The sequence below is a fragment of the Gluconobacter sp. DsW_056 genome (genome assembly GCF_002153595.1).
In the GTDB taxonomy this organism is placed as follows: domain Bacteria; phylum Pseudomonadota; class Alphaproteobacteria; order Acetobacterales; family Acetobacteraceae; genus Gluconobacter; species Gluconobacter albidus.
In genome coordinates, this window is record NZ_JOPF01000014.1 from 1 (window position 1) to 55826 (window position 55826).

54 protein-coding genes, 2 tRNA genes and 1 other RNA gene (1 of these 57 running past the window's edge) are annotated in these 55826 nt (G+C 61.5%); 31 read left to right on the plus strand and 26 right to left on the minus strand.

Going from position 1 to position 55826, the window contains the following annotated elements; genetic code table 11:
* Positions 1-100 precede the first annotated feature (100 nt).
* The 6 genes from HK22_RS12670 to HK22_RS12685 all read left to right on the plus strand — a co-directional run bounded on the left by HK22_RS12670 (position 101) and on the right by HK22_RS12685 (position 5622).
* Positions 101-1048, plus strand: a complete 948-nt coding sequence (locus HK22_RS12670) for an alpha/beta hydrolase (RefSeq protein ID WP_086649523.1) — start codon at positions 101-103, stop codon at positions 1046-1048.
* Positions 1049-1095: 47 nt separating this feature from the next.
* Positions 1096-1254: a hypothetical protein gene (locus tag HK22_RS15230; RefSeq protein ID WP_167369380.1), complete on the plus strand. Its 159-nt coding sequence runs from the start codon at positions 1096-1098 to the stop codon at positions 1252-1254.
* On the plus strand, positions 1251-2171 hold the full coding sequence (locus tag HK22_RS12675; RefSeq protein ID WP_062106545.1) for a DnaJ C-terminal domain-containing protein: 921 nt from the start codon (positions 1251-1253) through the stop codon (positions 2169-2171). Before HK22_RS15230 ends, HK22_RS12675 begins: the two co-directional genes overlap by 4 nt.
* Positions 2172-2181: 10 nt before the next feature.
* Positions 2182-2325, plus strand: coding sequence for a hypothetical protein (locus HK22_RS15235; protein WP_167369321.1), 144 nt, complete (start codon positions 2182-2184; stop codon positions 2323-2325).
* Positions 2326-2360: 35 nt separating this feature from the next.
* Positions 2361-3848 (plus strand): peptide MFS transporter, encoded by a 1488-nt coding sequence (locus HK22_RS12680; protein ID WP_086649524.1) that lies wholly within the window; start codon positions 2361-2363, stop codon positions 3846-3848.
* A gap of 217 nt (positions 3849-4065) precedes the next feature.
* The gene (locus tag HK22_RS12685) at positions 4066-5622 is read left to right on the plus strand and encodes a carbohydrate porin (RefSeq protein ID WP_062028467.1); all 1557 of its coding nucleotides are present in this window, start codon (positions 4066-4068) and stop codon (positions 5620-5622) included.
* Positions 5623-5709: 87 nt separating this feature from the next.
* On the opposite strand, the gene HK22_RS12690 is transcribed toward HK22_RS12685, so the two are convergent.
* A complete protein-coding gene (locus tag HK22_RS12690; protein WP_086649525.1) occupies positions 5710-7944 on the minus strand; it encodes a TonB-dependent siderophore receptor in 2235 nt (744 codons plus the stop codon).
* 159 nt (positions 7945-8103) lie between these two features.
* On the opposite strand from HK22_RS12690, the gene HK22_RS12695 reads away from it, so the two are divergent.
* Positions 8104-8733 carry a POTRA domain-containing protein gene (locus tag HK22_RS12695; RefSeq protein WP_062106551.1) on the plus strand — a complete coding sequence of 210 codons (630 nt, stop codon included), beginning with the start codon at positions 8104-8106 and terminating at the stop codon, positions 8731-8733.
* 25 nt (positions 8734-8758) lie between these two features.
* Here the strand turns inward: HK22_RS12695 and HK22_RS12700 are convergent, their stop codons facing one another.
* From HK22_RS12700 to HK22_RS12710, 3 genes are read right to left on the minus strand one after another with little or no spacing between them, the layout of a single operon-like run.
* Positions 8759-9346 (minus strand): DUF1643 domain-containing protein, encoded by a 588-nt coding sequence (locus HK22_RS12700; RefSeq protein ID WP_086649526.1) that lies wholly within the window; start codon positions 9344-9346, stop codon positions 8759-8761.
* A complete protein-coding gene (locus tag HK22_RS12705; RefSeq protein ID WP_062028450.1) occupies positions 9343-9891 on the minus strand; it encodes a peroxiredoxin in 549 nt (182 codons plus the stop codon). The genes HK22_RS12700 and HK22_RS12705 overlap by 4 nt, the downstream gene beginning before the upstream one ends.
* Before the next feature lie 55 nt (positions 9892-9946).
* Positions 9947-11356, minus strand: coding sequence for a lytic transglycosylase domain-containing protein (locus HK22_RS12710; RefSeq protein ID WP_086649527.1), 1410 nt, complete (start codon positions 11354-11356; stop codon positions 9947-9949).
* Positions 11357-11579: 223 nt separating this feature from the next.
* Between HK22_RS12710 and HK22_RS12715 the strand changes: the two genes are divergently transcribed.
* The 3 genes from HK22_RS12715 (at position 11580) to HK22_RS12725 (ending at position 13564) form a co-directional block, all read left to right on the plus strand.
* Positions 11580-12449, plus strand: coding sequence for an ABC transporter permease (locus HK22_RS12715; protein ID WP_062028446.1), 870 nt, complete (start codon positions 11580-11582; stop codon positions 12447-12449).
* Positions 12450-12453: 4 nt separating this feature from the next.
* Positions 12454-13251: an ABC transporter ATP-binding protein gene (locus HK22_RS12720; protein WP_086649528.1), complete on the plus strand. Its 798-nt coding sequence runs from the start codon at positions 12454-12456 to the stop codon at positions 13249-13251.
* Positions 13252-13345: 94 nt separating this feature from the next.
* Positions 13346-13564, plus strand: a complete 219-nt coding sequence (locus tag HK22_RS12725) for a hypothetical protein (RefSeq protein WP_011252962.1) — start codon at positions 13346-13348, stop codon at positions 13562-13564.
* Between the two features lie 37 nt (positions 13565-13601).
* Here the strand turns inward: HK22_RS12725 and HK22_RS12730 are convergent, their stop codons facing one another.
* From HK22_RS12730 to ssrA, 3 genes are all read right to left on the minus strand, one after another.
* Positions 13602-13994: a VOC family protein gene (locus HK22_RS12730; protein ID WP_062028437.1), complete on the minus strand. Its 393-nt coding sequence runs from the start codon at positions 13992-13994 to the stop codon at positions 13602-13604.
* 78 nt (positions 13995-14072) lie between these two features.
* Positions 14073-14648: an SspB family protein gene (locus HK22_RS12735; RefSeq protein ID WP_062028435.1), complete on the minus strand. Its 576-nt coding sequence runs from the start codon at positions 14646-14648 to the stop codon at positions 14073-14075.
* A 99-nt stretch (positions 14649-14747) separates the two neighbouring features.
* Positions 14748-15074, minus strand: a transfer-messenger RNA (tmRNA) gene (gene ssrA, locus HK22_RS12740).
* Between the two features lie 53 nt (positions 15075-15127).
* Here ssrA and thyX point away from each other — a divergent pair.
* Positions 15128-16039, plus strand: coding sequence for an FAD-dependent thymidylate synthase (gene thyX / locus HK22_RS12745; protein WP_086649529.1), 912 nt, complete (start codon positions 15128-15130; stop codon positions 16037-16039).
* 645 nt (positions 16040-16684) lie between these two features.
* Here thyX and HK22_RS12755 read toward each other — a convergent pair.
* From HK22_RS12755 to HK22_RS12760, 3 genes are all read right to left on the minus strand, one after another.
* A tRNA-Thr gene (locus HK22_RS12755) sits at positions 16685-16759 on the minus strand.
* 91 nt (positions 16760-16850) lie between these two features.
* Complete coding sequence (locus HK22_RS15240; protein ID WP_167369379.1) at positions 16851-17021, minus strand: hypothetical protein; 171 nt, start codon at positions 17019-17021, stop codon at positions 16851-16853.
* A complete protein-coding gene (locus HK22_RS12760) occupies positions 17018-18217 on the minus strand; it encodes an Mrp/NBP35 family ATP-binding protein (RefSeq protein ID WP_086649531.1) in 1200 nt (399 codons plus the stop codon). The genes HK22_RS15240 and HK22_RS12760 overlap by 4 nt, the downstream gene beginning before the upstream one ends.
* A 125-nt stretch (positions 18218-18342) precedes the next feature.
* Here HK22_RS12760 and HK22_RS12765 point away from each other — a divergent pair, with 125 nt between their 5' ends.
* The 3 genes from HK22_RS12765 to HK22_RS12775 all read left to right on the plus strand — a co-directional run bounded on the left by HK22_RS12765 (position 18343) and on the right by HK22_RS12775 (position 22603).
* Positions 18343-19905 (plus strand): Do family serine endopeptidase, encoded by a 1563-nt coding sequence (locus HK22_RS12765; RefSeq protein WP_086649532.1) that lies wholly within the window; start codon positions 18343-18345, stop codon positions 19903-19905.
* Between the two features lie 25 nt (positions 19906-19930).
* On the plus strand, positions 19931-20998 hold the full coding sequence (locus HK22_RS12770) for an aromatic acid exporter family protein (RefSeq protein ID WP_086649533.1): 1068 nt from the start codon (positions 19931-19933) through the stop codon (positions 20996-20998).
* Between the two features lie 147 nt (positions 20999-21145).
* Entirely contained in the window at positions 21146-22603 is a 1458-nt protein-coding gene (locus tag HK22_RS12775; protein ID WP_062106823.1) for a mannitol dehydrogenase family protein, read from the plus strand.
* 67 nt (positions 22604-22670) lie between these two features.
* On the opposite strand, the gene HK22_RS12780 is transcribed toward HK22_RS12775, so the two are convergent.
* Positions 22671-22823: a DUF3309 family protein gene (locus HK22_RS12780; protein WP_077803360.1), complete on the minus strand. Its 153-nt coding sequence runs from the start codon at positions 22821-22823 to the stop codon at positions 22671-22673.
* A 74-nt stretch (positions 22824-22897) separates the two neighbouring features.
* Positions 22898-23728 (minus strand): TerB family tellurite resistance protein, encoded by an 831-nt coding sequence (locus HK22_RS12785; RefSeq protein ID WP_062106825.1) that lies wholly within the window; start codon positions 23726-23728, stop codon positions 22898-22900.
* A gap of 170 nt (positions 23729-23898) precedes the next feature.
* Between HK22_RS12785 and HK22_RS12790 the strand changes: the two genes are divergently transcribed.
* Positions 23899-24216: a hypothetical protein gene (locus tag HK22_RS12790; RefSeq protein ID WP_231865250.1), complete on the plus strand. Its 318-nt coding sequence runs from the start codon at positions 23899-23901 to the stop codon at positions 24214-24216.
* On the opposite strand, the gene HK22_RS12795 is transcribed toward HK22_RS12790, so the two are convergent.
* Together HK22_RS12795 and queG are read right to left on the minus strand one after the other, a co-directional pair.
* A complete protein-coding gene (locus HK22_RS12795) occupies positions 24213-24443 on the minus strand; it encodes a ribbon-helix-helix domain-containing protein (protein WP_062028418.1) in 231 nt (76 codons plus the stop codon). The two genes, HK22_RS12790 and HK22_RS12795, sit on opposite strands and share 4 nt — an antisense overlap.
* Entirely contained in the window at positions 24440-25498 is a 1059-nt protein-coding gene (queG, locus tag HK22_RS12800) for a tRNA epoxyqueuosine(34) reductase QueG (RefSeq protein WP_086649534.1), read from the minus strand. Before queG ends, HK22_RS12795 begins: the two co-directional genes overlap by 4 nt.
* Before the next feature lie 158 nt (positions 25499-25656).
* On the opposite strand from queG, the gene HK22_RS12805 reads away from it, so the two are divergent.
* The 3 genes from HK22_RS12805 to HK22_RS12815 are packed head-to-tail and all read left to right on the plus strand — an operon-like array spanning position 25657 to position 29165.
* A complete protein-coding gene (locus HK22_RS12805) occupies positions 25657-27198 on the plus strand; it encodes an adenosine deaminase (protein ID WP_086649535.1) in 1542 nt (513 codons plus the stop codon).
* Entirely contained in the window at positions 27195-28271 is a 1077-nt protein-coding gene (locus tag HK22_RS12810) for a purine nucleoside permease (RefSeq protein ID WP_086649536.1), read from the plus strand. Before HK22_RS12805 ends, HK22_RS12810 begins: the two co-directional genes overlap by 4 nt.
* A 3-nt stretch (positions 28272-28274) precedes the next feature.
* Positions 28275-29165, plus strand: coding sequence for a DUF817 domain-containing protein (locus tag HK22_RS12815; RefSeq protein ID WP_086649537.1), 891 nt, complete (start codon positions 28275-28277; stop codon positions 29163-29165).
* Here the strand turns inward: HK22_RS12815 and HK22_RS12820 are convergent.
* From HK22_RS12820 to mazG, 5 genes are all read right to left on the minus strand, one after another.
* Positions 29138-30187 carry a purine nucleoside permease gene (locus HK22_RS12820; protein ID WP_077803354.1) on the minus strand — a complete coding sequence of 350 codons (1050 nt, stop codon included), beginning with the start codon at positions 30185-30187 and terminating at the stop codon, positions 29138-29140. The two genes, HK22_RS12815 and HK22_RS12820, sit on opposite strands and share 28 nt — an antisense overlap.
* 131 nt (positions 30188-30318) lie before the next feature.
* Entirely contained in the window at positions 30319-31464 is a 1146-nt protein-coding gene (tgt, locus tag HK22_RS12825; RefSeq protein WP_086649551.1) for a tRNA guanosine(34) transglycosylase Tgt, read from the minus strand.
* A 29-nt stretch (positions 31465-31493) separates the two neighbouring features.
* Positions 31494-32537, minus strand: a complete 1044-nt coding sequence (gene queA, locus HK22_RS12830; protein ID WP_086649538.1) for a tRNA preQ1(34) S-adenosylmethionine ribosyltransferase-isomerase QueA — start codon at positions 32535-32537, stop codon at positions 31494-31496.
* Between the two features lie 85 nt (positions 32538-32622).
* Complete coding sequence (locus HK22_RS12835; RefSeq protein WP_174694489.1) at positions 32623-32886, minus strand: hypothetical protein; 264 nt, start codon at positions 32884-32886, stop codon at positions 32623-32625.
* Positions 32887-33043: 157 nt separating this feature from the next.
* The gene (gene mazG / locus HK22_RS12840) at positions 33044-33847 is read right to left on the minus strand and encodes a nucleoside triphosphate pyrophosphohydrolase (RefSeq protein ID WP_086649539.1); all 804 of its coding nucleotides are present in this window, start codon (positions 33845-33847) and stop codon (positions 33044-33046) included.
* A gap of 147 nt (positions 33848-33994) precedes the next feature.
* Between mazG and argC the strand changes: the two genes are divergently transcribed.
* The 7 genes from argC to HK22_RS12875 all read left to right on the plus strand — a co-directional run bounded on the left by argC (position 33995) and on the right by HK22_RS12875 (position 41290).
* The gene (gene argC / locus HK22_RS12845) at positions 33995-34894 is read left to right on the plus strand and encodes an N-acetyl-gamma-glutamyl-phosphate reductase (protein ID WP_086649540.1); all 900 of its coding nucleotides are present in this window, start codon (positions 33995-33997) and stop codon (positions 34892-34894) included.
* 77 nt (positions 34895-34971) lie between these two features.
* A tRNA-Leu gene (locus tag HK22_RS12850) sits at positions 34972-35055 on the plus strand.
* A 54-nt stretch (positions 35056-35109) separates the two neighbouring features.
* Positions 35110-36267, plus strand: coding sequence for a phosphoserine transaminase (locus HK22_RS12855; protein ID WP_086649541.1), 1158 nt, complete (start codon positions 35110-35112; stop codon positions 36265-36267).
* Positions 36264-37403: an ATP phosphoribosyltransferase regulatory subunit gene (locus HK22_RS12860; protein ID WP_086649542.1), complete on the plus strand. Its 1140-nt coding sequence runs from the start codon at positions 36264-36266 to the stop codon at positions 37401-37403. The genes HK22_RS12855 and HK22_RS12860 overlap by 4 nt, the downstream gene beginning before the upstream one ends.
* Positions 37404-37460: 57 nt before the next feature.
* The gene (locus HK22_RS12865; protein WP_077803347.1) at positions 37461-38750 is read left to right on the plus strand and encodes an adenylosuccinate synthase; all 1290 of its coding nucleotides are present in this window, start codon (positions 37461-37463) and stop codon (positions 38748-38750) included.
* 89 nt (positions 38751-38839) lie between these two features.
* Positions 38840-40810, plus strand: a complete 1971-nt coding sequence (locus HK22_RS12870; RefSeq protein WP_086649543.1) for a serine/threonine-protein kinase — start codon at positions 38840-38842, stop codon at positions 40808-40810.
* 9 nt (positions 40811-40819) lie between these two features.
* Positions 40820-41290 (plus strand): hypothetical protein, encoded by a 471-nt coding sequence (locus HK22_RS12875; protein ID WP_062027971.1) that lies wholly within the window; start codon positions 40820-40822, stop codon positions 41288-41290.
* Between the two features lie 31 nt (positions 41291-41321).
* On the opposite strand, the gene ftsY is transcribed toward HK22_RS12875, so the two are convergent.
* Genes ftsY through dapF form a run of 3 tightly spaced genes read right to left on the minus strand, consistent with a single transcriptional unit; the run spans position 41322 to position 44326 of the window.
* Positions 41322-42284, minus strand: a complete 963-nt coding sequence (gene ftsY / locus HK22_RS12880; protein WP_062106856.1) for a signal recognition particle-docking protein FtsY — start codon at positions 42282-42284, stop codon at positions 41322-41324.
* Between the two features lie 60 nt (positions 42285-42344).
* Positions 42345-43547 (minus strand): MiaB/RimO family radical SAM methylthiotransferase, encoded by a 1203-nt coding sequence (locus tag HK22_RS12885; protein WP_086649544.1) that lies wholly within the window; start codon positions 43545-43547, stop codon positions 42345-42347.
* Positions 43544-44326 carry a diaminopimelate epimerase gene (dapF, locus tag HK22_RS12890; protein ID WP_077803940.1) on the minus strand — a complete coding sequence of 261 codons (783 nt, stop codon included), beginning with the start codon at positions 44324-44326 and terminating at the stop codon, positions 43544-43546. The genes HK22_RS12885 and dapF overlap by 4 nt, the downstream gene beginning before the upstream one ends.
* An 84-nt stretch (positions 44327-44410) precedes the next feature.
* Here dapF and HK22_RS12895 point away from each other — a divergent pair, with 84 nt between their 5' ends.
* Both HK22_RS12895 and HK22_RS12900 read left to right on the plus strand, forming a co-directional pair.
* Complete coding sequence (locus HK22_RS12895; protein WP_197460356.1) at positions 44411-45061, plus strand: class I SAM-dependent methyltransferase; 651 nt, start codon at positions 44411-44413, stop codon at positions 45059-45061.
* A gap of 127 nt (positions 45062-45188) precedes the next feature.
* On the plus strand, positions 45189-47018 hold the full coding sequence (locus HK22_RS12900) for a DEAD/DEAH box helicase (RefSeq protein ID WP_062106860.1): 1830 nt from the start codon (positions 45189-45191) through the stop codon (positions 47016-47018).
* Between the two features lie 67 nt (positions 47019-47085).
* Here HK22_RS12900 and HK22_RS12905 read toward each other — a convergent pair whose 3' ends face one another.
* The 3 genes from HK22_RS12905 to HK22_RS12915 are packed head-to-tail and all read right to left on the minus strand — an operon-like array spanning position 47086 to position 49821.
* A complete protein-coding gene (locus tag HK22_RS12905) occupies positions 47086-48189 on the minus strand; it encodes a DUF563 domain-containing protein (protein WP_086649545.1) in 1104 nt (367 codons plus the stop codon).
* Positions 48190-48197: 8 nt separating this feature from the next.
* On the minus strand, positions 48198-49076 hold the full coding sequence (locus HK22_RS12910; protein WP_086649546.1) for a polyphosphate kinase 2 family protein: 879 nt from the start codon (positions 49074-49076) through the stop codon (positions 48198-48200).
* On the minus strand, positions 49066-49821 hold the full coding sequence (locus tag HK22_RS12915) for an SDR family NAD(P)-dependent oxidoreductase (protein ID WP_062106864.1): 756 nt from the start codon (positions 49819-49821) through the stop codon (positions 49066-49068). Before HK22_RS12915 ends, HK22_RS12910 begins: the two co-directional genes overlap by 11 nt.
* Positions 49822-49969: 148 nt before the next feature.
* On the opposite strand from HK22_RS12915, the gene HK22_RS12920 reads away from it, so the two are divergent.
* From HK22_RS12920 to HK22_RS12930, 3 genes are all read left to right on the plus strand, one after another.
* Positions 49970-50596, plus strand: a complete 627-nt coding sequence (locus tag HK22_RS12920; RefSeq protein ID WP_086649552.1) for a YqgE/AlgH family protein — start codon at positions 49970-49972, stop codon at positions 50594-50596.
* Between the two features lie 30 nt (positions 50597-50626).
* Complete coding sequence (gene grxB / locus HK22_RS12925) at positions 50627-51280, plus strand: glutaredoxin 2 (RefSeq protein ID WP_086649547.1); 654 nt, start codon at positions 50627-50629, stop codon at positions 51278-51280.
* Positions 51281-51344: 64 nt separating this feature from the next.
* Positions 51345-52736, plus strand: a complete 1392-nt coding sequence (locus tag HK22_RS12930) for a M20/M25/M40 family metallo-hydrolase (RefSeq protein ID WP_086649548.1) — start codon at positions 51345-51347, stop codon at positions 52734-52736.
* Positions 52737-52796: 60 nt separating this feature from the next.
* Here HK22_RS12930 and HK22_RS12935 read toward each other — a convergent pair whose 3' ends face one another.
* On the minus strand, positions 52797-55016 hold the full coding sequence (locus tag HK22_RS12935; RefSeq protein ID WP_086649549.1) for a S9 family peptidase: 2220 nt from the start codon (positions 55014-55016) through the stop codon (positions 52797-52799).
* Between the two features lie 198 nt (positions 55017-55214).
* Here HK22_RS12935 and HK22_RS12940 point away from each other — a divergent pair, with 198 nt between their 5' ends.
* Positions 55215-55826: the 5' portion of an aldo/keto reductase gene (locus HK22_RS12940; RefSeq protein ID WP_086649553.1), read on the plus strand. It continues 468 nt past the right edge of the window; 612 of the gene's 1080 nt are visible here — the first part of the coding sequence; the start codon lies at positions 55215-55217; its stop codon lies beyond the right edge, outside the window.

Genomic DNA, 55826 nt, shown 5'->3' on the forward strand with positions numbered 1-55826 from the left:
TCACCGACACAAGGCTCCCCGTCGAAGTCAATCAGCAAAACGCTTTCGTCAGAGCTTTTACAAGGTAAAGCGGCAAAGGCGCCTGAACAGGAGACGCAGAATGAAGCCGAAAATATTTCGTTTCCTCTTTCTCCTCTCAGGCGTCTGTGGTCTGGCGTCGCATGCATTTGCGGCTGAGAGCAGCCCCATCACGGCGCCCGGCCCTCTGGGAGTGCTGGCCGGGACGTTCGTGAATGCGGGTGCTGGCACCCCTGTTGTGCTGATGATCCCCGGCTCCGGCCCAACGGACCGCGACGGAAATTCGGCTCTGGGGCAGAAACCTGCGACGCTGCGGCAGATTGCGGATGGTCTTGCTGCCCATGGAATTTCGTCCGTCCGGATCGACAAACGTGGCATGTTCGGCAGCAAACAGGCGGTGGCTGACGGCAATCACGTCACGATTGCGGATTATGCTGCGGATGTGCGGAACTGGATTGCGGTTATCCGGGCCAGAACCGGCGCGCGGTGTGTCTGGCTGGCGGGTCACAGCGAGGGTGGGCTCGTCGCGCTGGCAAGCGTTCAGGGACAGGCCGACATCTGCGGGCTGATACTTTTGTCCACGCCCGGGCGGCGGCTGGGTGAAGTTCTGCGGGCGCAGCTTCACGCCATTCCTTCGGCCAAAACGGTTCTGCCGCAGATTGACGCGACGATTGATGCTCTTGAAGCCGGACAGCATGTGGATGTCCAGACGCTGCATCCGGGGTTGCGGGGCATGTTTCATCCTCTGGTGCAGGATTTCATGATTGATCTGTTCCATCATGATCCGGCGGCGCTGCTCAAGGCGTATCACGGGCCGGTCCTGATCGTTCAGGGCGGCGAGGACCGCAAGGTCAGTGCAGCCGATGACCTGTCGCTGCTGAAGGCTGCGGATCCCGGGGCGACAGTCGTTCTGTTGCCGTCGGTGATCCATCCGCTGGCGGATCTGGGTACGGTTCCAGCCGCCGATGGGTCGCTTTTACTGGATGGTGCTGTCGTGCCCGATATTGCAGAGTTCATTCAGAAACATTGACCCGAAGCCGCAGTGGTCACACATCTGGGGATAACGGAGGATCAGAGATGGCAGACGACGGACATCCGGCAGAGGATTATCTGCGACCGAAGCTGCAGGATCTGATTTCAGACGGTGTGCGGGCTGGCTTCCCGCAGGATGAAGTCATTGCGGTCCTGATTTCCCTGCTGGATGAGGGACCTGAAGAAGACGGGGAAATGAGATGAGCGACCCATATTCGGTACTGGGCGTTTCGAAAACGGCGACGGACAAGGAAATTCGCAGCGCGTATCGGAAGCTGGCCAAGCAGTACCATCCGGACCACAACCCGGACGACAAGAAGGCCGAAGAGCGCTTCAAATCGGTCGGGCAGGCGTACAACATCGTTGGCGACAAGGAAAAGCGTGCGCGCTTTGATCGTGGGGAGATTGATGCCGACGGGCAGGAGCGCGGGCCTTTCGGCGGCGGCTTTGGCGGTGGCGGGTATGGTCCGGGTGGCCCGCGTTCGGGCGGGCAGGGCCCCCAGGGTGGTTTCAGTCAGGAAGACCTCGGCTCCTTCTTTTCGGACATGTTCAGCGGAGGCTTCAGCGGCGATTTCCAGCCGGGCGGTTCCGGTGGACGCCGTGCCTCCAAGGGCTCTGACCGCCGTTTCGCAGTGACGATCTCGTTTCAGCAGGCTGTTCTGGGAACATCGCTCGATCTGACACTGGGTGAGGGAGGGCACACGGAAGTCCGCATCCCGCCGGGTGTGGAGGATGGGCAGACCCTGCGCGTGCGCGGCAAGGGTGCGCCGGGGCGTCCGGGGATGGACGGCCAGCCGGGCGTGGCCGGGGATGCGTTGCTGACGATCTCCGTCACGCCCGACAGCCGGTATGTCCGTGAGGGACGCAACCTGCGGATGACGCAGAATCTGGATCTGAAAACGGCTGTTGTGGGCGGAAAAATCGCCGTTCCGACCCCGAAGGGTGACGTTTCGGTCAAGATCCCGAAGCACTCCGACAGCGGCAAGGTGCTGCGTCTGGCAGGGCGTGGAATTGGGGGCGATAAAAAGCATCCGGCCGGTGATCTGCTGGTGACGTTGCAGGTTCATATCGGTACTGTCTCCCCCGAGCTGGAGGCCTTCTTCAGCCAGCAGGAGAGCTGAAGAGATGGGGATGGTGCGTCGCGTCCGGTCGAGACTGCCGGAATGGCCGTGGAGTGACATCATCGGCGGGATCGTGGCACTGATCTTCGTGGTGTGTCTGGGTGTCATCAGTACGCACGCACTGATCCTCGCCGGGGAGTGGCATTTGCCCTAAGGTGCCCCCGTCTTCTGGTTTCTGACGGGTTCTGCATGACCGCTTCTTCTCTTCCTTCCGCTCCCGGAATGCGCCGCAAGGCGTTTACCGTCGTTCTGGCCATCGAACTGTGGGAACGGTTCGGATATTACGGCATGCAGGCCGTTCTCACGCTCTTCATGGTCGTGCACCTCCGGATGGGGGATGCCGCCGCCAACCTCATGATGGGCGCTTTCGGCGCGCTGACCTATATCACGCCCGTTATCGGGGGTGTCATTGGCGACAGGGTGCTGGGCGCGCGGCGGACGATGGTCATGGGCGCGCTGTCCCTGACCTGCGGCTATGCTTTTCTGGCAGCGGCGCTTCAGTCCCATATGCTGCTGCTGGTGGCGATGGCGCTGATTTCAACGGGAAACGGCCTGTTCAAGCCCAATGCCGGAAATCTGGTTCGCCGGATTTACAAGGGTGATGATGCGGCGCTCGATGCCGCCTTCACGCTCTATTACATGTCCGTCAATGTCGGCTCGACCGTTTCCATGCTGCTTACCCCGTGGCTTCAGATCAATTACGGAGCGCCGGTGGCGTTCGCGACCTGTGCGGTCGGATTGGGCATTGGTCTGCTCTATTATGTGCTGCGCGCCAACTGGCTTGAGCCGACAACGCCCGCGGCTGAAAAGTCGCCCGTCCCCCTGTCCCGCTTCGGGCTCGTCCTGGGGGGGCTTGCCGTACTGACGGTTTTCAACGCCTGGGTTCTGGGAAGCGATACTCTGGCGCGCCTGTGTGTGATTGCGGCCGGAGCCGGACTGGCGGCTGTCTGGGTTGCGCTTTACGTCCGTGCGCCCCGGATCGAACGTCCGGGCCTGCGGCTGACCTATCTGCTGTGTCTGCAGGGGACGATCTATATGGTCTTCTACCAGCAGATGATGACCTCCCTGACTCTGTTCGCCCTGCGTGGCGTGTCCGGGGATTACCGCATTGGCGGCATCACGCTCTTCCACATGTCGGCGGGCCAGTTTCAGGTTCTCAATTCCGTCTGGATCATGGTTCTCAGTCCGGTTCTGGCGGTTCTGTACAACCGCATGGGACAGCAGCAGAAGCCGACATCCCATGCGCGCAAGATGCTGGTTGGCTATGCGATGGTCTCGGTCGGGTTCGGGGTCTGGTGGGCTGCGGCAGCTCATACGGACGGGCTGGTATCTCCCTGGATTATGGTGGTTGGGTATGGCTTCCTGTCACTGGCGGAACTGCTCACGAACGGGCTGGGGCTTGCGATCATCGCGCGCTATTCACCCGCCCGGCTGAGCGGATTCATGATGGGGGCGCTGTATCTGCTGTGGGGCATTGCCATGTATATGGGCAGCATCATCGCCAATCAGGCTGCCCTGCCGCCTGAAGTGGTGGCTGGCAACGGCGGAGCGTCGCTTTATGCGGGACTGTTCCGGACGCTTTGCGAAGTTGCGGCCGGAGTTGTGGTCATTCTGGCGCTTCTGGAGCCTGTGACGCGACGTTGGGATCGCGAACACGCAACTGTGATCGCGGAGTAACTCCGGGAAACTGGAGCGTTAAACTTTTTGTAATATCGGAGAAATCTCCAGATAAAAAAATGGCGTCAGGTGTCGGGCTCGTGTCCTGAAAGACATATTATGAAAACTGACGTCTTCCACGCTCTATTCTGGACCGTTTTCGGACTGTATGACATCTCCCAGCCGCGTGATCGGGTTCTGGCGGCTGTCATGGTGTCACAGGGAGACGGTTTGGAAGATGGGGAAGCTCGGACAGGATTGGACGAAAACGCTGTGGACGGCCTGCGCCATGACAGCGCTGCTTCCTGGCTTTACGGCCGCCGCATATGCGCAGACGACACCGGCTGGTGTCGTGGACGGTCATCAGAAAGCAGCGGCCAGAACCAGCACGGCGACCATGGGCACGCCGCAGATCCGCACGAAATCCATTTCTCCCGTGCCGCAGCTCGTGAAGCCGACCCCCAAAGGTGTTGAACCCGCAGCCAGCACGTCTGACACGACCGAGAACCGTTTCTTCCCGGCGTCTTTCCACGACTGGCTGACCCAGAGCACCATGACGGGTGACTGGGGCGGCTGGCGGACATGGCTGACCGACAAGGGCATCAATATCGGGGGGCACTATCTTGAGGACAGTGCCGGCAATCCGATGGGCGGCAAGACCAAGGCCGTGCGTTATGCGGATGAGTTCGGCATCAATGTCGATTTCAACCTCAAGAAGCTGACGGGCCTGAATCTGGGCATGTTCCACACGCTGATTACAGCGCGTCAGGGACTGGGCATTGGCGCGACGCTTCCGGCGCTGGACAGCCCGCAGCAGATCTTCGGGTCGGGCGAAACGGTGCGTCTGACGCGTCTGTCCTGGGAAATGCCCTGGAACCGGTATGTGTCGACCGAAGTTGGTGAAATCAACACCGAGAACGATTTCGAGCAGTCGTCCATCTACTGGGGCATGAGCCAGTACTGCCAGTTCGAGTCCAACGCGATCTGTGGCATGCCGCAGTCCATTGCGATGAACTCGGGCTATGGCTGGTATCCGACGGCCCATCCGGGGGCATGGGTGAAGTTCTACCCGGCCGGGAACGACCATTATCTCGTGCAGTTCGGCGCGTACTCGATCGACCCCACGATCTCGAACACGCATAACGGCTGGAAACTGAACCTGCATGACGCGATCGGGACTTATATTCCGTTCCAGCTCGGCTGGCATCAGGGTGGCAAGGACGACTACAGCGGCCCGCTCCAGACCAACGTCAAGATCGGCGGATACTGGGATACGTCCGAAGTCAGCGATGTCTATTCCAAGCTCAGCATGTTCTCCGTTCCGGCCGAGTATCTGTTGTCGGCCCCGACGCAGAAGGTCCGTGGACGGTTCGGTGGCTGGTTCCAGTTCGACCGGATGCTGGAGCGTGATGCAGCCGATCCGAACCGTGGCACGACGCTGTTCACGTCCTTCACCTGGGGCGATCCGCGCACAGCCGTCGCACCGTATTTCATCACCTGGGGCGTGACCCGCAAGGGTACGTTCCGCAACCGCCCGAACGATACGATCAGTCTGGGCATGAAGATGCTCTGGGTGAATCCGAAGCTGACGATCTGGGCACGCCAGATGCAGGCCTCGGGCGCACAGGGCATCAACAAACCCTCCGGCGAGCATGCGATCGAACTGAACTACGGCTGGCGTCCGACGCCCTGGCTCGTGATCCGGCCGGGTGCACAGTATATCTGGAGCACGGGCGGCACGAACCGATACAAGAATCCGCTGCTTCTGGATTTCGAAACGGGCATCACATTCTGATCGCTCCCGATCGGAACGTCTGACATGAAAAACGCGCCGCTCCTGGATGGGAGGGCGCGTTTTTCGTTTTCAGTATTTCGGGGCGGATTACAGATCCGTCGTGAAGGAGAACTTGAACGTGCGGGGCATGCCCTGCATCAGATAACCGTTGAAGGCCGAGGACCAGTAACGCGTGTTGGCCAAGTTATCGACGCCAAAGCGCAGCGTGACCGGCGTGTGATGCGTCACGAACGTATAGCGCCCTGCCAGATCAAAGCGTGTCCAGACCGGGATATGCAGGGTGTTGGCTGTGTTGACCCACTGCTTGCCGGTATTGACCACGCGCCCGACGACCGTGGCGCCTTTAAGAAACGGCAGATCGTATTCGAGATTGGCGTTGATGGTATAGTTCGGCACGCCGATGGCCGTGTTGCCGTCCTGAAGGCCGTTTGCCGTATGACGCAGATCCGCCTGAATGACGGTGCCGCCACCATTGAAGCGCAGGCCGGGCAGGATCTCGCCATTCAGCGTCAGTTCGATGCCCCGGTTCCGCTGCAATCCGTCTTCACGAAAGGCGAACGTGCCCGTATTGCCAAGTGCGACGGAATAGGCGTTGGGCTGTGAAATCTCATAGACGGCGAGCGCGGCACTGAAGCGGCCCGTGTCGTATTTCGCGCCTACTTCATACTGCGTGGATTTGTATGGCGGGAAAATCTCGCCCAGATTCACGACATTTCCCGAAGCGGTCGGTCCCTGCGACAGGCCTTCGATCCGGTTGAAATACAGAGACGTCCGGCGCGTCGGATGAATGACCAGCCCCACGACCGGGGTGATGGCGTCCTGATCATAATGGTTGTTCATCGCGCCCCGGCCGGTCTTGCTGTAGGCGTAGCCTTTGATGAGCATGTTCTGGTACCGGAAACCGCCTGTCAGGGCGACACGGTCGTGGAAGAAGGACATCGTGTCCGAGAAGAACAGGCTGTACAGGCGCGTGCGGTTGGTGGACTGCGGGTCATTAAGCACACCCCCAACAAACGTCTCCGCCGGGGCTGAAAACTGCGGCGTGGTGTAGATGTTGGTCGCACCGGGCGTCAGGGCCATCGCATAGGCGGCGGCGCTGTCTTCCCACAGGCCGGAACCGCCAGCGTTGATTTCATGGCGGATGAAGCCTGTGCGGAAATGGGCGCGAACGCCTGCGCGGGTGCTTTCATTCGTTTGATCATAGGGCACATACATCGCCCCCGCCGTCCCCCCGCCAGTGGCAGGATCTGTGACGGTAGGGTTGGAATAATTGCCCTTTTCATTGCTGGTAAGGGCGCCGAATGCGCCATACAGCGTGATGTTTTTCGTCAGGTCATGCTCGACGTTCAGCATGCCGAAAACATAGTTCAGGTCATTATATGCCCAGCGCTGCCCGAAATTATGCGAGGGCGCGACAGGGCGGGGAACGGACGTGACGGCGCTGCCAAGGAAGATCGCCGGCCGCCCCCCGTCCACGCCCTGGTTTTCATAGTCGATATCCATTGTAACGCGGGTGCGGTTGTCGCGGTCATGCCAGTCGAAATCCGCGCCCAACGTGGTGGAATGGCGGTATTCGTCCGTCACGGCATCTTCGCCGCTTTTGCCCGCGACGTTCAGCCGCACGCCGAAATCCTTGTCCTGTCCGAACCGACGGCCAACGTCGATGCTGCCACCGCCCATGGCGCTGCTGGTGTAATCGCCGGTGATGCGGGTGAGGGGGGCATTCGTTGCGTGTTTGAACAGCAGGTTGATGTTGCCGCCGATGGCCGACCCGCTGGGTGCTGCCCCGTTGAGGAACGCACTGGCGCCGTTGAGAACCTGCACCTGATCGTAGAGTTCGGGCGAGACGAGCTGCCGGGGCGTAATGCCGTAGAGCCCGTTGATCGAAACGTCGTCGCCATTCACGGCAAAGCCGCGGATGACGAACATTTCCGAGAAATTGCCGTAGCCATAGGTCGTGCGGACGGACGGATCGTTTTCCAGAACCTCGCCGAGCGTCTGGGACTGCTGGTTGAGGATCAGGCTGGAATTGTAGCTGCGGATGTTGAACGGAACATCCAGCCCCTTTTTGTTGCCCAGAGCCCCGAGCTGTCCGCCGCTGCTGACCTGCATCTGATCCCGGCGTCTGGCGCGGACAACGATTTCCTCATCCTGACTGACCTGTTGCGCTTCTGTTGAAGGCTTTGCCGAAGCGGTGGATGTCGTGTCGGAGACGACGGAAGGGGCGGCGAAAACGGGAAAAGCTGTCCCTGCCAGCAGCAGACAGGACAGGCGCGCAACCCGGAGCGGGTTTGAGAACGGAATGGAAAGCGATGCGCGCACGGAGACCTCGAAGCAAGAAGCAGTTGGGCGCGTTATTGCGATAATGAGATTTATTCGCAACTAAAATATGAATTCTGGATCGGCGCAACGGCGATTTGCCAAAGCCGGGAACTCCTGTAGCGTAAAAGTCAGAGTTTTTTCATGACAGGAAATTTCCAGATGTCCCTTCGTCCCCTGCTTGCCCGGAGTTTTCTGGGTGTTTCGCTGGCTGTTGCGTCCTTCGCTGGAACGGCTGCCACGGAATATGCTTTTGCGGCGGTTCCGGCTCCAAATGTGCCGCTCAAGCTGATGAGTGTTGCTGTTCAGGGCAACAGCCGCGTTCCGACGGCGGACATCCTGCAGGCGTTCGGCTATCACGCAGGTGACAAGGTTACGCGCAACGATCTGGATGCAGGTCAGAAACGGGTCGGCGAGCTTTATTCATCGCGCAATGTCGGGACCAGCCTGGAAGAGCGTCTGCGGATCTCTGGCAATGGCGTGGCCGTCAAGATCATTCTTGAGGAACAGGCCGCGAGCGCTCCTGCCCAGCCTGCTTCGCTCGTTCTGGACAAGGTCGAGTTCCAGGGAAACAAAAAGGTTTCGACAGCCGATCTGGAAGCCGCGACCAAGCTTCGCGCGGGCGGACCTGTTTCGAACGAACTGCTGTCTGCAGACCAGCAGGCCATCCAGGCCCTCTATAAGAACAAGAATGTCGGGGGATCTTTCCAGCCCCAGGCGACCTATCCGAACCACGACCAGCATGTCGTTCTGGTCTGGGTCATCAAGGAACAGGACAAAGCTGCGAACTGATGCAGCCTGACCCGGAAAACACCGCTCAGCCCAGCGTATCGGGGTCGAGCGGCTCCGGGGTCAGAATCGAGGGCAGATAGAGCGGATGTTCAGGACGCCCGCTCTTGCTCAGGCGCAGGGCCGTAACCCGGATGCCGTTCTGCCCCATCAGGCGGGCAACTTCGGTGCCGCGCGCGCGCAGGCCCTTGGCCTGTGGCGATCCATAAGCCAGCACGACCAGATCGGCCTGGCGGGCCATCTCCAGCAGGTGGGCATCGTTGTCCGGCCCGACCGGATCGTCCACTTCCAGCAGGCGCTTCTGATCCGTGCAGCGATAGGCGAAGCTGTTGCCGACGAACATGCCGCCATAGCCCCACGCCCGCGCGTAACGCTGGCATTTGGCGACCGTACGGTCATCGCCGAACTCGGTCGCCACAGACGGGTTCATCATCAGCCACATGACCATGGGGCTTGTGTCGTCCCAGACGCGGCGCAGCGTGTAACGGTAGCAGTCTTTCGGGCCGCCATAGATCGCGGTGCTGCTGACATCCGCGGACAGTTTCAGAGGGCCTGAATCACCGACATGATGGTGGTCGAACAGATCGGGAGTCACTGACGGAAGACGTGCGCTCACGGGGTCTGCTTCAGGGCCTTTACCGCGGCAAGCGCGCGCGAAACGTGCTCGTCAGGAGACATCGAGGCATAGCTCATGACGATATGACCATCCTGCGCGATGACGTAGGACGTGCGGCTCGCCATGTGCAGCAGGGGCATTTTGGCGGCATAGCTGCGGGTGATCTTGCCCGTCGGGTCGGCAGCCACGGCAAAGGTACTGCGACATTCGCTGACGGAGAACCGGTCGAGCTTGTCGATCGGGTCCATGGAAACGCCGATGACGGTTGCGCCCTGCGCCTTGAAGTCGGGAATGGCGTCCGCGAATTCATGGGCTTCAATCGTGCAGCCCTTGGTGAAAGCCGCCGGATAGAAATACAGGACCACCGGGCCCGTCTTGAGGGCGTCGGCCAGATGATAGGTGAACTCGTGCCCGCCGAGGCTTGCAGGGGCCGAGAAATCCGGAGCATGGCTGCCGGTTTCGAGGGCGGCATGCGCCGGAGTGATCGTCAGGGCGCCGGAGAGGGCGACAGCACAGAAAGCGGTCGTTGCAAGAAAGCGGCGCATCGGGGTTTTGTATTCCTGTCAGAAAAGCGGGCTAGCACGCAGCCCGGCAAACGGATCAATAGGCGCCGGGCGGAACCACGACGCAGGGAGAACCGTGCGACAGACGGCGGCAGGCTGCAACCGCATTTTCATGTGTCAGCCCCGTCAGGCGTGCACGATAGAGATGGGACCGGCCATTTTTGACGCCTTCCACCTGCGATCTGGCGGAGGCCACCACAACACCGCCTTTGCTATGAGCCGTGGCGGTCGCAAGGCTTGCCTGCTTGGCATTGGCAAAGGCGCCGACCTGAATGGCCCAGTTTCCGGTCGCATTTCCCGGTGTCGCTGTGCTTTTGGCCGGAGCGGACGCAGCAGGAAGCGCCATGCGGTACTGGGGACGGGTGGCGGGCATGACGGCCATGATCGGCTGGGGCTGGAGATGATGCCCGATCGGGATTTCCTGTGCCGTTACGCGGTTGTCTGCCACATCGTCTGCGGGCACGGAGGCCTGACGCACAAGAGGATGAGCGGGTGCTGGCGCATAACCCCGGGCGGCCCAGGCGGCGCTGATGCTTGTCGGAGCGTCCGACCCCGCAGTGGAGGCGACCTGAACCGGAGCCTCTGCAGGCGACGCTGCGCTCTGCTGTGTCGCACTCTGGGACGTGGTGGACGACGTGTCGGAGTCTGTATTGTCAGACGCCGTTTCAGCTGTTTCCCGATGGCTCCAGGCTGCACTCACGGCCTGTCGTTCGGAGGGGGAGGCCGCTGGAATCATATCGGCAGGCTGGGTATTCTGGGCCAGCATGACCTGCGCGTTCGGGTCATGCTGTGCGACCAGAAGATCGGCGGCGGAGCGGTTACGGGGCGTGATCCCGGCGATATGCGGTCCGATCGCGGCGACATACCGGCGTGTCTCGCGTGGCAGCGCGCGGCCGCGACGCAGATAACGGTCAAGGCTGCCCGGACCGTCATTATAGGCTGCAAGGAAGCCGGGAGAGCCATAGATGTCATACATCTGGCGCAGATAGGCCGTGCCTGCGAGAATATTGTCATGCGGATCGAAGGGATCTTCGCCAAGCCCGTATTGCTGGCGCATGTCGTCATAGGTCGGGGGCATGAGCTGCAGAAGGCCCATCGCCCCAGGAACCGATGTGATGAAGTTGCCGTTATGGTCGAAAAGGTGACCGCCGGATTCCTGCTGCATCACGGCCCGGATCCAGGCATCGGGTACGTCAAAGCGCTCGGACGCCTCGCGGATATAAGGTCCCCATGGATCTTCGGGGGGGCCCGGAGGGGCGTAATAGGATTTTGCATGAGCGCGGTAATTGGCCGCTTCCTGCGAGACCGGCAGTTCCGAAGAGGATCCCATGTCGGCATTGTTGCCGGCACAGGCCGCCAGAAGCCCGACCAAACCGAACGCCGCGCCCGCACGAATGAGAGACAGGGTGCGGACAGAAGTCCGGAAAGGAAAGACGGGTCTGGGCATCGGGTCGGGGCACCTGAGGAAAACGGGTCTCATTGTGTCAAGCATACACGGGGATTGCGGCGAAACTAGGAAAAAGGGTTCTGACGGGCAGATTTTCTGATGCAGGACTGTCCGTTGATCCGGGTGTAGCGGAAATTCATTTCCCGAATATGAACTTCCCGGAATATGATGATCACTGTAGCGTCTTCTTGCCGGGACATGGGGGATCGGGTAGGCGGACTGTATGAGTGTACCTTCTCCAGCTTCCAGTGCTGCACGGGACGAAGTGCCGCGCAGACAGACCCGTCGTGACACTCCCCGCAGCAGTCCTGCCGCGCGGGCTTGGGCGGACTGGAAGGAGACACGACGCCTGTGGAGACTGGGTGTGCGGCTCGGCTGGCTCGATATCCGGCTCCGGTATCGGGGGTCCGCGCTGGGGCCATTCTGGCTTACGATCACCTCCGCGCTGATGGTCGCCTCGATGGGCGTTCTCTACAGCCGGCTGTTTCATATGCAGCTTGCGACCTATCTGCCGTTCCTGTCGCTGTCGCTCACCTTGTGGAGTGTGGGGCTTTCAAGCCTGATCCAGGAATCCTGCACCTGCTTTCTTGAAGCGGAGGCCATGGTGCGGTCCGTCCAGCTGCCGCTCCTGCTGTATGCGCTGCGTGTCGTGGTGCGGAATGCGATCGTGTTTGCCCATAATATCGTGGTGCCGCTTGCCGTATTCGCTCTCTATCATGTCTGGCCGGGACTGAATGCCGTTCTGGCGGTTCCGGCTCTTCTGCTCTGGGCTCTGGACGGGTTTGCCGCCTGCATGGTGTTCGGATCGCTTTGCGCCCGCTTCAGGGATGTTGCGCCCATCGTCGGGGCGCTGTTGCAGATCGTGTTCTACGTGACGCCGGTCATCTGGATGCCGCAGCAGCTTGGCGCAAAGGCGTCCTATCTATTGTACAATCCGTTCTATCCGCTGCTGGAAATCGTGCGCGAGCCTCTGCTCGGGCGTGTGCCATCCCTGCAGATCTGGAGCATTGCGCTGGCCATCAGTGCGGTGTTCTGGCTGATTGCCGTACGTGCGTTCATCCGGACGCGGGCGCGCATTGTCTTCTGGATCTGACATCATGGCCCATATCCGTCTCGAAGATCTCTCCCTGTCATTCCCCGTTCTGCATGGCGGTTCGCGTTCGCTGAAGAAGACCCTGCTGGCCCGTGCGAAAAGTACCGTGGCCGCAAAATCGGGCGCAGTGGGTGGCAGAATGCGCGTCAGTGGCAACTCCGCCGAAGTCGTGGAAGTTCAGGCCCTTTTCAATGTCAGCCTCACGATTGCCGAAGGGGAACGGGTCGGGCTGGTCGGGCATAATGGTGCGGGAAAATCGACGCTCCTGCGCGTGCTCGCCGGGATTTATGAAACGGGTGACGGCACGCTGGACATCGAAGGCGACACCCATGCCCTCATTGATCCCAATGCAGGTATGAACGGTGAGCTGACAGGACGTGAGAACATCCAGCTCTTCGCCTGTCGCATGGGAATGGGACGGGTTGCGACACAGGAACTGGAACAGGATGTGGAGGCGTTCTCGGATCTGGGAGCGTTTTTCGACCTTCCGGTGCGGCTCTATTCCTCCGGCATGTCTGTCCGGCTGGGTTTTGCGCTAGCGACGGTGCCGCGTTCCCGGATCCTGCTGATGGACGAATGGTTCATGGCCGGGGATCAGAAATTTCAGGATAAGGCTCGTGCACGACTGGAGAGCATGGTCGACGCGGCGGAGATCCTGGTGGTGACGTCCCACGCGCTGTCAATTCTCCGGCAGTGGTGTACGCGCATCATCTGGATGGAGGGCGGGGAAATCCGCATGGATGGCCCGGCACAAGAGGTGCTGGATGCTTATGAAGCGGCGCTGGCAGTGACATCGGTATAAACTCCCCCTCACGACGCCTTGCGGGCAACGCAGTTGGTATCCCAGCGGCCGTGGGGTAGGCTCCGAGGGGTTTTTACATTCAGGGAGACATTTCATGTCTTATGCCGCCATTGACGCCGCACGCGTCGCCAAAGCTTCCGAATCCGCGCTTCAGACCCTGTCGACCGTGAAGGAAACGTCCGAGGCCCATCAGCGCAAGACGATCATGATCGAACGGATTCATGCGCTCGCCAAGGCAGCAGCGGAGACGAAGGACTGTAACGCCATTACCCTCACCTCCGAGGAATTCTGGCTGATTTCCAAGAACTGGTAACGCGATCTGAAGGCAGCGGCGCTAGGCTCCGCTGCCTTCAGCCGTTATAGGAAGCCAGTTCGATCAGATTACCATCCGGGTCTCGGCAATAAACGGATGTGATCGGCCCCAGTGCGCCAAGGCGCGCGACCGGGCCTTCAACGATTTCCACGCCGCATTTTTCCAGATGCTTGACGATCTGTTCACTGGCGATGGCCGTTGTGAAACACAGATCCGATGTGCCCGGAGCAGCGGCTCCGGCGGTATCCCAACCTTCCGAGCCTTCGGGGCGAAGATTGATCTTCTGGCCGCCGAAGCTCAGGGCCACACGATTGTTGCGGCCATACTCGTCGATATCCATGCCCAGAACCCGCTGATACCAGGACGCAGACAGGTCCCGGTTCCGGACGGTCAGCACGATATGGTCAAGGCGATCGACGGTAAAGCGCATGGGGATCCCTCATGAAAGCGACATTCAGGCCATTGGTTCCGGTCAGTATAGGCCGGAACCACACACTCTGGCTAACGCCTAGCTGGGCGGACGCTTGCGGAAGGCCGCGAGGCTGACCACTTCCGCGTCTTTTTTGCCGTCTTCCGAAGAGGAGGGCTCGGGCTGGACGTCCGGATGATGGGCCGGATCAATATCGTCGGGCTCTACCGCGCCCTCGGGAATTTCGATGTCCTCATCGTCTTCAAGCGGGGAGTGGTTGAAGCGCAGGGCCATCCGGATGTGGGGGTCGGCAAAGGCCGTGATGGCATTGACGGGAATGCACAGGATGCTCCCAACGCCGCCGAAGGACAGACCGACCGAAATCACGTTCTTGTCGCGGTCCAGCGCCAGATCCCAGAACTGGTGCTGAAGGACGATGGTCATTTCTTCGGGATACTGTGCCCGCAGACGGGCAGGGATGATCACATCCGGCCGGTTCGTCCGGAACGTCAGATAGAAGTGATGGGCCCCCGGCAGCCCCTCGGCCGCAACATGCTCGATCGCACGCAGCATGACCTCACGGTAGGCGTCTTCCACCCAGTCATCATAGGGGAGGAGGCTTTCGGGAAGCTCGTGCTCGAAGCCGTCCTGGCCGTTGTGATCGTCGTCGCTCATGGTCGCAAGCCTGATGTTTCGGTCAACTTTCATCAAGGGATGCGACAGACCGGCACGGATGGCAAGCCGTCTTTGAGAGGAATGTCGGAGACATGATGAGGTGGGAGGGCTTCTGTTGCCCGGTGCCCTCCCGAACCGCGCTTATCGCTTATGCAGCGACAGCGAGCACCTCTGAGTTATCGTTGGCACTTGTAAGTTTAGCCCGATGACGGTGGTACAATGCCGGGCAAAAGATAAGCCTTTACCGTGCGCGTCGAGCCTGTTTCGTCCCCACAGACCCCTTTTGCGAGGGGTTTTTCATGGTGGAGACGCCGGGCACTGCCCCCGGGTCCACAACACTTATTCCACTTACCGTTTATCGCCATAGCCGGGGACGAACCCCTTGCATTGATGAACATAGGAGGCCGGATGTTTGCCCGCAAGGAAAAAGAATTATCCTGCGTGACGGCGCGCGATTCTGCATGCTAGACCCCGCCGCCATGGCACTGACATCCGAACAGCGCGCTGAAATCGAAGCGCAGCGCAGCGAACCCCAGCTTACGTCCCGTCCGACCGTGGCGGCGATGGAAAACCTGCTTTTCACGCCTTTCGAGGTGCTGGATCATGGTTTCCTTCGCGTGGTCGATTATATGGGCGACGATGGTGCGGTCGTTCAGGCTGCGCGTGTGTCCTATGGTCGCGGGACGAAGAAGGTGTCCGAAGATGCGGGTCTGATCCGCTATCTGATGCGTCACCGTCATTCGACGCCGTTCGAGATGTGCGAGATCAAATTCCATGTGAAGCTGCCAGTGTTCGTCGCGCGGCAGTGGATTCGTCACCGTATGGCGAGCGTGAACGAGTATTCGGCGCGCTATTCCATTCTGGATCGGGAATTCTACCTTCCGGCGACGGATCAGGTCGCTGCGCAGAGCAGTTCAAACCGGCAGGGACGCAGCGATGCACTGGATGCCGAAACGGCGCACGAGGTTTTGGAAATCCTGCGTCGGGATGCTAGCCAGTGCTACGACGATTATGAGAGCCTGCTGAACCCTGAAGGTACGGGTCTGGCGCGTGAGCTTGCACGGATCAATCTGACCCTGAACACCTACACGCAGTGGTACTGGAAGATTGATCTGCACAATCTGATGCATTTCCTCGCCCTGCGCGCCGATCCGCATGCGCAGTACGAGATCCGCGTCTATGCGGAAAAGATGATCGAAATTCTCAAGGCCTGGGTGCCCGCGACGTCTGCGGCATTCGAGGAATATCGCCTTGGCGCCTTTACGCTTTCGGCCGGGATGCTGAAGGTTGTGCGCCGCCGCCTGGCGGGTGAAACCGTCACGCAGGAGAATTCCGGCCTGACCAAGCGGGAATGGTCTGAAATGGCGGCGGTTCTGGATGGCCAGTCCTGAACCCAGCCCCGGCTTCGCATCTGCCGGAAACGATTCCGCCAAAAGCGATCTTGAACGGCTGATGAGCGAGGCGCGGGAGGCACAGGTTGAAAGCCCTGTGGAAGATGCTCCTGTAAATCCACCTAATCTTCTTGTCTGGGCCGGGATAGCGGGCTCGCTTGTCCTGATATCTGTTGCCATTCATTTTTTCTGGCCCGCTTCATAAAATATTTAGCCCAATAAACGGTAAATAAAAGCAGATATTCTCTGATTTTTTACTTCATGGGCTGTCATGAGAGATTCAGCGCGGATTCGTGTGAATTTTATCACATTTATCTCAGGGCTTTTTACAAACAGACTTATCCACAGGGTATTGCCATCTGCCTGGAGCGCTCCGATTCGTATTTTTGGGAGCGTAAAATTTTTTAAGATACTGATTTAATGCGATAATTTTAGAATCAGGTCGCAAGGCCGATCAGGATTTGGCGCCAAGTCTGTCAAGAAGATTATTGGAATACCCACATTTCACCCTCTGTGGGTGCGATACTTGTGCATTACTGGTGCGGGGTGAGAATTCTGATTTTGTGGCAAAAATGCGCAGGTAAACTGCGCTCTGAACGGCATTGACCATCCGCTCGTCGCTGTCGCCATGCTTTTGGAAAAAGCTGGTGCCGGGTGAGGGATTTGAACCCCCGACCTTCGGTTTACAAAACCGCTGCACTACCACTGTGCTAACCCGGCATCGGCAGTGCGGCTTTTTCCATGTCCGGGCCTGTCAGGTCAAGCGCCCGAGAACGATTCTCTGTTCGCGTACCGGATTTTCGTTTGGATTTCAGTGTGGGATGGGGGTGGTCAGGTCTGCGGGCGGTGGCAGATGCTGTGAGTCTTTCGTAAAGCCATAGCCGTCGGAAGAAAGCCCCTGATGCGTGACCGTATGGGAGCAGCCAGCCAGTGTCAGGCCTGCTCCTGTCAGGCAGGCGCCGAGGAGAAGAATACGGATCATGACGGCTCTTTCGTGCTGTGTTCGGAAGACAGGGAACGGGCCACAGCCTGCGCAAGCCGTGTATAGGCCTGCGCCGCTTCGCTGTCGGGTGCGGAAAGGATGATCGGAGTCCCGTCATCGCCACTTGCGCGGATATCGGCGAGCAGCGGGATCTCCGCGAGGAACGGAACGCCCATTTTTTCGGCTTCGGCCTTGGCACCCCCGTGCCCGAACAGCTCCGTCCGGTGGTTGCAGTTCGGGCAGCAGAAATAGGACATGTTCTCGACAACGCCGAGGATCGGGGTTTCCATCCGCTCGAACATGGCCACGCCGCGTCTTGCGTCCAGCAGCGCGATATCCTGCGGCGTGGAGACGATGACCGCGCCGCCAGTGGCAAGCTTGGGGCCGAGTTTCTGGGCCAGCGTCAGCTGCGCGTCGCCGGTGCCCGGGGGCATGTCGATCACGAGAACGTCGAGTTCGCCCCATTCGACTTCGCCCAGAAACTGCGTCAGCGCGCCCATGACCATCGGACCGCGCCAGATCATGGCCTGATTTTCGTCCACCAGATAGCCGATGGACATGCTCTTCAGGCCCCAGGCTTCGATCGGCAGGATCGTTCCGTCCACGACGTCCGGACGGGTGTTGCGTCCCAGCATCCGGGGGAGGGAGGGGCCATAGATATCCGCATCCAGAAGTCCGGTCTTCAGGCCCTCGCGCGCAAGACCGACCGCAAGGTTGACGGCCGTGGTGGATTTGCCGACGCCTCCTTTGCCCGATGCGACAGCAATAACGGCCTTCACGCCCGGCAGCAGCGTCTCGGGAGCATGTCGGCTCGCGGCGTTGCGGCGTTTGTCGCCCAGATTGAAGGGGCGGTGCCCTCCGCCCTGCGCGGGCGCGTTGGCGGCGGTCGGCGTTGCGGGGCGGTGGGACGTGAAGGACAGGGTGGCGCCCGTGATGCCCGGCAGGCTCGCGATCGCTGCTTCGACACGCGGCCGCAGGGGCTCTACGCGCGATGCGTTGTCCCGTGACGTTGCCAGGGAAACATGCGCATGGCCGTTCTGAACCGAGACGCTCTCAAGCGCTGCGAAAGACAGGACGTTCGAGCCCTGACCGTCCTGCTCAGATTTCAGGATATCGGTGATGCGGGTTTCGGCGCTGGAGGCGTCCGTCCCGGGGGAAGCGGGCGGCATGTCGTTGGGGGGCGTGGTGTCAGTCATGCCGGGCTCTCATCAAGGGAAATATCATATCGGGAAAGACTTTGACGCTATCATGAATGGGCTGCAAACGCATCCTGAACGGCAGGATGGTGACGAAGGGCCATGTTCTGCGTTAGCGTGGGGGCATGAAAAACCCGTCTGTCCGTCTTTCTGTTTCTGCTCTGGCGCTGTCCCTTTCCGCAGGCTGGGCGCTGAGCGCGGCTCCGGCGCTGGCTCAGGATGCTGCACCGGTTGCAGGCCAGCCGTCTTCCGTACCGACTCCTGCGCCACGTTCGGTGCCGTCGAGCTTTGCGGATCTGGCAAACAGGCTCCTGCCGTCGGTCGTGAACGTCTCGACATCCGCTGTGCTCAAGCCTGCGAAGACGGATGACAAGGGGCCCGATTCCAGCGATCCTGACGGCCCGCAGGTGCCCCCCTTCCAGCAGGGCTCACCGCTGGAAAAATTCTTCCATGATTATCTGAAGCATAAGCCCGCCCCGAACCATCCGCCCCGCCGTCAGCAGGCTCTGGGTTCAGGCTTCATCATTGATGCATCCGGAATCATTGTGACGAACAACCACGTGATCGAAGGGGCGGATCAGGTCAGCGTCACGCTTCAGGACGGGACCGAAATGCCGGCGCGGATCGTGGGACGGGACAGTCAGGTCGATCTGGCCGTGCTGGAGGTCAAGCCCAAGCGTCCGCTTCCGACCGTCCCGCTGGGCCGGAGCGACAAAGCGCGGATCGGGGACTGGGTTCTGGCGATCGGCAACCCGTTCGGGCTGAACGGAACCGTGACGGCAGGCATCATTTCCTCGCGCGGACGAAACGTCGAACATGGCCTGTATGACGACTATATCCAGACAGATGCCGCCATCAATCGTGGCAATTCCGGCGGTCCGCTGTTCAACCTGTCCGGTGAAGTCATTGGCATCAACACGCTGATCTATGGCGGCTCGGGGGGTGATTCCATCGGAATCGGTTTTGCCATTCCGGCGGATGATGCGCGGGGGATCATCGACCAGCTTCGGCGCACCGGGCATGTCTCGCGCGGCTGGATGGGGCTGAAATTCCAGGATGTGACGAACGACATCGCCGAGACGCTCGATTTCCGCAAGTCGGACGGCTCCAACGGCAAGGGAACGCTGATTTCTGAAATCGATCCGAAAGGCCCGGCTGCAAAAGCGGGTCTTGAGGTTGGCGACATCATCACCCGCGTCAACGATCAGGACGTGACCGGCCAGACCATGCCACGCATCATTGCCTCCATTCTGCCGGGGACGCAGGCGCAGTTGACGGTCTGGCACAAGGGTGCCCTCAAAACGCTGCCGATCACGCTCGCGCAGTCCCCCACGCCGCCGGATATGCCGCCATCAGACACGCACCAGCCTGAACACCGCCATGCGGCTCTGGGTGAACTGGGGGTGACGGTCAGTGCGATCGACGCGGACGCACGCACGCAATATGCGCTGTCTGACGATCAGCGCGGCGTTCTCGTCTCGCGGGTCGAGGCGGGCAGCCCCGCCGCCTCGCGCGGGATTGTGGAAGGCAACGTGATTACGCAGGTCGGGCAGGACCAGATCAACACCCCGGACGATTTCGCCAAGGCCGTGCAGGGTCTGCACGAGCGCAAGAAGACGGAAGCCCTGCTGCTGGTGCAGGACGACGACGGGCTGCGCTGGGTTCCGGTGCCCTTTCTGGGGAACTGATTTTCACCTGTACTGAAATGTGAGCATGAATGTTCTGATACGTCTGGGCCGGGCCTGGCTGCCTGCGCCGCCCCGGAACAGCAGCTGGCGCGAAGTCATGCGTCCCGCAATACGCCAGACCATCCGGGTTCTGGTGTCGGTGGTCGTAGCGTGGATCGTCGGATCGCTCATGCATCTGCAGGAAACGATCTGGGCGCTGGTCACGGCCCTGATCGTGACGCAGTCCAGCATCAGCCAGACCATGGCCACGGCTCGGGACCAGATCAGCGGAACGGTGATCGGAGCGCTGGCGGGTGGGTGTGCGGTCGTGCTGGAAATCACGACGGGTCTGCGCTGGGTTCCGTTCTGGATCATGCTGACGCCGCTGGTGTTCCTGACGGCCATTCAGCCGACGCTGCGTTTCGCCTGCATCACGCTGATGATCGTGTATCTGTTTCCCAGTCAGGGCAGCCCGTTCCTGCCGCTGGTCACGCGGCTTCTGGCCATTGTCATGGGCGTTGCGGTGTCGATCGTCGTATCGTTCCTCATTCTGCACAGCAGTGCGCGCAAGCAGGCATTCCATACGGCCGGGCGTCTGTTACGGTGCATGGACCAGCTTCTCAAAAGCGCGCTCGACCAGAATACGGGATGGACGGCAATCGAGCAGCAGAACGATGACTGTGTGGCCCTGCTGATAGAGCTTGAGGACGCCGTCACCGAAGCGCGGCGCGAGCGGCTGAAGGAACTGGAAAAACGTGATCCGGTTCTGGCAGCGCTGCCACGGCTCATGCGGCGCCTGCTGAATGATACGATGCTGGTCGCGCGGGCCATTGCGACGGGGCGCGCGGCAGGAAATACCGGCCTGATGCCGTTGTACAAAGGGCTGAGCCATGCGCTCCGGGCGCTGGCACATAGTTGTGAAGAACAGCTGCTCGCAAAGAACAGCCGTCATCCGCGACAGGCGCAGGATGAAGAAATTCTTCATCTTCTGCCACGCCTGGAAGAACAGACCCGACCGGAAATGCGCTTTGTGATGGCCCTTTTCCGGGAAGATCTGGAAAGGGCCGTGGGTGTGGTCATGCGCGAAGATGTGAGTGGCATGAAAGGGCTCTGACGCCTCTTTCCCAGGGTCTTTGCGGCGGACGGTTCCGGGGGCTGTTGAAACCGTTATTCGGCTTTTGCGTTGTCCGGGGGCTATGATGGCACATGCCCGGCCTTGTCGGTCCCCGTCAGAGACCGGCCCGAAACCACGGAGAAGTCCATGATTACGCGCGAAACCCTCAAATCTCTTCCCGCCAGTGTCCAGGCGCCCCCTTACGACATTGATGGCGTGAAACCGGGGATCGTGCATTTCGGTGTCGGCAATTTTTTCCGGGCTCATGAAGCGTTCTATGTGGAGCAGATCCTCGAACACGCGCCTGACTGGGCGATCATTGGCGTTGGTCTGACGGGCAGTGACCGCTCGAAGAAAAAGGCCGAGGAATTCAAAAAACAGGACTGCCTGTATTCCCTGACCGAGACGGCACCTTCCGGCAAAAGCACGGTGCGCGTCATGGGGGCGCTGCGCGATTATCTTCTCGCCCCGGCAGATCCTGAAGCCGTGCTGAAGCATCTGGCCGACCCTGCCATCCGCATCGTGTCCATGACGATCACGGAAGGCGGCTACAACATCAACGAGACAACCGGCGCGTTCGATCTGGAAAATGCGGCGGTGAAGGCCGATCTGCAGAACCCGGAAAAGCCGTCCACCGTCTTCGGTTATGTCGTCGAGGCCCTGCGTCGCCGCCGGGATGCCGGACACAAGGCGTTTACGGTCATGTCCTGCGACAACCTGCGCCACAACGGCAATGTCGCCCGCAAGGCTTTCCTCGGCTATGCGAAAGCGCGCGATCCGGAACTGGCAAAATGGATCGAGGAGAACGCGACCTTCCCGAACGGAATGGTTGATCGCATCACCCCGACCGTTTCAACGGCCATTGCGAAGAAACTGAACACGGCCAGCGGGCTGGATGACGACCTGCCGCTGGTGGCCGAGGATTTCCACCAGTGGGTTCTCGAAGACCAGTTTGCGGATGGTCGTCCGCCGCTTGAAAAAGCCGGTGTGCAGATGGTCGGGGATGTGACGGACTGGGAGCACGTCAAGATCCGGATGCTCAATGCCGGGCACGTCACGCTCTGCTTCCCGGGCATTCTGGTCGGTTATGAGAATGTGGATGACGCCATTGAAGACAGCGAGCTCCTTGGCAATCTGAAGAACTACCTCAACAGGGATGTCATCCCGACACTGAAGGCGCCTTCAGGCATGACGCTCGAAGGTTACCGGGACAGCGTCATTAGCCGTTTCTCCAACAAGGCGATGTCGGACCAGACGCTCCGGATTGCCAGCGATGGCTGTTCCAAGGTTCAGGTGTTCTGGACGGAAACCGTGCGCCGGGCGATCGAAGGCAAGCGGGACCTGTCACGCATTGCGTTCGGAATTGCATCCTATCTCGAAATGCTGCGTGGTCGGGACGAGAAGGGTGGGACGTATGAATCGTCCGAGCCGACTTATGGTGACGCCGAATGGAAGCTTGCCAAGGCTGACGATTTCGAAAGCTCTCTGAAGCTCCCGGCATTCGACGGGTGGCGCGATCTGGATACGTCCGAACTGGATCAGAAGGTCATCGCGCTGCGGAAGATCATCCGCGAAAAGGGCGTAAAAGCCGCCATCCCGGCCTGAATTCGGCTTTTAGGGTAGGGACTGAAACAGAAAGCCGCGCTCTGGAAGGAGCGCGGTTTTTTTATGCTCAGATCTGTCCCATCAGGACAAGGATCACGACAATGACCACGATCAGGCCAAGTCCGCTGGAGGGATAGTATCCCCATTTTGAGCTGTACGGCCATGACGGCAGCGCACCGATCAGCAGGAGGATCAGGATTACAAGAAGGATCAGTCCCATGGCACATCTCTCTTGCCGGTTGAGACTGCTTTACGCGCGTTGGTGAATAAAAGTTTCCGCAATATTGCGAAAGATCAAAGCTGCCGGTCGCGCTTGATGCGGTCCCACGCGGCATTGATGCGGGCGACCTTGTCCTGCGCGCGGCGGCGCTCGGCTTCGGACATGGGTTTCTGGGCCAGAACGTCCGGATGATGTTCGCGGATCAGGGTCCGCCAGCGGACGCGCACTTCGGTATCGGTGGCCGTGCGCGTGATGCCGAGAATGCGATAGGCGTCCGGCTCGTTTGAACTGGCAGCGCGGCTGTTCCCGTTTTCCGCCCGCTCCCACGCCCCCGCGGGGAGGCCGAAGGCCCGGTGTACACGCTGGAGAAAGTCGATTTCTCTGGGATGCAGCTTGCGGTCCGGCCCGGCATCGGCGCGGGCGATGCGGAACAGGGCCGTCATGAGATTTTCAAGCGGCGCCGTGTTGTCGGCATAGGCCGCACCCATTTCGCGGGCATACATCTCGAAGTCGTCCGTCCGGTCGCGTGCGCGGTCGAACAGCATGCCGACTTCCTTGACGTTGTCGGACGGGAACTGGAAGCAGGTCTTGAAAGCGTTGATCTCGTGCCGGTTGACCGGGCCGTCGATCTTGGCAAGTTTCGCACACAGCGCGACAAGTCCGATGGCATAGAGCTGATCCCGCTTGCCCAGCGCCGCCGCGATCTTGGCCGCTCCGAAAAAGGCCGCGCTGTTGGGGTCGGGACGGCCATTTGCAGGAAAACGCTCGCTCCATCCCCCTGTTGAGGGTTTGAGCAAGGAGCCGCTATCGGCAGCATGCCCCAGAGCCGCGCCCATCAGCGCTCCGAAAGGACCACCAACCGCGAAGCCCGCGACACCACCGAACATTTTGCCCCAGATAGCCATGACTTCAGCCTAGCACGCCCGTTCGTGGCGGCAAATGACAGATCGTACAGCCGGGCTTGCCAGAAGCTGAAAGCTTTGGCGTGAGGCGTGCTATGAAAGCCGGATGACGAACCCGGCCGCTCTTCATGCTTTGTGGTGTCAGGATTTCAGACTGTTTGACGGATATTTTCATGACTTCTTCGCTGCCCCCTCGTACTGATGATGAGTTGATGGAGCTTTTGATCCGCCGGCTGCCCGAGAAGTTGCAGACCGTGCTGAACTGGCTGCGGGAGCCCTCGCATAAATGGGTGCGGATTCCGGCGGGCGTACTCTTTATGCTGGGCGGCGTCCTGTCGATTCTGCCAGTTCTCGGATTGTGGATGCTGCCGATCGGCGTGATGCTGCTGTCACAGGATATTGCGCTGTTCCGCCGCTTGCAGGGCCGCGTCCTGCGCTGGATCGAGCGCAGCCATCCGGACTGGCTGGGGCTGCAAGCCGATAAAGCCTAGCCGGCGCCGTCGAGGCGCTTTTGCAGATGCATAAGTGCAGCAACCCGAAGCGCGGAAGCCAGCGGACGTTCGGGCGGTCGCGTTGCATCCAGCGCGGCGACGAGTGAGGCAAAACTCTGCTGTCGGGTTGTGGCGATCATGTCCAGAACCGTCCAGAATTCTGGCTCGAGCGCCACGGACGTCCGATGTCCGGACAGGGACAGGCTGCGTTTGACGAGATCGCTCATGCCGGATGGTCCTCAAGACGGGTGATGGCCCAGTGCGCCGTCTCGGCAACATCCGGGTCCGGGTCTGCCAGCAGGTCCCGCGCCGCGGGGAGGAGCGACGGATCGGCGGAGTTTCCAATGGCGATCAGCACGTTGCGTACAAATCTGTTGCGCCCGATCCGCTTGATGGGCGAGCCGGAAAAGAATGTCCGGAAGGTCGCATCATCCAGCCGGACCAGTTCGTCGAGCTTTGGGGCGACAAGTTCAGGACGCGCCTGAAGTTTGATATGCCGCGCGTTCTCGGCAAAGCGGTTCCACGGACAGACGGACAGGCAGTCGTCGCACCCATAGATGTGGTTGCCGATCTTCGCGCGCAGTTCGTGCGGGATCGGGCCTTTGTGCTCGATCGTCAGATACGAGATGCAGCGGCGCGCATCCATCCGGTAGGGGGCCGTAAACGCATCGGTCGGGCAGGCGGTCAGGCAGCGCGTGCAGGAGCCGCAGCTTCCACCTTTGGGTGCGGAGGGCGCGAGTTCCAGCGTGGTGTAGATCTCGCCCAGAAGCAGCCAGGACCCATGCTCCCGCGAAACGAGGCAGGTGTGCTTTCCCGTCCAGCCGAGTTGCGCCTTCTCCGCCAGTGCGCGTTCTGAAACCGGTGCGGTATCGACGAACACCTTCACCTGCGTCTCCGGACCGCCCAGCTTCACGACATACTGCGCCAGATGCTTGAGCATGCCCTTGATGACGTCATGATAGTCGCGGTTACGGGCATAGACGGAAATATTGCCGCATTCGGGATCGGTCGTCGGGCCTTGTGCCGGAGCATAGGACAGGCCCAGCGAAATCACGCTCCGCACTTCGGGCCACAGCGCCTGGGGATGGGCGCGTTCTTCGATGCGCGTCTCCATCCACTCCATCGTGCCATGATGGCCTTGTGCGACGAATTCCCGCAATCCCTGCGCCACCTCGGGGCCGAGTTCGGCCTTGCAGAACCCGACCGCATCAAACCCGAGATGGCGCGCATGGTCCGCAATCCGGGTTTCAAGCCCTGTGTCGGGTGTTGGAAAATCAGGCATGGAAAGGGATTGGTCTCACCGGTGAACGGGGCTGCATTATGTCATCGGGCACGCCAACGGACCAGCTTTTCCGATGTTCGGAAGGCCCGTTTCAGACAGGGTTTGTCACGATCTGAAAATGGCTTGCCACGCCGGGGGCGGGGCGGCATCGTTGGGCCATGCGACACCCCTTCCTATCCGTTCTGCCTGCCGTTTGTCTGGGCATGACTTCCGCTTTGGCGATGATCCAGGTCGCACACGCCACCCCGTCTTCCGCAGCACAGGTTTATGACCATGTCCGGAATGATCCGGTCCGGCTGAACATGTTCCTTCGCGCCTTTCCCAAAGGCGCGGATCTGCACAACCATCTGGCCGGCGCGATCTATGCCGAAAGCATGCTGGACTGGGCGGCACGCGATCATCTGTGCGTGTCCCTGACGGAAAAGCGCATTCTCGATCATGCCTGCACCCATCCGGGAGATGGCGAGTTCCCGGCTGCCGATCTGTCGCACCATGCGGGATCGGAAAACGCGCTGATTGATGCGCTATCCATGCGCGATTTCGTCCCGTCGCCGGGCGATGCTTCCGGGCACGACCATTTCTTCGCAACTTTTTCCCGCTTTGGCGCCATTGCCGACGCGCATGAGGGCGAAATGCTGGCCGAAGCCCGCGACCGTGCCGCACGCGATCATGTGACGTATCTGGAACTGATGATCTCCCCCGGTGTCGGCGCCATGATCGGGACGGGTTTTCATCATCCGTTGCAGGGTGACGACCTCGCTTCCGCGCATCAGGCGCTCCTGCCGGAAATTCCGGCGCTGGTGCAGAAAGCGCGCACCGAAACGGACCGGATGGAAGCGCAGGCGCGGGACGTGCTGAAATGTGGAACACCGCAGGCCCATCCGGGCTGCGCGGTCACGGTGCGCTATCTGTTCCAGACCCTGCGGACTTTCCCGTCCCAGGCCGTTTATGCACAGCTTGATGCCGGATATGCGACCGTGAAAGCCGACCCGCGCTTCGTCGGGCTGAATATCGTGGCGCCCGAAGACGACCCAACCGCGATGCGCGACTACGACCTGCACATGCGGATGTTCCATTTTCTGAACGGCGTGTATCCGGGCGTGAAACTCAGCCTGCATGCGGGGGAACTCACGACGGGCCTCGTCCCTACGGAGGGTTTGCGCCATCACATTCGTGCAGCCGTCGATGTGGCAGGTGCCAGTCGCATCGGACATGGCGTGGATGTGGCGCTTGAGGACGACCCTGAAACGCTTCTGGCTGAGATGGCGCAGCGTCATGTGATGGTGGAAATCAACCTGACCAGCAATGACAAGATCCTTGGCGTCAAAGGCGCTGCTCATCCGTTTTCGCTGTATCGCCGGGCCGGTGTGCCAATGGCGCTGTCCACGGATGATGAGGGCGTTTCGCGCGGGGATCTGACACAGGAATATGTCCGCGCGGCCCAGACCTATGATCTGTCCTATGCCGATCTGAAAACGCTGTCCCGCGCCGGGCTGGACTATGCATTCGTGCCGGGCGAAAGCCTGTGGTCCGATCATCAGCCGGGACAGTTTGTCTCGGCCTGCCGGACGTTTCCCGTCCCATCCGCGTCCTGCACGGCGTTTTTGAAATCCAGCGAGAAAGCCCGTCTGCAATGGGCGCTTGAAGAGCGGTTCGGTCGGTTCGAAACCGTTGCCACACATGAGGGTCTTTACCGGTGAAATCTGTCTCAACCGTTTTCGGCGCCGCGCTCCTGTCCCTTGGTGTTTTTGGTGTGGCCTCGGCTCATGCGCCGATCCCTGTTCGCGTCGTCGTCGTCACGACTTTCGAGATCGGCAAGGACACAGGGGATACAGCGGGCGAGTACCAGAACTGGATCGAAAAACTGCCCCTGCAGCAGACGATCCCGGCCCCCGGTACCGATCATGATGTCATGCACTACAATCCGGAGCTGCATGTTCTGGGCATCGCAAGCGGCGAGGGGCCAGAGCATATGGCCTCGGCCATTACGGCCCTCGTGCTCGATCCGCGGTTCGATCTGCGCCATGCCTATTTCGTGCTGGCCGGGATTGGCGGGATCGATCCGAATTTCGGTACGATCGGCTCGGCCGTCTGGGCACCGCGCGTCATCAATGGTGGCCTGTCCCATCTGGTGGACCCACGTGAAATTCCCGCCTCCTGGCCGGACGGGTTTACGCCTGTGCAGGGCAGCACCCCGGATGAACAGCCGCGCCCCGCGTTGCATTCCGGCATGGGGGACATGGAATACACGCTCGACCCGGTCCTCGTGCAGTGGGCCTATGAGCTGACGAAAGACATCACGCTTCCCGACAATGACGGTTTGAAGGCCTCGCGCCTGCGTTACACCGGCTTTGCTCCCGCCCAGAAGCCCCCTTCCGTGCAGCTTGGCGACACGATTTCGGGCGAGACTTTCTGGGTCGGCGCGAAAATGAACCAGTGGGCCGAACGCTGGGTGAAATACTGGACGGATGGACAGGGCGTGATGGCCACGACGGCGGAAGAAGACGTCGCGTTCTGTCAGGCTCTGGCGCTTCAGGGCAAGGCCGGGCGTGTTGATCCGAAGCGTGCCCTGATCCTGCGGACGGCCAGCAATTTCGACATGCCCCCGCCGGGGCAGAGTGCGGCGCAGCTTCTGTCTGATGAAGCGCATGAGACGGGTTTTTCGGGTTTTCAGGCTTCGGTCGATGCGGCCTATACGGTGGGCAGTGTCGTCGTGAAGGAACTGGCGACACACTGGGACCGGTACGGCAAGGCCCTGCCGTCGGCGCAATGAACCATGTCTGACCAGCCCCCTCTCCAGACCGGTCTTCTTGAACGACGGATGGGGGACTGGGCGCGGCACTGGCTGCCGCCTGTCCTGCGGGACGCCATCCTGTTTGTGCTCAAGCAGGGCTGGGCCGCGCTGTTTGGCGGTCTGCTGCTAGGGGCCGCCCTGCTCACGCGCGTTTTCTGGCAGCCCGGATGGCCGGTGCACCGCTATGATGCGCTGTTCGTATTCGCCATCGTGGTCCAGCTTCTTTTCCTTGCCCTCAAGCTGGAAACCTGGACAGAAGCGCGCGTCATCGTGCTGTTCCATCTGACGGGAACGGCCATGGAGTGGTTCAAGGTCCGCGTGGGGGCGTGGGGCTATCCCGAACCCTGTTTCTTCCGTGTGATGGATGTGCCGCTGTTTTCAGGCTTCATGTATGCCAGCGTCGGCAGCTACATGGCGCGCGCCATCCGTATTTTCGACATGCGCTTTATCCCCTATCCGCCGTTCTGGCAGACATTCGGCCTGGCGCTGCTGATTTACGTCAACTTCTTCTCGCATCATTTCATTCCAGACCTTCGATATGCGCTCTTTATGGGCACACTCGTGGTTTATGGTCGCACCATGATCCATTTCCGGATCACGCAGCGCGACTGGTGGATGCCGCTGCCTCTGGCCGCATTCCTGTCGAGTGTTGCGCTCTGGATTGCCGAAAATGTCTGCACGACGAGCGGCATCTGGCGTTATGCGGGGCAGCACGGGCACCAGATGGTCAGTTTTAGCAAAATGGGATCGTGGTACCTGCTGCTTTACGTCGCCTTCATGACCGTCACGCTGCTGGATCGGGACAGGTTTTATCCGACGGCAAAAGGCCGGTCTGCGAACTCCGGTCAGCGTGTCGGAATGTGGTCGCGATAGCGGGCCCAGTGCGTGACCAGTTCACGCACGACCGGCTCTCCCGCGCGTTCGTTGTTGTCATAGGCGACGGCCTGCCCCGGTCCTTCGTCTCCCATGGACGCCGTGACCGAAACGCCAGGCGGTGGCATATCGAAATTGCTGCCTGAGCGCAGGACCATGATCCGCTCCGGATCAACATAGCCCAGCCGCGCCAGCATCCGCGTGTCATACTGGTAATGCTGGCTTTCCTCATTGGTCATGACGAAATGTCCCTGACCTTTCGTCCACATCGTGACCCAGTTTTCGGCCCAGCGGTTGCGTTCCGCGCCATGCCAGTAGCGTTCGGTACCCAGCGTCTCGCCCATCAGCACCATCGGCGGCTTCTGCGCCTGCGGATAGCCGCGCCATGCCTTGCGGCGTTCGGCAATCACCGGATCATCCGCGAGTTTTACATTCTGGCTCAGGGCAAACGCCCAGCGCGCCAGACCACGATTGAGCGGATAGGCCTTGGTCAACTGCGCCACATCCGTCACTGAGCCATAATGGTTCGGGTTGTCGGGCAGGGTGTCCGGACGGCTCGCACCAATCGCGTAAAGTCCGTAAGGCCAGCCTTTCGGGATAGTGCGGTCGTCGATTTCGCGCAGGGCGTCCGCATCCACAACCCATTGTGCCCAGGCCACGCTTCCCACCGATGCCATGTTCGGATTAACGCCGGAAATGCCGGTGAATAGCCAGTAGGTATGGTGCAGGTCAAAGTGTGGATCGAGCGCCAATGCGTGCAGATCCATATCGCCATGTCGCAGGACGATGCCGTACACGCCCTCCTTATTGCGGCGGAGCTGGTCCGGGACGCCGCGGATGGGGACGGTTTCGTCCAGATGCAGACGTTCTACCCAGTCCTGATACTCGCCGGGCGCGTCCCCGGTATCGTGCCCGACTTCGAAATTGGCCACGACCAGAACGCGGATTTCTTCCGGTGCGGCGCAGGCCGTTCCCGTTGCGAGAGCGGTGCTCAGAACCAGAGCGGAGACGACATGGCGCATGGATGGGTCTTTCTGGGGTGATGCAGGGCTCTGCCCTGCACCCGGAAGGGGTCGAGACCCCTTCACCCCGCTTTATGAATCGGGATCAAAGGGACTGAGTCCCTTTGTGGGGCCTGGGGCAAAGCCCCAGCTTACAGGGCCAGATCCGGCATCGGCCATTCGTCTTCGGTCCAGTCGCCCTTGGCCCAGTCTTCGCGCAGCTTCACAGCCAAAACGTCGAGCGTGCCGTCCACGATCGCGACGCGGATCTGGCGCATCAGGCGTTGGTAATAGGCCAGATTATGCCAGGTTAGGAGCATCGGGCCGAGCATTTCGTTGGCGCGGAACAGATGATGCAGGTATGCGCGGCTGTAACGCCCGGCGATGGGTGTATCGTCATGAGGCGTCAGCGTGCGGGTGTCTTCGGCGAAACGGGCGTTGCGCAGATTGATGGGACCGCGCTCCGTATAGGCGCGGGCGGTGCGACCCGCGCGTGAGGGCATCACGCAGTCGAACATGTCCACGCCGCGCATGACCGCGCCCAGAAGATCGTCCGGCGTGCCGACGCCCATCAGATACCGCGCCTTGTCCTGCGGCAGCATCGGCGTGGTGAAGTCCAGCGTCGAGAACATCAGTGCCTGGCCTTCGCCCACGGCCAGACCACCGATCGCATAGCCTTCAAACCCGATCTCGGTCAGGGCCTTGATGGAATATTCGCGTAAGTCCCGCTCGGTTCCGCCCTGTACGATGCCGAACTGGCCATATCCTTCACGCGCGACAAACGCCTCGCGGGAACGGGCGGCCCAGCGCATGGACATTTCCATGGATTTCCGCAGCACTTCCGGCGTGGCAGGCAGGGCCGGGCACTCATCGAACGCCATGGTGATGGTCGCATCGAGCTTGAACTGGATGTCGGTCGAGATCTCCGGTGTCAGGCGGTGCTTGCTGCCGTCGATATGCGAGCGGAACGTCACGCCGTCTTCGTCAAGCTTGCGCAGCGCGCCGAGCGACATGACCTGAAATCCGCCGGAATCGGTCAGGATCGGGCCGGGCCAGTCCATCATTCTGTGCAGGCCGCCCAGCTTCTGCACACGGTCCGCCGTGGGGCGCAGCATGAGATGATAGGTGTTACCCAGAACGATGCCCGCCCCTGTGGAGCGCACGGCGTCCATCGTCATGCCCTTGACCGTGCCCACCGTGCCGACCGGCATGAAGGTTGGGGTTGGGACCGTACCGTGGCGGGTGTGCAGATGGCCCGCGCGCGCCATGCCGCAGCTCGCTTCAGGCACCCAGGTCATTTTGGTGGCATGATCGGTTTGATGATTGCTCATGGCGCGCGCTCCAGCAGGCAGGCATCGCCATACGAATAGAATCGCAATCCGTTGGCGATGGCGTAGGCATAAGCCTCACGCATGGTCTCGATGCCGCTGAACGCGCAGACAAGCATGAACAGCGTCGAACGCGGCAGATGGAAATTGGTCATCAGGACGTCCACTGCCTTGAAGCGGTATCCGGGCTTGATGAAAATGGAGGTCTCGCCACGCCAGGGAGCCACGGTGCCGTCATTGCGGGCTGCGCTTTCCAGCAGGCGCAGGGACGTGGTGCCAACGGCAATAACCCGGCCGCCACGCGCACGGGTTTCGTTGATGGCGGCTGCGGTGTCGGCGTCGATCTCGCCCCACTCTGCATGCATTTTGTGCTCGGCGATGGTGGAGCGGACGGGCAGGAATGTGCCCGCGCCGACATGCAGCGTCAGGGTCCGGCGCTGGATGCCTTTTGCGTCCAGTGCTGCGAGCACTTCAGGCGTGAAATGCAGGCCCGCCGTCGGCGCTGCGACCGCACCGCGATACTGCGAGAAAATGGTGCGATAATCCGTATCGTCCTGTTTCGTCGGGCCGAAAGGGCGCTCGATATAAGGAGGCAGGGCCAGCGCGCCGACCCGTTCGAGGAACGCGTCGAAATCGTCTCCCTCGACTGAGAAGCGGATGCTGACCGCGCCATCACCTTCATTTTCGACAACGGTGGCCGTGACGGGATCGTCTCCGAAATGCAGGATATCCTGCGGTTTCAGCTTGCGGGAATTGCGTGCCAGGGCGTGCCAGCTTCCGTCCGTAAGAATACGGTCGAGCGTCAGGCCGATTTTTGCCTCGCCACGCGTGGCGGCAAGCTGGGCGCGGATAACGGCCGTATTGTTGGCAATCAGCAGATCTCCTTCACGCAGGAAATCCGGTAATTCGCGAATCACATGCGGATCAGGTGCCAGGCCGGGCCGGACATGCAGCAGCGTTGCGCTGTCACGCGGGCGTGCAGGCTCCGTCGCGATGTGATCGCGGGGGAGTTCGAAATCGAATGGGGCGAGATCGTCCGTCATGGGAACGTTCTCTAGCAGGTTCGGCCCGCATGAAAACGTCAGACCCGCGGGCCTGACGTATCTTTTTGTGTGGAAGGTGTACGTTTCAGGCCGAAACGCTGAGCAGATGGCTCGTATCGCTGCTGGAGCCGGAGTTCGAAGATCCGCCCGAAGTCGTCTCGGAAATGATGTTTCCCTGGGCGTCCTCGACGATGGTCGTCGTGGAGCCGTCGGCATTCAGTTTGGTTGTCGTGGTTTCCTGCGTGGAGGAACTGCTGCTGGACGATGAGGACGCGCTGGAAGACGACGCGCTGCTCGCGCTGTAAAGGCTGCTCATGGCCGAAGAGCCGATGGAAGAAATGCCTGTCATAATGAAAAGACTCCGTTGGGAAGAAACGAAGACCAGTTTCGGATCAGAAGGTTAAGAAAGGATAAGGACTCCTGTAACCGAGTGATACGGAGTGTATTCGGTTACGGTATTCGCGGCAGTTTCATTCGCAATGAAGGTATGATCTGTAATCAAGGCGTCATTTCATGCCGGGAAGTGTCTTCGCCTCTTGCCAGAGTGCTTCCATGGTCGGCAGGTCCTGCTCGGCCATGGTTTGCCCCTTGCGCGCGAGCATTTCTTCCATCGCTTCAAAGCGACGGGTGAATTTGGCATTGCTCCGGCGCAGGGCCGCTTCGGGATCGATATCCAGTTTGCGGGCCAGACTTGCCACGGTGAACAGGACGTCGCCCAGTTCGTCCTCGATGCGGTCCCGGTCTCCGCCGAGTTCGGCTTTCAGTTCGTCGATCTCTTCATGAACCTTGTCGAGAATGCCAGTGGGGGCGTCCCAGTCGAACCCCACGCGGGCGGCGCGGCGGCTCAGTTTCGCGGCGCGCATCAGGGCGGGGAGGGGGAGGGCAACACCGGCCAGCGCGCCGTATTCGGCCTTGCGCTGACGCTCGGCGTCTTTTTCCCGCTCCCAGGAATCGTCATCCAGAGCCGCATCGCCGAAAACATGCGGGTGACGGCGCACCAGCTTGTCGGCGATCAGTCCTGCCACGGTCTCGAAATCGAAGTGGCCTGCTTCCTGCGCCATCTGGGCCTGAAAGACGACCTGAAGCAGCAGGTCCCCCAGCTCGTCGGGAATGGCCTCGCGGTCGTTGCGGGCGATGGCGTCCATGACTTCATAGGCCTCCTCGATCGCGAAAGGGGCGATCGTGGCCGGCGTCTGTTCCACGTCCCAGGGGCAGCCGCCCTGCGGGTCGCGCAGGCGCTTCATGACGTCCAGCAGGCGGTCGATCTGCCGCGTGGACGGCTGGGAGGACGGCCGGTTGGACTGGGGCATGGGAAGATCCTGCTGTTATCGTGCTCAGAGGTTCATAGCCGTGCGGCCCGGTGGATGAAAGCACCGGATGCGCCCTGCGCGTGACAGCCTGACATTCCCGACGTAAAACGTCTTCCGGAACGGATTTGCAGACGGGGTTGCTGGCGCATGGCACGCATTTTCATTGACGGGGAAGCAGGCACGACGGGTCTGGGAATCCGCCAGCGGATCGAGGCGCTTCCGGCCTCTCATGGCCTGGAAATTTTGTCGATTGCGCCGGATCTGCGGAAGGACAAGGCCGCCCGTCGCTCCATGCTCGAACAGGCTGATGTCGCCATTCTGTGTCTGCCGGATGAAGCCGCCTGCGAAACCGTGGCGCTGGCCGAGGGGCTGGATGTCCGGATTCTGGATGCCAGCACCGCACACCGGATCGCGGATGGCTGGATTTATGGCTTTCCTGAAATGGATGCGGAACAGGCGGCTGCCATCAAGGGCGCGCGGTTTGTCGCCAATCCCGGCTGTTACCCGACGGGCGCCATTGCCCTGATGCGCCCTCTGGTCTGGGCAGGGCTGCTCCCGGCCGATCATCCCGTCTCGATCAACGCTGTCTCGGGCTATAGCGGCGCAGGCCGCGTAGCGATCGAGGAGCATGAAAAGAACGGCGGTCCGGCATTTTTCCTGTACGGACTGAACCTCAAGCACAAGCATCTGCCGGAAATCCGGCACTATTCCGGTCTGACGCGCCAGCCGCTGTTTGTCCCTTCGGTCGGACATTTCCCGCAGGGCATGATCGTGTCCATCCCGCTGCATCTGAAAGATCTGCCGGGCCAGCCCTCGGCGGCCGAGATCGAAGCCGTGTTGCAGGACGCCTATGCCGGATGCGCCCATGTGCGTGTTATGCCCGCCGAGACGCAGCTTGTGGCGGACACTCTGGCCAATACCGACGATATGGAACTGCGGGTGCATCATAACGGCGAACAGGTCGTTCTGACCGCGCGGCTGGACAATCTGGGCAAGGGAGCCTCTGGCGCGGCCATCCAGAACCTGCTGCTGATGCTAGGCCTGTAAGATTACGTTATTTCACAGCCCGGATTTTTGCACTCTGGCCCTTTTGTGGGGAATGCATTAGGGTCCGGGCTGCCCGCGCGAGAGTGGCGGAACGGTAGACGCAGTCGGCTCAAAATCGACCGCCGAAAGGCATAGGGGTTCGAGTCCCCTCTCTCGCACCATGAACGGTCATTTTCTGCCGGAATGACCTCAGGACCGATCAGCCCGGAACGCGCATGTCCAAGCCGACTGTCAAACCCTCCCGCCCGTTCTTCTCCTCAGGTCCCTGCGCCAAGCGTCCCGGATGGTCCCTGTCCGGCCTGGATCAGGCCCTGCTGGGCCGATCGCACCGCGCGCCCGAGGGCCGTGCGCGTCTGAAAGAGGTCATCACCCGCTCCAAAGACCTGCTCGGCATTCCATCCGACTGGCGGGTGGGGATTGTTCCCGCGTCCGATACGGGTGCCGTGGAAATGGTCCTGTGGGCGCTCGCCGGTGAGCGCGGGATCGACGTCCTGTCCTTCGAGAGCTTCTCCGGAACCTGGGCGCAGGATCTGCGCGACGTTCTGAAAATCGAAGATCTGCGCGTTCTGGACGCGCCTTATGGCGAACTGCCGGATCTGGCGGCCGTGGACTGGGGCCGCGATGTCGTCCTGACATGGAACGGCACGACGTCGGGTGTGTGCATCCCGGATGCCAGCGCCATCCCGGCCGAACACGAAGGTCTGGTCATCTGTGACGCCACGTCTGCGGCGTTTGCGATGGATTTGCCCTGGGACCGGCTCGATATCGTGACCTGGTCCTGGCAGAAAGCACTGGGTGGCGAGGCCGCGCATGGCATGGTGGCGCTCAGCCCGCGTGCTGCTGCCCGTCTGACCCAGCCTTCTCCGCGTCCGCTGCCCAAAATTTTCCGTCTGGCCAACAAGAAGGGCCTAATCGAGTCTATTTTCGAAGGCGATACGATCAACACGCCGTCCATGCTCTGCGTCGAGGACGCGCTGGATGGTCTGCGCTGGGCCGAACAGATCGGCGGTCTGCCCGCCCTGAAGGCGCGTTCGCAGCAGAATCTGGCGGCTGTCGCCCAGTGGATCGAAACGGCGGACTGGGTGTCGTTCCTCTCCGTCCGGGAAGAGACGCGGTCCAGCACCTCTATCTGTCTGAAAATCACGGCGCCGTGGTTTGAAAGCTTGTCTGACGAGGCGAAGGGCAAGGCGGTCAAGCATCTGACCGGGCTCGTTGCGAAGGAAGATGCCGGTTACGATCTCGCAGCCTATCGTGATGCGCCCGCCGGTCTGCGGATCTGGGGTGGGGCCACGGTTGAGACGGCTGATATTGAAGCGCTGCTGCCCTGGCTCGACTGGGCGCATAAACAGACCCGCCTGGAGTTCTCGGCATGAGTCTCTATTCCGAAAATCCCAGCACAGCGTTGCTCCCGTCCGGTTTTGCAGACCTGCTGCCCGGTGAGGCCGAAGCCGAAGCCCGTGGCATTGCCAGCGTGATGGAAGCGTTTTCCCGTCACGGCTATCAGCGCGTCCGGCCGCCTCTGCTGGAATTTGAAAGCTCTCTTCTGGGTGGTTCGGGGGAATCCCTCGCGCCCCAGACCTTCCGCCTGATGGACCCGAACTCGCACCGCATGATGGCGCTGCGGCCGGACATGACGACGCAGATCGCCCGGATCGCGAGCATCCGCCTTCAGGACGCGCCCCGTCCTCTGCGCCTGTCCTATTCGGGAAGCTGCATCGTGGTCGGCACGCCGGGCCGCGAGGCTGACCGTCAGGTTTCGCAGGCCGGCATCGAACTGATCGGCCCCGACAGTGCGCAGGCCGATGCAGAAGTCATTGCGCTCGGCGCAAAGGCGCTTGCGGAACTGGGGATCGAGGGGGTGTCGTTCGATCTGTCCATGCCCGCTCTGGCGCTGGGCCTGATCGAAGGCGTTATTCCCGAAGCCGACCGCGAACCGCTGCTGCATGCGCTGGACCGCAAGGATGCCAGCGCCGTGGCGGAACTGGGCGGCCCGATTGCCGGAATGCTGGCCGTCATGCTCCGCGCCGCCGGTCCTGCCGACCGTGCGCTGGATCTGCTGGCCGAACTGGACTATCCGAAGGAAATCGCCGGGCATTTCGAACGTCTCGCAGCCTCCGTGGCAGCGATCCGCGAGCGCAGCCCCGACCTGCGTCTGACGATTGATCCTGTGGATTTCCGGGGCTGGCGCTATCATACCGGCCTCTGCGTGACGGTGTTTTCAACCGGTTCGCGTGAGGAACTGGGACGTGGCGGACGCTATCTCGCGGGGAAAGAACCCGCCTGCGGCCTGACACTCCGTCCGCAGGCCCTTCTGCGCGCCGCGCCCGTGTCGGCCTCACGTCCGCGCTGTTATGTGCCCGTCGATCTGGACGCCTCCAGTCTCTCCGGCCTGCACAGGGCCGGTTACGCCACGGTGTCCGCCCTGTCTTACGACGAGGACGCGTTCGCTCAGGCGCGTCATCTGCGCTGCACCCATGTCTGGAAGGATGGTGCGGCCCAGCCGCTCTGACCTGCCGGTCCCTTTCGTTTCTCCCGCCCTGTATTGTCAGTTCTAGGAAGTCAGCTCATGTCCAACGTCACCGTGATCGGAACCCAGTGGGGGGACGAGGGTAAAGGCAAGATCGTCGACTGGCTCGCCAGCCGCGCCGATATCGTCGTCCGCTTTCAGGGTGGCCACAATGCCGGTCACACGTTGGTCGTGGGCGAGCAGGTCTACAAGCTGTCGCTGCTGCCGTCCGGTCTGGTGCGTGGCAAGATCGGCGTGATTGGCAATGGCGTCGTCGTGGACCCTAAAGCCCTGATGACCGAGATCGACCGCGTCACTGGGCAGGGCCTCGTCGTTACGCCCGAGACGCTGTGGATTGCCGAGAACGCTCCGCTGATCCTGCCGGTGCATGGCGCGCTCGATCGTGCGCGTGAGGCTGCCCGTGGTGAGCACAAGATCGGCACGACCGGTCGTGGCATCGGCCCGGCTTATGAGGACAAGGTCGCCCGTCGCGCCATCCGCATCTGCGACCTGGCCGAGCCCGAGACGCTGGACTGGAAGCTGGACGAACTGCTCCTGCACCACAACACGCTGCTTGCCGGCCTGGGTGCCGAGACGTTCACGAAGGAGCAGCTCAAGGACTTCCTGACCGAGATCACGCCGCGTCTTCTGCCGTTCTCCTGCCAGGTCTGGGACCGTCTGGACGAAGCCCGCCGTGCCGGTCGTCGCATCCTGTTTGAAGGTGCGCAGGCTGTCATGCTGGACGTCGACCATGGCACCTATCCGTATGTCACGAGCTCCAACACGGTTGCGGCCGTGGCAGCTTCGGGCAGCGGTGTCAGTCCGTCTTCTGTCGGCTTCGTGCTCGGAATTGCCAAGGCTTACACGACCCGCGTGGGCGAGGGGCCGTTCCCGACCGAACTGCACGACCAGACCGGCCGGACCCTCGGTGAGCGCGGACATGAATTCGGCACCGTGACCGGTCGCCCCCGTCGCTGCGGCTGGTTCGATGCGGTTCTGATCCGTCGTGCCGTCCGCGTCGGCGGCGTCAGCGGCATCGCCCTGACGAAGCTGGACGTTCTGGACGGTCTGGACGAGATTTCGATCTGCGTGGGCTATGAGCTGGACGGCCAGAAAATCGAGACCTTTCCGTCCGCTCCGGGTGCACAGGCCCGCGTGAAGCCAGTTTATGAGACAATGCCGGGCTGGAAAGAAACGACGGCCGGTGCGCGCTCCTGGGCCGAACTTCCCGCACAGGCCATCAAGTATGTCCGCCGTATCGAGGAGCTGATCGAAGCTCCGGTGACGCTGCTCTCCACCAGCCCGGAACGCGACGACACCATCCTGATGCGCGATCCGTTCGAAGACTGATCTCTTACGGCTGGAATCGCTTTCTGCATTAACGAAGTCTCAATCCCTGTCCGGCACAAAAGACCGGACAGGGAAACAACGGGATTTCGATGGCCGACACGCAGGCAGATAACAGCCAGGAACTGCTCATTGCCGAGCGGTATCTGATCGGCCTGGATCACAAACAGCCTGATTTTGGCGGCTGCGCGACATATGGCGCGCAGGATATGACGGCTTCCGGGGCGTCCTATCTTGCTCTGGCCCCCTTCGCACCCTCCGCCCGTCTTTCCGAATTCATGTTCTTTCGTCATGAGAGCGTGATTCCGATCCAGACTCATGAATACTGTCAGGGCGCCCTGTGGGTGCTGTGCCCGCACCCTCCCGGCCCCTCTCTTGCGGAAAGTCTCGGCCTTTGGACCGAGAGCCAGCTGATTGACGGCGTTATCCGTCCGTTTGCCGGACTTCTCCAGAAGCTGGAAGCGGCCAACCTCACATGTCGCAGCATCCGTCCCGACAACATGTTCGTAGGGCAGGGGCTGCACAAGGTCGTTCTCGGGCCGCTGGGAGTCACCGCGCCTGCTGAAAAACAGCCTGTTCTTTTCGAACCCCTGTCCTCGGCTGTCTGCCGTCCTTCCGCACGGGGCGAAGGGACGATGGACTGTGACATCTTTTCGCTGGGCGTGATCATTCTCGCGCTTGCGATTGGAAAGCTGCCACTTGAGGGACTGTCCGATGCTGATATCCTCAAGCGTCGTTTTGAGATCGGTACGCCAGCGGCCTACATGCAGGACCAGAAAGTGCCTGTCGGGCTGCGTTCCCTTCTGACTGCCATGCTCGCCGATGATCCGCGCAACCGTCCTTCCCCGCGCGATCTGGTGACGATTGCGCCCAGCAAGGTTTTTACGGTCCGTCCTGTTATTCCCGCCCGTATTCCACTCATGATCGGCGGAAACGCCGTGCATACGCCTCAGGCTCTGGCCTGGTATGCCGGACGCCACCCCACCGAGTTTTCAGCGCTGCTGCAACGGAAAGTCGTCAGTAGCTGGCTTCATGGAGAGCTTGAGCTCTCCGTGATGTCGAGCCTGATCGAACAGGCGAGCGCCTCGTTTCTTCCTGCGGGTGGCAGCAAGGCGGTCGATCCCGCGACGATGGTCATTACGCATGCGATTTCCGTCCTGGATCCTGCCGCGCCCATGTTCTGGGGGGGAATCTGGTTCTGGCCCGAGGCGCTGCCCCAGATGATAGCCCAGGCAACAGTGAAGCCAGACAGTCCGGACGATGAACGAACGGTCCGCAATATCCTGAGCTTCATGGCGGGTAACCCGGATGCGTTCCTTTCAGCCCATCTTCCACAGAGACAGGGACGGCAGATCACAGCGTTGTCGGTGGCGGCGCGGCGCATGGCGCTCAAAGGTGCGGACCTGGTCAGACGGTTCCCCTATGAAGCGAACAGCTATCTTCCATGTCTTTCGAAAAAATGTCTGGATGCACGGATTTCCCTGCCGGAAGGTCTGTTGCAGTGGCTGAACCGGCATGTGGGCATCGAAGATCTTCCGGACGATATGCTGACGCGGAGCGGTTTTCTGGACGACCAGATGCGCTCGTTCCTGGAGACGCATTGCGCGCGACAGGGCATTGTTCCTCTGTCGCAGTCACAGAAAGCCGGGTTGCCGGGCTGGCTGGCAGACCTGACCCTGCTTGCCGCGGTCCAGAGGAAATTCGACAACACGCCGCTCAGTTTTCTGGCGCAGCGTGCTCTGCCTCTGCTTGAGGCGGAACTGCGGCAGTGGCGGAGCAGAACCTCACGTGCCCGGCGGCGTGTGCGTCTGGGAAAGGCAGCGGAAAACGGAAATCTGGGCGTCTTTCTGGCAACAGTCAACGATCCGACCGGCCTCCGGCTGGATCAGAGGCAGGCTCAGGAAGCCGAGGCCGAAATCAGCAATCTGATGCGCGTGCTCGACGAGGCGCCTGAGCGGAAAGCCGCCAATGATCGCGAGGCGCGAAATTCTGGCGAATTTTTTTCCCTCCTGACGGGCATCGCAGTTGCAATGGCAAGTATCTGGCTGGAATTCTGCCAGTGAGGAAGATCTATGGCGTCCGTTAGGCAGGCAGAAGCGGGAATGCTCCGTGCTCCGGGATTTCGGTGGTGGCACGGGATCATTATCGGCCTGATGCTGTCTTATGTGCCGGGCAGTCTGCTTGTCGCCGGTGTGCTGTTGCTCCCGCTGGTGGCCCTGAAGCTGTTTGATCCGAATGCTGATGGCCAGCGCCTTATGATCGTTCTGTTTTATGTCGGCGCGGTCATGGTGCGGCCGCTGCATGAAGCCTGGGCCGCCAATGGAGACTGGGAGACCTGCATCGCGCAGATTACGCAGCCGGTGACGCTGGCGCTGGACTGGCTGGCGGCCGGGGCGGCATGGCTTGTGGCAGAGGCCTCGGCCATTGGCGGCCGACTCTGGAATGCGGAGGTCGCCCGGCGCGAGCGCAAATCCATTGAAAAGCGCATCGCCTATCTTCAGAAAGAATGGATGTCCTCGGACGATGATACTCCCGCGACCTGAGATCTTTCGCAGGTCAGCGGGGTCTGACGTCTTATTCGGCGGTGGATGTGTCTTCGCCCGGGGTTTCCATCAGTCTTGAGGCCAGGTCGTTCGCGCCACCGACCAGACCTCTGGCATAGTCCTGAGCCGAGAAGGGACGAAGATCTTCGGCCTGTTCCCCGACGCCGACCATATGGACGGGCAGCTTGAACTGTTCCGCAAGGGCCACGACGATGCCACCGCGGGCAGAGCCATCCAGCTTGGTCACGATCAGCCCGGTCACGTTGACCAGTTCCCGGAACACGCGAACCTGTTCGACGGCATTCTGACCCGTCGTGGCATCCAGCACCAGCAGCACGGAGTGCGGTGCCGTTTCGTCAAATTTCCGCATGACGCGGATGACCTTGGCCAGCTCCTCCATCAGCGCACCCTTGTTGTGCAGGCGTCCGGCTGTGTCGATCAGGAGCAGGTCGGTTCCGGCTTCTGTTGCGCGCTTGAGGCCGTCATAGGCCAGTCCCGCTGCATCGGCGCCGTGCTTTCCGGCAATGACCGGAACATTGGCGCGTTTGCCCCAGACTTCGAGCTGCTCGACGGCCGCGGCGCGGAAGGTATCTCCGGCCACCAGCATCACGGACTTGCCTTCTTCGGTGTACAGGCGGGCCATCTTGCCGATGGTCGTGGTCTTGCCGACGCCATTGACCCCGACCACCAGAACGACATGGGGCTTTTTCGTCGGATCAGGTTCGAAAGGAACTGCAACCGGCTCCAGAACGCGGGCGATTTCGGTCGCGAGGGTTTCGCGGATTTCGTCGCTGGTCACGTCCTTGCCGAAGCGCGTGCTCCGGAAGCTTTCGATCACGCGTTCGGCGACGGCGGGGCCGAGGTCTGCCGCGATCAGTTCGTCTTCGAGTTCCTCAAGAGCCGTTTCGTCCAGCTTGCGATGGGTGAAGACGGAGCCGAGACGCGAACTCGACCGTGAAAGACCCTGTTTGAGTCGTGAGAAAAATCCAGCCATGCATGGGAGTTCGGACAGGTCGGGCCGGACGTCAAGGGTGCAGGAAGGTCTGAACGCGTTTCAGCTGCGGATTTCCGCCAGAAGTGTCCCGTTTTCCAACCCGGTGGCCCGGACGGGAACGAAACTGCCCCGCACCGGCGCGGGCGCGTCGCCGACGAGGCGGATGGTAGCAAATTCGGGAGAATGGCCGCGATCGGGCGTTTCGGCGAGAATATCGAATTCCGTGCCGATGAGGCGTTTGAGAAAACTGTCACGGTTCCTCTCGCCGACATCGCGGAGTCGGGCCGCGCGCTGCTGGCGTTCGGCGTTGGGAACGACTGGCATCCGTGCCGCAGGGGTGCCGGGGCGTTCGCTGTAGGGAAAGACATGCAGGAAAGGGATCTGCTGCTCTTCGATGAAGGCGCGCGTTTCTTCAAACAGAGCCTCTGTTTCCGTAGGGAACCCCGCGATCAGGTCGGCGCCCACACCCGTTTCCGGACGCATGGAGCGGACGCGACGCAGCGTGGCTGCAACGCCCGCGGTATCGTGACGGCGTTTCATGCGCTTGAGAATAAGATCCGACCCGGCCTGAAGGGACAGGTGCAGATGTGGCATCAGGCGGGGCTCGTTTTCCAGCAGCCACCACAGATCCGCATCCCCCGTCTCTACATCCAGAAGAACAGGGTCGATGGACGACAGGCGCAGCCGCCGGACACCTTCAACACTGCGCAGCAGTTCACGGCACAACGTGCCCAGCCCCTTGCCTTCAGTGCCTTGCCAGGAGGCAATGTCCACACCGGTCAGGACGATTTCCTGATGACCAGCTTCGACAAGGGCCTCTGCGCGCGCGATGGCGTCCTCCATTGGGGTGGAGCGGGAATCGCCCCGGCCATAGGGGATGATGCAGAACGTGCAGCGGTGATCGCAGCCCTGCTGGACCTGAAGCAGGGCGCGGGCATGACGTGAAGGTGGCAGGCCGGCACCGTTATCCCCCCAGATGGCGGGTTTGAGCTTGTCTTCGTTAGGGACGACGCGAACCACGCCCGGCAGTTCGGCCCACCGATCCGGTGCGATGTCGGAGGCGCAGCCCGTCACGACGATTTTTGCATCCGGATTTTCGCGATGCGCCCGTCGAATGGCCTGCCGTGCCTGCCGTTCAGCGGTGGTCGTCACGGCGCAGGTATTGACGATGATGGTGTCGGTCTGGCCGCGCGCATGATGGGCCATGCCGTCGCTTTCATGCGCATTGAGGCGGCACCCGAAGGTCAGGAGGGAGGCGGTCACGCGGTTGTTCCGTGGAAAACCGTGACAGCGGGCCCTGTCATGAGGACATGGCCGTCCGCGCGCCAGGTGATGTGCAGGTCGCCGCCATCCATGGTCACGGTGCAGGTGCGCTCCGTCAGGCCGCGACGCACGGCATTCACGACAGCAGCGCAGGCGCCGGACCCGCAGGCCAGCGTCAGGCCGGCCCCGCGCTCCCAGACGCGCAGGCGCATATGGGTTGGGGAAAGCATCTGGGCGAAACCGATATTGGCGCGTTCGGGGAACAGGGCGTTCTGTTCGAGCCCTGCTCCCAGTGCTTCCGCGCGGGAGGCATCGCCGAAGATCGTGGCGTGGGGATTGCCCATCGAGCAGGCCGCGGCGTCAAGGGGCGTGGGCAGCGGCAGATGCAGCGTGTCGCAGGCCTGCGACAGTGGCACGTCCTGCCAGTCCAGGTGGGGCAGACCCATATCGACCGTGACGAGATCGCCGTCGCGCGCGGTGGGGAGAAGACCGGCGGCTGTCTGGAGCGTGGGCGCACCGCCGACGAATTTCACCACGCAGCGGGAGGCATTGCCGCAGGCTCCGGCTTCCGAGCCGTCGGGATTGAAGAAACGGACATGCACGTCTGCACCGGTCAGGGTCGGTAGTGTGAGCAGAACCAGCTGGTCGCAGCCGATTCCGAAGCGTCGGTCGCACAGATGGCGGATGGTGGCGGTGTCGAGCGCGGGATCGTTCTGACGGGCGTCGATCACAACGAAATCGTTGCCCAGACCGTGCATTTTCGTGAAGGAGAGGCTCATGATGGCCCCTCTCATAAAGCATCCCGCGGGTTGACGCACGGGGAACATGCCCTCATCTCCGCTGCTGGATCAGAAGGAGTGGATATGAGCGGCCCGGAACAGCTTGAAGGAATGCACGTCGCGGCGTTCACGCGTGCGAACAACGAGCCTGACACGATTTTCCATGCGCAGCGCATCCCGGATTCGCTGATGGACATGGGGGCGCAGACAGCCGTAACGGCCCTGTATCAGACAGCTCTGCCGGTCGGCGGCGCCGTGCTGGATCTGATGGCCGGAGCGCTGAGCCATTATCCGGACGAGGCACAGTTCCAGCGTGTGGTCGGGCTGGGGGTTGCGAAAGCGGCTCTGGAGGCCAATCCGGTTCTGAGTGAACGGGTTGTGCAGGATCTCAATGACGAGCCCATCCTGCCTTTTGAAGATGACAGTTTCGATGCCGTGACGCTGTGCGACGGGCTGGCCTATCTGACGCAGCCTCTGGCTGTGCTGATGGAAATCGTGCGCGTCCTCAAGCCCGGTGCGCCGCTGATCCTGACATTCTCCGACCAGTTCCATGCAGCGAAGGCGGTTGCGATCTGGCAGGCGCTGGAGCCTGCGGACCGTGTGCGTCTGGTGAGTGTTCTCATGTCCCGCACCGGTCTGGCCGAGCTGGATACGGGTGAAGTCGTGCCCCCTGAAGACCTGACGGCATGGCGCGATACGGTTCATGCGGTGATTGGCCGCAAGCCCAGAACCTGAAGCGCAAACACAAGAAAAACCTCGGCATACGTTCTTTCTGGTATTTTGAAGCGGAAGTCTTTATGCAGCGGCATTCCAGCCGCCGCATCCTGTCGTCGGCGTGACGTTTGCCGAGTGTTCATAAAATATGCCTTTTCCCGATACCCATCCTGCCCTTAAGCGCGCCCTTGAGGCACGTGGCTACGAACAGCTGACTCCTGTTCAGGAAGCTGTTCTGCAGCCGGGGCTGGACGAGCGCGACCTGCTGGTTTCCGCGCAGACGGGGTCGGGCAAGACCGTCGCCTTCGGCCTGGCCATCGCTCCGACCCTTCTCGGAGATGCCGATCGCCTTCCGCCGTCCCCTCAGCCCATGGCGCTCGTGATCGCGCCGACGCGTGAGCTGGCGCTTCAGGTCCAGTCCGAACTCAAATGGCTCTATGCCGAAACCGGTGCCCGCATCGCGAGCTGCATTGGTGGCACGGATGCCCGTAGCGAAGCCCGCGAACTGAGCCGCGGCGTTCATATCGTTGTCGGTACGCCGGGCCGTCTGTGCGATCATCTGTCGCGCGGCTCCCTCGACCTGTCCGCCCTGCGCTGCGTCATCCTCGACGAAGCCGACGAAATGCTGGACATGGGCTTCCGTGACGAGCTGGAGCAGCTTCTTGACGCCGCTCCGACGGAGCGTCGCACCCTGCTGTTCTCCGCGACGATCGCCCGCGAGATCGCGTCCCTTGCGCGTCGCTACCAGAAAAATGCCGAGCGGATCGACACGGTTTCGGGTGCGAAGCAGCATTCCGACATTACCTATCGCTGCGTTGTCACGCCGCCGCAGGAAATCGAGCGCTCGCTTGTGAATGTGCTCCGTTTCTACGAGAGCCCGACCGCCATGGTGTTCTGCAACACCCGCATGATGGTCAATCAGGTTCAGGCAACGCTGCTTGAGCGTGGTTTTGCATCCGTCGCCATTTCTGGCGAGATGGGTCAGAATGAGCGCAGCCGTGCGATCGAGAGCCTGCGTTCCGGTCAGGCCCGCGTCTGTGTTGCGACCGACGTTGCGGCCCGTGGTATTGACGTCCCGGCCCTGAACCTCGTGATCCACGCCAGCATCCCGACGGCAGCCGAGACCCTGCTGCACCGTTCGGGCCGGACAGGCCGTGCGGGCCGCAAGGGCACCAGCGTGCTGATGGTTCCGGTGAGCCAGCGTCGCAAGGCTGAACGTCTGCTTCAGATGGCAAAGATCCAGGCGGAATGGGAAGCTGTTCCGACGGCTGCGGCGATTGCCGAGCAGGACAAGACCCGTCTGATGGACGATCCGATCCTGACGAATGCCGTGGACGACATGTCCGACGAACTGGTCAACCAGCTCGCCGAGAAATACGACGCCACGAAGCTGGCAGCTGCGCTGGTGGGCCTGTACCGCGCGCGTCTGCCGAAGGTCGAGCAGATCCGTCCGATGTCCGTCGAAGCCCCGCGTCACACGGAGCGTGGTGAACGTGCGCCGCGTGAAGAGCACGTCATGGCGGGCGAGTGGTTCAAGATGAGCGTCGGCCGGACCGAGCGCGCCGATCCGAAGTGGCTGATCCCGCTGATCTGCCGTCTGGGTGGCGTGCAGAAGCGCGAAATCGGCAGCATCCGCATTGATCAGGAACAGACCTATTTCCAGATCGCCGATGAGAGCGTGGCTCGCTTCAAGTCCTGCCTCGCCGGTGCAGAAGCCGATGAAGTGACGATCGAGCCGTCCGAAGCGCCTGCGGGCGGCATGGGTCCCCGTGGTCGCAACCCCGGTGAAGGCAAGCGCTTTGGCGGCGGTGGCCGTCCGGGTGGCGGCGGCTTCAAGGGTGGTCCGCGCGGCGGTGCTGGTGGTGGCGCCGGTGGTGGCTACAAGGGCCGTGGCGGTTCGGGTTATGGTCGCCCGAAGCCCGCAGCCGGTGGTGAAGGCCCGCGCGGCGATGGTTCGAGCCGCAAGCGCCGTTCCTGATCCGTCTTTCGGGATCTGAATGATGTGAAACCCCGCTGGAGCAGGTCTTCGGCGGGGTTTTGTTTGTTCAGGGCTGGGGCAGTCGGGCGATCAGATCCCGGGCACGGTCGAGGATGTCTGGAACGGGGAGCGGAACCGAAGCATTGTCCGTATGGTTTTCCTGCGCGGCACCCGTGTGGAAGACATCCGCCCAGTAGCGGAGGCCGCCCTGTGTCGCCATGGCGGCGAAGCACGGATTGACGTGATGGGATGGGACGAGTTCGTAAACGAGCGCTCCCGGCTGGCACCAGGCGATATTGGCCATCCCGGCGCCGAGCATGCCCATAACCATTTCGGCCTCGCTGAACAGACGGATCTGTTCGGTCAGGGACAGGGTTTCAGGACGGACGCGCTCAAAACCAAGTTTTTCCAGCTCCTCCGCCAGTTCGGATTCGTTGGGAACATGCCGGTTGGCCGAGGCTCCGCGTTCGATATAAAGCCGCCGACCCGCGGGTTTGGCCGAGGCTCCCACGGCCTCATGCAGGCGCGCATAGGCGGCGCGGGAGACATCCGAGATGGCAAAATCCGCGCTGCCATTGACGAAGGTGATGTAATCCAGCGTCCTGAACGCGTACTGGCGCCCCTGTTGCAGGCGGATATGACTGTCGGATGTCAGGCCGAAAAGCTCCAGCGTCTCGAACTGCCAGGGATGCATGTGTTCGGGCAGCACAAGACGGACAGCTTTGCCCTGCAGGGAAAGGACATGCAGGGTCGGGATCGTATGGGCGACCCAGTGATAATAGTTCGAGGCCCAGTGATCGACGCAGCTTGCCGTAAGGCCCTTGAAAGGCGTGCAGCGGATCGTGTCGGCCGGGCGTAGCGTCAGGGCGCGGAGGGCATCCGGGGGCTGGACATAGGCTGTTTCGGAGACGGGTTGGCCTGCATGCAGCAGGGTCATCAGGGGCTGGTCCAGCACGACGTTGCGCAGGGCATGGTGCTGGACCGTGACAGGCATGCTCGTCCAGTCCCGGAACGGATTGCGCTCCGGATAGGGCAGTTCGGAAAGGCCCGGCGAGGAGACGGGCCGCACGGGGCAGGTTTCAAGCACGGTCACGCTTCGGGCAATCTCCGTCAGACCGGAAGGTGCGGCCGGGGGAGACAGAAAGCGTCTGAGACGGGAGAAAATCTGCATGGTCCGGATCAGACGGTCTTGGCCGCACCTTTGAGCAGTGCCTGTTGGGCATCCCTGAGGGCGTCGGACAGTTCCTGTTCGGGTTCCTTGAGATGCAGGCTTTCAAGCGTCTCCAGCAGCGTTTCGGCCACCAGAACGCGGGCGAGCCACTTATGGTCTGAGGGAATGACGATCCAGGGGGACTCGGGCGTTGAAGTCGCGCGGATGGCCTCTTCGTAAGCGGCGGTATACTGCGGCCAGTAATCACGTTCCTTCAGATCGGAAGGGCTGAATTTCCAGCGTTTTTCCGGATGGTCCAGCCGCTTGAGCAGTCGCAGGCGCTGTTCTTCTGGCGAAATATGCAGGAAAATCTTGAGCACGAGGATGTTCTGCCGGTGCAGATAGCTTTCGAAGTTCCGCAGATCCTCCAGACGATGATCCCAGAAATCCGGAAGGTCCGGATTGAGCCCGCGGGCCCGGACCATGTCCGGATGAACGCGTTCCACCAGAACGTCTTCATAATGGCTGCGGTTGAAGATGCCGATCTCGCCGCGCGAGGGGACGGCGAGATGGATGCGCCACAGATCGTCATGGCGCGTCGAGATTCCGGCAGGGGCCTTGAAGGACGTGACATGCACGCCCTGCGGATTCAGGCCCGAGAAAGCGTGCCGGATCGCGCCGTCCTTCCCGGCGGTGTCCATGCCCTGAAGCACGACGAGGATGCCATGCGTCGCATAGGCCGCAAGGCGCTGCTGCAGGAGGGACATCCGGTCCACGCAGTCGCGGATGCGGGTGCGGGACTCGTTCTTCTGGCGACCAAGCGTGTCGTTTGTGGGAATGGACGACAGGCGGAATTTTTTGCCGTCCGTTATGCGAAGCTGGGGGGGAAGCCCGATTTCAACCGACATGACGGTTCACCGCAAGACCACCCGAGGCCTGGCAGACGGGCATCATTTCCAGATAATTGATATTCACATGCCACGGCAGACCGATGAGCCAGGAGACCGTCCCGGCGATGTCTTCGGGCGTCAGCGGCGTCGTGTCCTTGTAGACAGCAGCCGCCTTGGTGTCGTCTCCCAGACGCACATTGCTGAACTCGCTGCCCCCACACAGGCCGGGCTCGATATTGGTCACGCGGATGCGGGTGCCAAGCAGGTCTGTCCGCAGGTTCTGGGTGAACTGGTGGACGAAGGCCTTGGTCGCACCGTAGACGTTGCCGCCGGTATAGGGGTAGGTCCCGGCCGTGCTGCCCAGAGCGATAATGTAGCCCGTATTGCGCTGGACCATGCCCGGCAGAAGCGCACGGGTCAGTTCGACAACGCCCGAAACATTCGTGGCGATCATGGATTCCCAGTTGTCGGGCTCGGCGTCCTGTGCGGGCTCCATGCCGAGGGCGAGACCGGCATTGTTCACCAGAACGTCGATATCCTGCCAGTCCTCGGGCAGTGCGCCGGGCAGGGCACGCAGGGCATCTCGGTTGGTCATGTCGAGCGTGAAGGGCAGAACGCTCTCGCCCAGTTCGTCCTTGAGGGCCTCGAGCCGCTCCTTGCGGCGCCCGGTGGCGATGACACGGTGACCTTCGCGGACGAGGCGCGTTGCAATGGCGTGGCCGAAGCCTGCTGTGGCGCCGGTGACGAGGACGGTGAGAGGCATGGCAATCTCCAGACGGGCAGTCCGCACCCGGCAGGGGCGGGTAGGGGGGGGGCGGGTGGTGAGCTCAGGTCAGTAACATTGGATGTCATTAACACTCCTGAAGGCAAACGCTTGCAATACAGGAAGGGATGCACCCATGTTGGCAGGCATGAAGAAAACACTCGATGGACGGAATGACAACCTGACGGACCCTGCCCTTGTGGCGATGGGCAGGGAGGCGGGCCTTACGGGCCAGCTGCTTGTGGCAGCGCCTGCACTGGCGGAGACGTTTTTTGAACGGACCGTGATCTATCTCTGCGCCCATTCGGAGCAGGACGGGGCGATGGGGCTGATCGTCAACAAGCGCCTGGGTCAGCCGGGGCTGGACGATCTGTTTACGCAGCTCGGAATCGAGCCCAGCCCCCCCGAACGCCGGATTGGCGTGTGCATGGGCGGTCCGGTCGAGCATTCACGCGGTTTTGTCCTGCATTCGGCGGATTGGGCGGGGGAGGGCAGTCTGGCCGTTGACGGGCATACGACCCTGACCGCCAGTCTGGATATCCTGCGCGAAATCGCCAACGGACACGGACCGAAACAGGCAATGCTGGCCCTCGGACACGCCGCATGGGCACCGGGGCAGCTTGAACAGGAAATCCTGCGGGACAGTTCGTGGTTTGTGGCGCCGGCAAGTGATGAGATCGTGTTCGGCGCCGCCCATGCAAAGAAATGGCGACAGGCTCTTGGCGCCATAGAGATCGACCCGCTTCTTTTTTCTTCATCGGTCGGAGAAGCCTGAGAGGGCACCCGTCAGACACAGGAAGGCAGCATGAGCGCACCCTATATTCTCCACATTTACGAACACTGCCCGTTTTGCACCAAGGCGCGGATGATCTTCGGGCTCAAAAAAATTCCCTATGAGCAGCGCATCCTGCTCAATGACGATGTGGACGGTCCGGTCCGCATGGTGGGGCGCAAGGTTGTTCCCATCCTTGAGGAAAACGGACATTTCATGCCCGAGAGCATGGATATCGTCACGCATATTGACGCGATTGGAACGTCCGTCCTGACGGGAGACACGCGCCCCGAGATTACGGCATGGCTCCAGAAGGCAGCCGCGCCGCTCTATCGCCTGTTCCTTCCGCGCGCCGCTGCCGCACCGCTGCCAGAGTTTGGAACGACATCCGCACGCGCCGGATTTATCCGCCGCAAGGAGCCCTCCGTCGGGGCTTTCAGCGCTCTTCTGGAAGAGAAGACCGAAGAACTGACGCAGCTCAATGCATTGCTGAAAGATCTGGCGCCACTGATCCGTTCGCCCGAGGCCGTGAATGGCGAGCTCTCCACGGACGATATCCATCTGTTCGCGCATCTGCACAGCCTCTCGCTGATCCGGGGCGTGGCTTACCCGGCTGAGGCCGAGGCCTACCGGCAGGCCATGGCGGTGCGCTCCGGCGTGGAACTGTTCGACGATATTGCCGTCTGAGCGGCATCGCTAGGCAAACTCCGTCCTGACAGTTACGGTCGCGCATTCAATTCTGGAGGTTCGGATGCGCGGAACTGTTTGTGGATTTGTTGTCTCATGCCTGATGGCCGGAAGCGCGCTCGCCGCTCCCGCCAGCCATCCGCAGGCAGAGACACAGGCCCTGTCTCTGGCGGAAAAGGCGATTGCCCTGAGATCGGTCGAGGGGCCTGCGAACCAGACACCACAGGTTGCGGCGCTGTTTCGGGATGCTCTGGTCCAGGGCGGCTTTGCGCTTTCCGACATCACCATCACCCCCTATCGTGACACGGCCTATCTGATTGCCCGCTGGCACGGGACCGACCCGTCCCTCAAGCCGCTGGTGATTTCCGGTCATATGGACGTGGTTGAAGCCAAAGCGTCTGACTGGACCCATGATCCGTTCAAGCCCCAGATCGTGAATGGCTATCTGCTGGGACGTGGTTCCACAGATATGAAGCTCGACGATACGCTCGGAATTGCGTCTCTTCTGGAGCTCAAACGTGAGGGGTATCGACCGCGACGCGATATCATCATCGCGTTCTCCGGGGATGAGGAGACCGAGATGAATACCGGTCAGGCGATCGCCAAACTCCTCGATCATGCGGATCTGGTGCTGAATCTCGATGGAGCCAACGGCGTTCTGGACGAGCGGACGGGAAAGCCGATCTATTTCAGCTGGGAAGGTGCGGAGAAATCCTATGCGGATTACCGTCTGACCATCACCAACCCCGGCGGCCACTCCTCCGAACCGCGCGCCGTGAATGCGATTGATGAACTGGCGGCTGCTCTGCTGCGGATCCAGCAGCATCGTTTCAAGCCGGAGCTGAACGATCTGACACGCGCCTATTTCGTCAGTGCTGCACAGTGGGAGGCTCCGGCGACGGGGGCTGCCATGCGCGCCTTTGCGGCTGACCCGACCGATGAAAAGGCCATTGCGACCCTCTCGGCCGATCCTGCCCTGATCGGACGGATCGGGACGACCTGCGTCGTGACCATGATCAACGGCGGCCATGCTTTGAATGCGCTGCCTCAGCGTGCGACGGCCAATATCAACTGCCGGATTTTCCCCGGACATCCCCGCCCGGAGATTGCGAAGGAACTTCAGGCCGCCGCTGCCGATCCGGCTTTGGCAGTCGAGGACGTGACGGCGGGTTCCGTCGAGACCGCTGCCTCTCCGATGCGGGCGGATTTCGTCAAGGCGGTCGAACATGGCATCCACAGCGTCTATCCCGGAATGCCGGTCTTCCCCAGCATGTCTTCCGGTGCGAGCGACAGCATGTGGTACCGCTACAACCACGTGCCGAGTTACGGCATGTCACCGCTGTTCATCAAACCGTCCGAATCCTTCATGCATGGCCTGAACGAACGTACACCCGTGGCCTCCATCCGCCCTGCCATTGATGCGATGATGGTGATGGTGACGGATCTGTCCCACTAAAAAATAACCTGAAAAAAAAGGGGCGGATCACGCGATCCGGCCCCCTTTTTTGTTTCGGCATTATTTTCCGGGCTGAAGAACCGTGCTCAGGAACTGCACCCGTCTCTGGGCCACCCTGGCGCGGATGACAGGATCGGGCAGCATATGGGTGCCCGGCAGCAGAAGCAGGTCGTAAGGCTTGCCCGCATGGAGCAGGGCCTGCGTCAGCTTCATGGTATTTTCGAAATAGACGTTGTCGTCCGTGATGCCATGCATGAGCAGCAGGGGCTGTTTCAGGGTGTCGGCATAGGTCAGGACGTTGCTCTTGCGATAGCCTTCCGGGTCGTCCTGCGGGGTGCCGAGATAACGCTCGGTATAGGCCGTATCGTAATCCGCGAAATCAACCGGCGGTGCGCCAGCCACGCCGACCTTGAACACATCCGGTCGGCGAATGGTCGCCATGGCGGTGAAATAGCCGCCAAAGGACCAGCCATGCACGCCAACGCGGGAGAGATCCATTTCATGATGACGTTTGCCGAGCGCCTGAAGCCCGTCCACCTGATCCTGAAGCGGCAGATCGATCAGGTTGCCCTTGATGGCGCGCTCGAAATCATGATCGCGCCCCGGCGTTCCACGCCCGTCGAGCGTGACGACGATATAGCCCTGATTGGCGAGGCACTGGTCATCAAGATAGGATGTCGGCGTGTCGTGCACCATCTTGGAGCCCGGCCCGGCATAGACGGACAGCACGACCGGATAGCGTTTTGAGGCGCTGAAATTCTCCGGCCGGATGATCGCTGCGTCCAGATCACGCGGGCCTGCAGTCGTGAACTCGGCATGGACTGGGAGTTTCGGGGCCTGTGCCACACCCGGAAGTGTTGCCACGACATGGCCTGCCGTATCCCGCACCATCGTCTGGCGCGTGCCGGCGGCACTGGCGAACGTGTCCACCATGGCCGTGTGCGTCCCATTCGTGAGGTGGACATTGTGAATGCCGCGTTCCGTCACGAACGGCGTGACGGCTCCGGTTTTCAGGTCGATATGCACGATCTCGTTGTCCAGCCGGTTGGCGCGGACGGTGGCTGTGAGGGTGTTGTGTTCGGCGTCGTAATCGTTGAGGGCGATATAGGACAGGCCGGGCGGCGTCAGGATGCGCTCGAGCTTTCCGTCCGGGGTATGGAGTTCGAGCTGCCAGTCTTTGCCCCGGTCTGCGGCCCAGAGAAATCCGGCATTATTGTCAAGAAAGACGGGAAGGTTGTGGCCGCCGGACGCGGCACGCGGGTCCAACTCGATCCAGGCCGGGTCGGACTGTTCCAGAAGGAGATGGGTGGTGCCGGTTGCGGGGTCGATCGTGAGAAGCTGTTCCTGCGTCTGGGCACGATTGAGCAGCACGATGGCGAGCGGACCATTTTTCCGCCAGACCACGCGACCGAGATAGGGCCATGCGTCGTGGTCCCAGGAAATCCAGCGGACCGGGCCGCCTTTTGCGTCTACGAGGCCAAAGCGCGTTTTGGCGTTGTTCGTCCCGGCGCGGGGATAGCGGAAAGTGACCGGTTCGGCCTGGGGGGCTTCGGGGTTGGTGATGTAGTGCTTTTCGACGTCGCTGTTATCGGCTTCCTCGAACAGGATGGTCTTGCTGTCGGGAGACCACCAGGCACCGTCCGCGCGTTCCAGTTCTTCGGCGGCGGCAAATTCGGCGAGGCCATGGCTCAGAGTGTCGCTGCCCCCGGTCGTCAGGCGTGTTTCACGTCCGCTGACCAGATCGACACTATAAAGGTCATTATCCCGCACGGCGGCGAGGCTGAGCCCATCTGGCGAGAGGCGCGGGGCGATCCACTGACCCTCGACCGGCGTGACGCGACCGTCATCCGTGGCAATGCGTTCGAGCTGCCCACCCTGTGAGGCGAGAACCGTGCCGCCGTCCTCGCTCATCTGGTAGTCGGTGATGCCGGACATGCTCTGGCGCGCCCGTTCGCGCCGGGCCTTCTCCTCGACCGACAGATGTTCCGGCCCCGATGCCGGTGCGGCCAGTTCATGAATCGCGTGGTCCGGCAGGTCGTAGCGGTAGAGATGCAGATGTGTGTCGAACGGTCCCGAGCGCAGGAACAGGACGGAGTGACCGTCCGGCGTGACTTCCGCATGGTTCGGCAGGCCAAGCGTTCCGTTCCGGGTCTTGGCGAGATCGAGCATGCAGGCCGCGGGATCGGCGGCCTGAAGGGCACTGGCTGACACCATCGGAAACAGGACGGCACAGGCGAGAAGGGTTCGGCGCAGGGAAAGCGGCAGGGAAGGGGACAGCATGGCATCTCCGCAAGGATAACAACGGGCAGGATTTTGACGTCGATCATGGACCGGGGCGCCGTTTGTGAACAAGGGTTTCTGGAAAGGGTGACGCGACCGTCTCACGTTTTCGGGAGCGGGGGCGTTTTTAGCGGGACCGATCCGGGGCTCAGGTGTTCTGCATCACGGTATGTCTCAGCAAGAAGGAGCCTGATGGATATGCAGTATCGTCAGCTTGGTCGCTCGGGCCTCAAGATTTCAGCACTCAATTTCGGATCGGTCACGTTCGGCGGGCAGGGCAGTTTTGCCGCCACGGGCAAGGTGGATGTCGCCGAAGCCACGCGGATGGTGGATCTCTGCGTCGAGCATGGCGTGAACATGTTTGATACGGCCGATGCCTATTCCGGCGGTGAAGCAGAAGAAATCCTTGGCCGCGTTCTTCAGGGACGCAGCCGCGAACTGCTCGTCACCACAAAGGTCCGTTTCCCGACGGGGAAGGGGCCGAACGAACAGGGCCTGTCACGCCATCACATTCTCAATGCCTGCGAAGACAGCCTGCGCCGGTTGGGGCGGGATCACATTGATCTTTATTATCTGCATGAATGGGACGGCCTGACGCCGGTTGAGGAAACGCTTGAGGCGCTTCAGACCCTGCGCGATCAGGGCAAGATCCGTTATGCCGGGATTTCCAATTTTGCAGGCTGGCAGGCCATGAAACTGCTGGGCGCTGCCGAGCGGGACCGGTTGATCACCCCGGTCAGCCAGCAGCTCTATTATTCCCTTGAAGCGCGGGATGCCGAATATGAACTTCTGCCGCTGGCCGTGGATCAG

Coding starts and splice junctions, on each gene's coding strand:
- HK22_RS12670 (WP_086649523.1), top strand. CDS start 101: ATGAAGCCGAAAATATTTCGTTTCCTCTTTCTCCTCTCAGGCGTCTGT.
- HK22_RS15230 (WP_167369380.1), top strand. CDS start 1,096: ATGGCAGACGACGGACATCCGGCAGAGGATTATCTGCGACCGAAGCTG.
- HK22_RS12675 (WP_062106545.1), top strand. CDS start 1,251: ATGAGCGACCCATATTCGGTACTGGGCGTTTCGAAAACGGCGACGGAC.
- HK22_RS15235 (WP_167369321.1), top strand. CDS start 2,182: ATGGTGCGTCGCGTCCGGTCGAGACTGCCGGAATGGCCGTGGAGTGAC.
- HK22_RS12680 (WP_086649524.1), top strand. CDS start 2,361: ATGACCGCTTCTTCTCTTCCTTCCGCTCCCGGAATGCGCCGCAAGGCG.
- HK22_RS12685 (WP_062028467.1), top strand. CDS start 4,066: ATGGGGAAGCTCGGACAGGATTGGACGAAAACGCTGTGGACGGCCTGC.
- HK22_RS12695 (WP_062106551.1), top strand. CDS start 8,104: ATGTCCCTTCGTCCCCTGCTTGCCCGGAGTTTTCTGGGTGTTTCGCTG.
- HK22_RS12705 (WP_062028450.1), bottom strand. CDS start 9,891: ATGCGCCGCTTTCTTGCAACGACCGCTTTCTGTGCTGTCGCCCTCTCC.
- HK22_RS12710 (WP_086649527.1), bottom strand. CDS start 11,356: ATGCCCAGACCCGTCTTTCCTTTCCGGACTTCTGTCCGCACCCTGTCT.
- HK22_RS12715 (WP_062028446.1), top strand. CDS start 11,580: ATGAGTGTACCTTCTCCAGCTTCCAGTGCTGCACGGGACGAAGTGCCG.
- HK22_RS12720 (WP_086649528.1), top strand. CDS start 12,454: ATGGCCCATATCCGTCTCGAAGATCTCTCCCTGTCATTCCCCGTTCTG.
- HK22_RS12725 (WP_011252962.1), top strand. CDS start 13,346: ATGTCTTATGCCGCCATTGACGCCGCACGCGTCGCCAAAGCTTCCGAA.
- HK22_RS12730 (WP_062028437.1), bottom strand. CDS start 13,994: ATGCGCTTTACCGTCGATCGCCTTGACCATATCGTGCTGACCGTCCGG.
- HK22_RS12735 (WP_062028435.1), bottom strand. CDS start 14,648: ATGAGCGACGACGATCACAACGGCCAGGACGGCTTCGAGCACGAGCTT.
- thyX (WP_086649529.1), top strand. CDS start 15,128: ATGGCACTGACATCCGAACAGCGCGCTGAAATCGAAGCGCAGCGCAGC.
- HK22_RS15240 (WP_167369379.1), bottom strand. CDS start 17,021: ATGATCCGTATTCTTCTCCTCGGCGCCTGCCTGACAGGAGCAGGCCTG.
- HK22_RS12760 (WP_086649531.1), bottom strand. CDS start 18,217: ATGACTGACACCACGCCCCCCAACGACATGCCGCCCGCTTCCCCCGGG.
- HK22_RS12765 (WP_086649532.1), top strand. CDS start 18,343: ATGAAAAACCCGTCTGTCCGTCTTTCTGTTTCTGCTCTGGCGCTGTCC.
- HK22_RS12770 (WP_086649533.1), top strand. CDS start 19,931: ATGAATGTTCTGATACGTCTGGGCCGGGCCTGGCTGCCTGCGCCGCCC.
- HK22_RS12775 (WP_062106823.1), top strand. CDS start 21,146: ATGATTACGCGCGAAACCCTCAAATCTCTTCCCGCCAGTGTCCAGGCG.
- HK22_RS12780 (WP_077803360.1), bottom strand. CDS start 22,823: ATGGGACTGATCCTTCTTGTAATCCTGATCCTCCTGCTGATCGGTGCG.
- HK22_RS12785 (WP_062106825.1), bottom strand. CDS start 23,728: ATGGCTATCTGGGGCAAAATGTTCGGTGGTGTCGCGGGCTTCGCGGTT.
- HK22_RS12790 (WP_231865250.1), top strand. CDS start 23,899: ATGACTTCTTCGCTGCCCCCTCGTACTGATGATGAGTTGATGGAGCTT.
- HK22_RS12795 (WP_062028418.1), bottom strand. CDS start 24,443: ATGAGCGATCTCGTCAAACGCAGCCTGTCCCTGTCCGGACATCGGACG.
- queG (WP_086649534.1), bottom strand. CDS start 25,498: ATGCCTGATTTTCCAACACCCGACACAGGGCTTGAAACCCGGATTGCG.
- HK22_RS12805 (WP_086649535.1), top strand. CDS start 25,657: ATGCGACACCCCTTCCTATCCGTTCTGCCTGCCGTTTGTCTGGGCATG.
- HK22_RS12815 (WP_086649537.1), top strand. CDS start 28,275: ATGTCTGACCAGCCCCCTCTCCAGACCGGTCTTCTTGAACGACGGATG.
- HK22_RS12820 (WP_077803354.1), bottom strand. CDS start 30,187: ATGCGCCATGTCGTCTCCGCTCTGGTTCTGAGCACCGCTCTCGCAACG.
- tgt (WP_086649551.1), bottom strand. CDS start 31,464: ATGACCTGGGTGCCTGAAGCGAGCTGCGGCATGGCGCGCGCGGGCCAT.
- queA (WP_086649538.1), bottom strand. CDS start 32,537: ATGACGGACGATCTCGCCCCATTCGATTTCGAACTCCCCCGCGATCAC.
- HK22_RS12835 (WP_174694489.1), bottom strand. CDS start 32,886: ATGACAGGCATTTCTTCCATCGGCTCTTCGGCCATGAGCAGCCTTTAC.
- mazG (WP_086649539.1), bottom strand. CDS start 33,847: ATGCCCCAGTCCAACCGGCCGTCCTCCCAGCCGTCCACGCGGCAGATC.
- argC (WP_086649540.1), top strand. CDS start 33,995: ATGGCACGCATTTTCATTGACGGGGAAGCAGGCACGACGGGTCTGGGA.
- HK22_RS12855 (WP_086649541.1), top strand. CDS start 35,110: ATGTCCAAGCCGACTGTCAAACCCTCCCGCCCGTTCTTCTCCTCAGGT.
- HK22_RS12860 (WP_086649542.1), top strand. CDS start 36,264: ATGAGTCTCTATTCCGAAAATCCCAGCACAGCGTTGCTCCCGTCCGGT.
- HK22_RS12865 (WP_077803347.1), top strand. CDS start 37,461: ATGTCCAACGTCACCGTGATCGGAACCCAGTGGGGGGACGAGGGTAAA.
- HK22_RS12870 (WP_086649543.1), top strand. CDS start 38,840: ATGGCCGACACGCAGGCAGATAACAGCCAGGAACTGCTCATTGCCGAG.
- HK22_RS12875 (WP_062027971.1), top strand. CDS start 40,820: ATGGCGTCCGTTAGGCAGGCAGAAGCGGGAATGCTCCGTGCTCCGGGA.
- ftsY (WP_062106856.1), bottom strand. CDS start 42,284: ATGGCTGGATTTTTCTCACGACTCAAACAGGGTCTTTCACGGTCGAGT.
- dapF (WP_077803940.1), bottom strand. CDS start 44,326: ATGAGCCTCTCCTTCACGAAAATGCACGGTCTGGGCAACGATTTCGTT.
- HK22_RS12895 (WP_197460356.1), top strand. CDS start 44,411: ATGAGCGGCCCGGAACAGCTTGAAGGAATGCACGTCGCGGCGTTCACG.
- HK22_RS12900 (WP_062106860.1), top strand. CDS start 45,189: ATGCCTTTTCCCGATACCCATCCTGCCCTTAAGCGCGCCCTTGAGGCA.
- HK22_RS12905 (WP_086649545.1), bottom strand. CDS start 48,189: ATGCAGATTTTCTCCCGTCTCAGACGCTTTCTGTCTCCCCCGGCCGCA.
- HK22_RS12910 (WP_086649546.1), bottom strand. CDS start 49,076: ATGTCGGTTGAAATCGGGCTTCCCCCCCAGCTTCGCATAACGGACGGC.
- HK22_RS12915 (WP_062106864.1), bottom strand. CDS start 49,821: ATGCCTCTCACCGTCCTCGTCACCGGCGCCACAGCAGGCTTCGGCCAC.
- HK22_RS12920 (WP_086649552.1), top strand. CDS start 49,970: ATGAAGAAAACACTCGATGGACGGAATGACAACCTGACGGACCCTGCC.
- grxB (WP_086649547.1), top strand. CDS start 50,627: ATGAGCGCACCCTATATTCTCCACATTTACGAACACTGCCCGTTTTGC.
- HK22_RS12930 (WP_086649548.1), top strand. CDS start 51,345: ATGCGCGGAACTGTTTGTGGATTTGTTGTCTCATGCCTGATGGCCGGA.
- HK22_RS12935 (WP_086649549.1), bottom strand. CDS start 55,016: ATGCTGTCCCCTTCCCTGCCGCTTTCCCTGCGCCGAACCCTTCTCGCC.